The 55,902-nt window shown below is 57.7% G+C and carries 56 protein-coding genes (1 of these 56 cut by a window edge); 28 read left to right on the top strand and 28 right to left on the bottom strand.

The genetic code is table 11. The annotated features are described in order from the left end of the window. Positions 1–382 carry the 5' portion of a metal-binding protein ZinT gene (gene zinT, locus HMPREF3140_RS23305; RefSeq protein WP_004187297.1) on the bottom strand. 269 nt of this gene lie to the left of the window's left edge, so 382 of the gene's 651 nt are visible here — the first part of the coding sequence; its start codon is at positions 380–382; the stop codon falls past the left edge of the window. A gap of 24 nt (positions 383–406) precedes the next feature. On the opposite strand from zinT, the gene HMPREF3140_RS23300 reads away from it, so the two are divergent. The 3 genes from HMPREF3140_RS23300 (at position 407) to gldA (ending at position 3,419) form a co-directional block, all read left to right on the top strand. Next, entirely contained in the window at positions 407–1,393 is a 987-nt protein-coding gene (locus HMPREF3140_RS23300; protein ID WP_074195537.1) for an AraC family transcriptional regulator, read from the top strand. 205 nt (positions 1,394–1,598) lie between these two features. Further along, positions 1,599–2,261: a fructose-6-phosphate aldolase gene (gene fsa, locus HMPREF3140_RS23295; protein WP_032412683.1), complete on the top strand. Its 663-nt coding sequence runs from the start codon at positions 1,599–1,601 to the stop codon at positions 2,259–2,261. Positions 2,262–2,315: 54 nt separating this feature from the next. Further along, positions 2,316–3,419 (top strand): bifunctional L-1,2-propanediol dehydrogenase/glycerol dehydrogenase, encoded by a 1,104-nt coding sequence (gldA, locus tag HMPREF3140_RS23290; RefSeq protein WP_004146274.1) that lies wholly within the window; start codon positions 2,316–2,318, stop codon positions 3,417–3,419. Between the two features lie 63 nt (positions 3,420–3,482). Here gldA and HMPREF3140_RS23285 read toward each other — a convergent pair whose 3' ends face one another. From HMPREF3140_RS23285 to HMPREF3140_RS23275, 3 genes are all read right to left on the bottom strand, one after another. Continuing rightward, a complete protein-coding gene (locus HMPREF3140_RS23285) occupies positions 3,483–4,364 on the bottom strand; it encodes a DMT family transporter (protein WP_004177983.1) in 882 nt (293 codons plus the stop codon). A gap of 143 nt (positions 4,365–4,507) precedes the next feature. Next, positions 4,508–5,395 carry a methylenetetrahydrofolate reductase gene (gene metF / locus HMPREF3140_RS23280; RefSeq protein ID WP_002882952.1) on the bottom strand — a complete coding sequence of 296 codons (888 nt, stop codon included), beginning with the start codon at positions 5,393–5,395 and terminating at the stop codon, positions 4,508–4,510. A gap of 228 nt (positions 5,396–5,623) precedes the next feature. After that, positions 5,624–6,532 (bottom strand): LysR family transcriptional regulator, encoded by a 909-nt coding sequence (locus HMPREF3140_RS23275; protein WP_004901760.1) that lies wholly within the window; start codon positions 6,530–6,532, stop codon positions 5,624–5,626. A 91-nt stretch (positions 6,533–6,623) separates the two neighbouring features. Here HMPREF3140_RS23275 and HMPREF3140_RS23270 point away from each other — a divergent pair, with 91 nt between their 5' ends. After that, positions 6,624–6,995, top strand: coding sequence for a carboxymuconolactone decarboxylase family protein (locus tag HMPREF3140_RS23270; RefSeq protein ID WP_002882947.1), 372 nt, complete (start codon positions 6,624–6,626; stop codon positions 6,993–6,995). Positions 6,996–7,032: 37 nt separating this feature from the next. On the opposite strand, the gene HMPREF3140_RS23265 is transcribed toward HMPREF3140_RS23270, so the two are convergent. Then, positions 7,033–8,589 (bottom strand): bifunctional metallophosphatase/5'-nucleotidase, encoded by a 1,557-nt coding sequence (locus HMPREF3140_RS23265; protein WP_023342388.1) that lies wholly within the window; start codon positions 8,587–8,589, stop codon positions 7,033–7,035. Between the two features lie 138 nt (positions 8,590–8,727). Here HMPREF3140_RS23265 and HMPREF3140_RS23260 point away from each other — a divergent pair, with 138 nt between their 5' ends. Then, positions 8,728–9,864 (top strand): IS1/IS1595 family N-terminal zinc-binding domain-containing protein, encoded by a 1,137-nt coding sequence (locus HMPREF3140_RS23260; RefSeq protein WP_032412679.1) that lies wholly within the window; start codon positions 8,728–8,730, stop codon positions 9,862–9,864. Here HMPREF3140_RS23260 and HMPREF3140_RS23255 read toward each other — a convergent pair. Further along, a complete protein-coding gene (locus HMPREF3140_RS23255; RefSeq protein ID WP_002882944.1) occupies positions 9,839–12,271 on the bottom strand; it encodes a bifunctional aspartate kinase/homoserine dehydrogenase II in 2,433 nt (810 codons plus the stop codon). The genes HMPREF3140_RS23260 and HMPREF3140_RS23255 overlap by 26 nt on opposite strands. 2 nt (positions 12,272–12,273) lie before the next feature. After that, complete coding sequence (gene metB / locus HMPREF3140_RS23250; protein WP_004150388.1) at positions 12,274–13,434, bottom strand: cystathionine gamma-synthase; 1,161 nt, start codon at positions 13,432–13,434, stop codon at positions 12,274–12,276. Positions 13,435–13,701: 267 nt separating this feature from the next. On the opposite strand from metB, the gene metJ reads away from it, so the two are divergent. Then, positions 13,702–14,019 carry a met regulon transcriptional regulator MetJ gene (gene metJ, locus HMPREF3140_RS23245; protein WP_002882924.1) on the top strand — a complete coding sequence of 106 codons (318 nt, stop codon included), beginning with the start codon at positions 13,702–13,704 and terminating at the stop codon, positions 14,017–14,019. A gap of 101 nt (positions 14,020–14,120) precedes the next feature. Here the strand turns inward: metJ and rpmE are convergent, their stop codons facing one another. Next, positions 14,121–14,333: a 50S ribosomal protein L31 gene (rpmE, locus tag HMPREF3140_RS23240; protein ID WP_002882922.1), complete on the bottom strand. Its 213-nt coding sequence runs from the start codon at positions 14,331–14,333 to the stop codon at positions 14,121–14,123. A gap of 252 nt (positions 14,334–14,585) precedes the next feature. On the opposite strand from rpmE, the gene priA reads away from it, so the two are divergent. The 7 genes from priA (at position 14,586) to rraA (ending at position 22,556) form a co-directional block, all read left to right on the top strand. Then, complete coding sequence (gene priA, locus HMPREF3140_RS23235) at positions 14,586–16,781, top strand: primosomal protein N' (RefSeq protein ID WP_070553126.1); 2,196 nt, start codon at positions 14,586–14,588, stop codon at positions 16,779–16,781. Between the two features lie 150 nt (positions 16,782–16,931). Then, positions 16,932–17,960: a DNA-binding transcriptional regulator CytR gene (gene cytR / locus HMPREF3140_RS23225; protein ID WP_002882921.1), complete on the top strand. Its 1,029-nt coding sequence runs from the start codon at positions 16,932–16,934 to the stop codon at positions 17,958–17,960. A gap of 93 nt (positions 17,961–18,053) precedes the next feature. Then, entirely contained in the window at positions 18,054–19,022 is a 969-nt protein-coding gene (gene ftsN, locus HMPREF3140_RS23220) for a cell division protein FtsN (protein ID WP_002882919.1), read from the top strand. A gap of 91 nt (positions 19,023–19,113) precedes the next feature. Beyond that, a complete protein-coding gene (gene hslV / locus HMPREF3140_RS23215) occupies positions 19,114–19,644 on the top strand; it encodes an ATP-dependent protease subunit HslV (protein WP_002882918.1) in 531 nt (176 codons plus the stop codon). A gap of 9 nt (positions 19,645–19,653) precedes the next feature. Next, positions 19,654–20,988 carry an HslU--HslV peptidase ATPase subunit gene (gene hslU, locus HMPREF3140_RS23210; RefSeq protein WP_002882917.1) on the top strand — a complete coding sequence of 445 codons (1,335 nt, stop codon included), beginning with the start codon at positions 19,654–19,656 and terminating at the stop codon, positions 20,986–20,988. Between the two features lie 69 nt (positions 20,989–21,057). Further along, on the top strand, positions 21,058–21,978 hold the full coding sequence (menA, locus tag HMPREF3140_RS23205) for a 1,4-dihydroxy-2-naphthoate polyprenyltransferase (RefSeq protein ID WP_009309732.1): 921 nt from the start codon (positions 21,058–21,060) through the stop codon (positions 21,976–21,978). Positions 21,979–22,070: 92 nt separating this feature from the next. Continuing rightward, on the top strand, positions 22,071–22,556 hold the full coding sequence (gene rraA / locus HMPREF3140_RS23200; protein ID WP_002882913.1) for a ribonuclease E activity regulator RraA: 486 nt from the start codon (positions 22,071–22,073) through the stop codon (positions 22,554–22,556). Positions 22,557–22,617: 61 nt separating this feature from the next. Here the strand turns inward: rraA and pfkA are convergent, their stop codons facing one another. From pfkA to cpxP, 3 genes are all read right to left on the bottom strand, one after another. Next, the gene (gene pfkA, locus HMPREF3140_RS23195; RefSeq protein WP_002882911.1) at positions 22,618–23,580 is read right to left on the bottom strand and encodes a 6-phosphofructokinase; all 963 of its coding nucleotides are present in this window, start codon (positions 23,578–23,580) and stop codon (positions 22,618–22,620) included. Positions 23,581–23,776: 196 nt separating this feature from the next. Next, positions 23,777–24,679 carry a CDF family cation-efflux transporter FieF gene (gene fieF, locus HMPREF3140_RS23190; RefSeq protein ID WP_002882907.1) on the bottom strand — a complete coding sequence of 301 codons (903 nt, stop codon included), beginning with the start codon at positions 24,677–24,679 and terminating at the stop codon, positions 23,777–23,779. A 158-nt stretch (positions 24,680–24,837) separates the two neighbouring features. After that, a complete protein-coding gene (cpxP, locus tag HMPREF3140_RS23185; protein ID WP_004178004.1) occupies positions 24,838–25,341 on the bottom strand; it encodes a cell-envelope stress modulator CpxP in 504 nt (167 codons plus the stop codon). Between the two features lie 149 nt (positions 25,342–25,490). On the opposite strand from cpxP, the gene cpxR reads away from it, so the two are divergent. Both cpxR and cpxA read left to right on the top strand, forming a co-directional pair. After that, entirely contained in the window at positions 25,491–26,189 is a 699-nt protein-coding gene (cpxR, locus tag HMPREF3140_RS23180) for an envelope stress response regulator transcription factor CpxR (protein ID WP_002882901.1), read from the top strand. After that, positions 26,186–27,559 (top strand): envelope stress sensor histidine kinase CpxA, encoded by a 1,374-nt coding sequence (cpxA, locus tag HMPREF3140_RS23175; protein ID WP_002882898.1) that lies wholly within the window; start codon positions 26,186–26,188, stop codon positions 27,557–27,559. The genes cpxR and cpxA overlap by 4 nt, the downstream gene beginning before the upstream one ends. A gap of 67 nt (positions 27,560–27,626) precedes the next feature. Here the strand turns inward: cpxA and yiiM are convergent, their stop codons facing one another. Both yiiM and sodA read right to left on the bottom strand, forming a co-directional pair. Continuing rightward, entirely contained in the window at positions 27,627–28,301 is a 675-nt protein-coding gene (gene yiiM / locus HMPREF3140_RS23170) for a 6-hydroxyaminopurine reductase (RefSeq protein WP_002882896.1), read from the bottom strand. A 72-nt stretch (positions 28,302–28,373) separates the two neighbouring features. Further along, positions 28,374–28,994, bottom strand: a complete 621-nt coding sequence (gene sodA, locus HMPREF3140_RS23165) for a superoxide dismutase [Mn] (protein WP_002882894.1) — start codon at positions 28,992–28,994, stop codon at positions 28,374–28,376. A 289-nt stretch (positions 28,995–29,283) separates the two neighbouring features. Here sodA and rhaT point away from each other — a divergent pair, with 289 nt between their 5' ends. Beyond that, positions 29,284–30,318 carry an L-rhamnose/proton symporter RhaT gene (gene rhaT / locus HMPREF3140_RS23160; protein ID WP_002882892.1) on the top strand — a complete coding sequence of 345 codons (1,035 nt, stop codon included), beginning with the start codon at positions 29,284–29,286 and terminating at the stop codon, positions 30,316–30,318. A gap of 32 nt (positions 30,319–30,350) precedes the next feature. On the opposite strand, the gene rhaR is transcribed toward rhaT, so the two are convergent. Together rhaR and rhaS (HMPREF3140_RS23150) are read right to left on the bottom strand one after the other, a co-directional pair. Beyond that, complete coding sequence (rhaR, locus tag HMPREF3140_RS23155; protein ID WP_070553124.1) at positions 30,351–31,196, bottom strand: HTH-type transcriptional activator RhaR; 846 nt, start codon at positions 31,194–31,196, stop codon at positions 30,351–30,353. 73 nt (positions 31,197–31,269) lie between these two features. Beyond that, positions 31,270–32,106 carry an HTH-type transcriptional activator RhaS gene (gene rhaS, locus HMPREF3140_RS23150; protein WP_032412677.1) on the bottom strand — a complete coding sequence of 279 codons (837 nt, stop codon included), beginning with the start codon at positions 32,104–32,106 and terminating at the stop codon, positions 31,270–31,272. A 310-nt stretch (positions 32,107–32,416) separates the two neighbouring features. Here rhaS (HMPREF3140_RS23150) and rhaB point away from each other — a divergent pair, with 310 nt between their 5' ends. From rhaB to rhaM, 9 genes are all read left to right on the top strand, one after another. Next, positions 32,417–33,883 (top strand): rhamnulokinase, encoded by a 1,467-nt coding sequence (rhaB, locus tag HMPREF3140_RS23145; protein WP_032412674.1) that lies wholly within the window; start codon positions 32,417–32,419, stop codon positions 33,881–33,883. Further along, positions 33,880–35,139 (top strand): L-rhamnose isomerase, encoded by a 1,260-nt coding sequence (rhaA, locus tag HMPREF3140_RS23140; RefSeq protein WP_032412671.1) that lies wholly within the window; start codon positions 33,880–33,882, stop codon positions 35,137–35,139. Before rhaB ends, rhaA begins: the two co-directional genes overlap by 4 nt. A 149-nt stretch (positions 35,140–35,288) precedes the next feature. Continuing rightward, positions 35,289–36,119 (top strand): rhamnulose-1-phosphate aldolase, encoded by an 831-nt coding sequence (rhaD, locus tag HMPREF3140_RS23135; RefSeq protein WP_002882882.1) that lies wholly within the window; start codon positions 35,289–35,291, stop codon positions 36,117–36,119. A gap of 81 nt (positions 36,120–36,200) precedes the next feature. After that, a complete protein-coding gene (gene rhaS, locus HMPREF3140_RS23130) occupies positions 36,201–37,187 on the top strand; it encodes a rhamnose ABC transporter substrate-binding protein (RefSeq protein ID WP_002882880.1) in 987 nt (328 codons plus the stop codon). Between the two features lie 145 nt (positions 37,188–37,332). After that, positions 37,333–38,844, top strand: a complete 1,512-nt coding sequence (locus tag HMPREF3140_RS23125) for a sugar ABC transporter ATP-binding protein (RefSeq protein ID WP_004150373.1) — start codon at positions 37,333–37,335, stop codon at positions 38,842–38,844. After that, on the top strand, positions 38,841–39,848 hold the full coding sequence (locus HMPREF3140_RS23120; RefSeq protein ID WP_074195536.1) for an ABC transporter permease: 1,008 nt from the start codon (positions 38,841–38,843) through the stop codon (positions 39,846–39,848). Before HMPREF3140_RS23125 ends, HMPREF3140_RS23120 begins: the two co-directional genes overlap by 4 nt. Continuing rightward, the gene (locus HMPREF3140_RS23115; RefSeq protein WP_002882873.1) at positions 39,845–40,849 is read left to right on the top strand and encodes an ABC transporter permease; all 1,005 of its coding nucleotides are present in this window, start codon (positions 39,845–39,847) and stop codon (positions 40,847–40,849) included. The genes HMPREF3140_RS23120 and HMPREF3140_RS23115 overlap by 4 nt, the downstream gene beginning before the upstream one ends. An 89-nt stretch (positions 40,850–40,938) precedes the next feature. Then, positions 40,939–42,087 carry a lactaldehyde reductase gene (fucO, locus tag HMPREF3140_RS23110; RefSeq protein WP_032412666.1) on the top strand — a complete coding sequence of 383 codons (1,149 nt, stop codon included), beginning with the start codon at positions 40,939–40,941 and terminating at the stop codon, positions 42,085–42,087. Next, on the top strand, positions 42,084–42,398 hold the full coding sequence (rhaM, locus tag HMPREF3140_RS23105) for an L-rhamnose mutarotase (RefSeq protein ID WP_002882870.1): 315 nt from the start codon (positions 42,084–42,086) through the stop codon (positions 42,396–42,398). The genes fucO and rhaM overlap by 4 nt, the downstream gene beginning before the upstream one ends. Before the next feature lie 37 nt (positions 42,399–42,435). On the opposite strand, the gene HMPREF3140_RS23100 is transcribed toward rhaM, so the two are convergent. The 4 genes from HMPREF3140_RS23100 to HMPREF3140_RS23085 all read right to left on the bottom strand — a co-directional run bounded on the left by HMPREF3140_RS23100 (position 42,436) and on the right by HMPREF3140_RS23085 (position 47,613). Further along, a complete protein-coding gene (locus HMPREF3140_RS23100) occupies positions 42,436–43,701 on the bottom strand; it encodes an MFS transporter (RefSeq protein WP_004181617.1) in 1,266 nt (421 codons plus the stop codon). 41 nt (positions 43,702–43,742) lie between these two features. Continuing rightward, on the bottom strand, positions 43,743–45,866 hold the full coding sequence (locus HMPREF3140_RS23095) for an alpha-galactosidase (protein WP_004151861.1): 2,124 nt from the start codon (positions 45,864–45,866) through the stop codon (positions 43,743–43,745). A gap of 115 nt (positions 45,867–45,981) precedes the next feature. Further along, the gene (locus HMPREF3140_RS23090) at positions 45,982–46,977 is read right to left on the bottom strand and encodes a substrate-binding domain-containing protein (RefSeq protein WP_002882866.1); all 996 of its coding nucleotides are present in this window, start codon (positions 46,975–46,977) and stop codon (positions 45,982–45,984) included. Positions 46,978–47,064: 87 nt separating this feature from the next. Beyond that, positions 47,065–47,613 (bottom strand): helix-turn-helix domain-containing protein, encoded by a 549-nt coding sequence (locus HMPREF3140_RS23085; protein ID WP_002882865.1) that lies wholly within the window; start codon positions 47,611–47,613, stop codon positions 47,065–47,067. A 99-nt stretch (positions 47,614–47,712) separates the two neighbouring features. Between HMPREF3140_RS23085 and HMPREF3140_RS23080 the strand changes: the two genes are divergently transcribed. Both HMPREF3140_RS23080 and HMPREF3140_RS23075 read left to right on the top strand, forming a co-directional pair. After that, a complete protein-coding gene (locus HMPREF3140_RS23080; RefSeq protein ID WP_004195589.1) occupies positions 47,713–48,372 on the top strand; it encodes an AzlC family ABC transporter permease in 660 nt (219 codons plus the stop codon). Continuing rightward, a complete protein-coding gene (locus tag HMPREF3140_RS23075) occupies positions 48,372–48,695 on the top strand; it encodes an AzlD domain-containing protein (RefSeq protein ID WP_002882863.1) in 324 nt (107 codons plus the stop codon). The genes HMPREF3140_RS23080 and HMPREF3140_RS23075 overlap by 1 nt, the downstream gene beginning before the upstream one ends. On the opposite strand, the gene HMPREF3140_RS23070 is transcribed toward HMPREF3140_RS23075, so the two are convergent. The 9 genes from HMPREF3140_RS23070 to fdhD form a co-directional block, all read right to left on the bottom strand. Continuing rightward, the gene (locus HMPREF3140_RS23070) at positions 48,692–49,285 is read right to left on the bottom strand and encodes a P-loop nucleotide/nucleoside kinase family protein (protein ID WP_016947353.1); all 594 of its coding nucleotides are present in this window, start codon (positions 49,283–49,285) and stop codon (positions 48,692–48,694) included. The two genes, HMPREF3140_RS23075 and HMPREF3140_RS23070, sit on opposite strands and share 4 nt — an antisense overlap. Continuing rightward, positions 49,282–49,719 carry a PTS sugar transporter subunit IIA gene (locus HMPREF3140_RS23065; RefSeq protein ID WP_020804530.1) on the bottom strand — a complete coding sequence of 146 codons (438 nt, stop codon included), beginning with the start codon at positions 49,717–49,719 and terminating at the stop codon, positions 49,282–49,284. The genes HMPREF3140_RS23070 and HMPREF3140_RS23065 overlap by 4 nt, the downstream gene beginning before the upstream one ends. A gap of 9 nt (positions 49,720–49,728) precedes the next feature. Beyond that, positions 49,729–49,998, bottom strand: coding sequence for a hypothetical protein (locus HMPREF3140_RS23060; RefSeq protein WP_002882858.1), 270 nt, complete (start codon positions 49,996–49,998; stop codon positions 49,729–49,731). 58 nt (positions 49,999–50,056) lie between these two features. Further along, a complete protein-coding gene (locus tag HMPREF3140_RS23055) occupies positions 50,057–50,899 on the bottom strand; it encodes a class II fructose-bisphosphate aldolase (protein ID WP_002882856.1) in 843 nt (280 codons plus the stop codon). Beyond that, positions 50,886–52,253, bottom strand: a complete 1,368-nt coding sequence (locus HMPREF3140_RS23050; RefSeq protein WP_032412663.1) for a PTS sugar transporter subunit IIC — start codon at positions 52,251–52,253, stop codon at positions 50,886–50,888. The genes HMPREF3140_RS23055 and HMPREF3140_RS23050 overlap by 14 nt, the downstream gene beginning before the upstream one ends. Next, positions 52,246–52,560 carry a PTS sugar transporter subunit IIB gene (locus HMPREF3140_RS23045; protein ID WP_004151864.1) on the bottom strand — a complete coding sequence of 105 codons (315 nt, stop codon included), beginning with the start codon at positions 52,558–52,560 and terminating at the stop codon, positions 52,246–52,248. Before HMPREF3140_RS23045 ends, HMPREF3140_RS23050 begins: the two co-directional genes overlap by 8 nt. Positions 52,561–52,571: 11 nt before the next feature. Then, positions 52,572–53,552: a 6-phosphofructokinase gene (locus HMPREF3140_RS23040; protein WP_002882831.1), complete on the bottom strand. Its 981-nt coding sequence runs from the start codon at positions 53,550–53,552 to the stop codon at positions 52,572–52,574. Positions 53,553–53,954: 402 nt separating this feature from the next. After that, a complete protein-coding gene (locus HMPREF3140_RS23035) occupies positions 53,955–54,167 on the bottom strand; it encodes a YdgH/BhsA/McbA-like domain containing protein (protein WP_002882830.1) in 213 nt (70 codons plus the stop codon). A 128-nt stretch (positions 54,168–54,295) separates the two neighbouring features. Further along, positions 54,296–55,132 (bottom strand): formate dehydrogenase accessory sulfurtransferase FdhD, encoded by an 837-nt coding sequence (fdhD, locus tag HMPREF3140_RS23030; protein ID WP_023302329.1) that lies wholly within the window; start codon positions 55,130–55,132, stop codon positions 54,296–54,298. Positions 55,133–55,288: 156 nt separating this feature from the next. On the opposite strand from fdhD, the gene HMPREF3140_RS29430 reads away from it, so the two are divergent. Beyond that, positions 55,289–55,902: molybdopterin-dependent oxidoreductase (locus HMPREF3140_RS29430; protein ID WP_228704795.1), on the top strand; the 614-nt coding region annotated here is incomplete at its 3' end.

Raw genomic sequence — 55,902 nt, 5'->3', positions numbered from 1 at the left:
ATTTGCAGCTATTGACGGTCTGGCCAACGTGGAACTCAATCACGTCATCTTCAATGCCAATCTGCTCCACATCGGTGGCGTAGCCCTTCTTATAATAGGCGCGATACTCCTCCACGCTCTTGCCGCCGGGCTTTTTCGCCTTCTGCTCCAGCACCGGATCGAGATCGCCGTTGAGCAGATACGGGTTCACCGACTGCCAGACGCCTTCCCAGTCGCTCAGCGCGCGGTCCTGCACATCTTTATCCGCAAAAATGCCTTCGCTGGCCTGACGCTCCACTTCGGTTAACGCCGGGCCATGGCTATGGTTGCCGTGGGCGAACGCCTGGGCGCTGGCTAAAGCCATGCCGAATCCTAAGGCCAGCAGGGGGATCTTTCTGGTCATTACTCTCTCCTGAGTTTGCTATCAATGGCGACAAATTGTTACGATATAACATACCTTGTCTGGGAGGCAAGAGCGACAGGCAAGCGCTTTTACCGCTGGAATAATGTCCGGTATGATGAAAAGGGTGATGCGCTGAACGGAAGAATGATGGACAACGATATCAATCAACTTATTGATGCATTGCTAAAAAAGCAGACCAGCCTCGGCCGGGTTTATTTCGCCGGCGAGACGCGCTCGCCTGCTGAGCCGGTGGTGCAGGTGGATTTTCCCCGTCTGAATATCCTCCTCGATGGGCAGTTGCCCGACCAGGCGCTCGGCGATAACGCCCCTCCCCTCGAAGCCAACGACGTGCTCTATATTCCTGGCGATAGCTGGAACTGCCCGCAGTGGCAAGCGCCTTGCCTGCTGTTAAGCATCCTGTTCGCTAAGCAGCAGCTGGAGTGCTCGCTGCAGCACTGGAATGGCAAGGCGATAACTGTTGTCGACAAGCGGCAGGCGCTGCGCCGCGGGCCGCGCGTCGGATCATTTCTGCTGCAGGCGCTCAATGAACTCCGGATGCAACCGCAGGAGCAGCAAACCGCCCGCAGCATCGTCGTCAGCCTGCTCAGCCACTGCCATGATCTTCTCGGCAGCCAGGCGCAAACCTCCTCGCGCAGCCAGGCGTTGTTTGAAGCGATCCGCCAATATATGGACATCCATTATGCGGAACCGCTGAGCCGGGAATCGGTGGCCCAGGCGTTCTACCTCTCTCCCAACTATCTTTCCCATCTGTTCCAGAAATGTGGGCCAATGGGCTTCAATGAATATCTAAACCATATTCGTCTCGAACAGGCCCGTATGCTGCTGAAGGGCCACGATATGAAAGTGAAAGACATCGCCCACGCCTGCGGCTTCGCCGACAGCAACTACTTCTGCCGCCTGTTCCGCAAAACTACGGAACGCTCGCCGTCTGAATACCGCCGCCAGTACCATAGCCAGCTGACGGAAAAAGCATCCCCGGTAAAAAACTAGATTTTTGTGTGTTAAACCTGACTTTTGTGCGCGCTATAGTTACCTCCCATCCCAGCCAGCGCCGATAAATGTGATCTAAATCATCCTTAATCACGATGCGTACATTTATCCAGTTTTTGGCAAATTTGTCATCTGGCTATCCTTCGAACGAAAGCCGTATGCTTACCTCAACGACAGCACCGAATTAAGCATTGAGGAAAACACAATGGAACTCTATCTGGATACCGCCAACGTCGCCGAAGTGGAACGCCTGGCCCGCATCTACCCGCTGGCCGGGGTAACCACCAACCCGAGCATTATCGCCGCCGGTAAAGTCCCGGTCTGGGATGTGCTGCCGCGCCTGCAAAAAGCCGTCGGTCCGGAGGGCACCCTCTTCGCGCAGACCATGAGCCGCGACGCGCAGGGCATGGTGGAAGAGGCCAAACGTCTGAGCAATGCCGTGCCGGGCATTGTGGTCAAAATCCCGGTCACCGCCGAAGGGCTCGCCGCTATCAAACTGCTGAAGAAAGAAGGCATCCCGACCCTTGGCACCGCCGTCTACAGCGCTTCGCAAGGCCTGCTGGCCGCGCTGGCCGGCGCAAAGTACGTCGCGCCTTACGTTAACCGCGTCGACGCCCAGGGCGGGGACGGCATCCGCATGGTGCAGGAGCTGCAATCCCTGCTGGAAATTCATGCGCCCGAGAGCAAAGTTCTGGCGGCAAGCTTCAAAACGCCACGCCAGGCGCTGGATTGTCTGCTGGCTGGCTGCGAAGCAATCACCCTTCCACTAGATGTAGCGCAACAAATGCTCGGCACCCCTGCGGTAGAGTCAGCCATAGAGAAGTTTGAACAGGACTGGAATAACGCCTTTGGCACGCTGAATCTGTAACCGGATCCGCGAGCCGCCTGCGGGCGGCGTCACGGTCATCGAGGAGGAATCGAAATGGATCGCATTATTCAATCACCAGGCAAATATATCCAGGGCGCAGGCGCCATCAAGCGCCTCGGCGACTATCTGAAACCGCTGGCCGAGCGCTGGCTGGTAGTCGGTGATAAGTTCGTTCTGGGGTTTGCGGAAGAGATGCTGCGTAAAAGCCTGGCCGACGCTGGCCTGGCGGCTGAAATCGCGCCGTTTGGCGGTGAGTGTTCGCATAATGAAATCAACCGCCTACGCGATATCGCCGGCAACGCGAAGTGCACCGCGGTGCTGGGGATCGGCGGTGGCAAAACCCTGGATACCGCGAAAGCGCTGGCCCACTTTATGAATGTGCCGGTGGCGATCGCCCCCACCATCGCCTCCACCGATGCGCCGTGCAGCGCGCTGTCGGTGATATACACCGACGAAGGGGAATTCGACAGCTACCTGATGCTGCCGCGCAACCCCAACATGGTCATTGTCGATACGCAGATCGTTGCCGGCGCGCCGGCCCGCCTGCTGGCCGCCGGGATTGGCGATGCGCTGGCTACCTGGTTCGAAGCCCGCGCCTGCTCCCGTAGCGGCGCCACCACTATGGCGGGCGGGAAGTGCACCCAGGCGGCGCTGGCGCTGGCCGAGCTATGCTACAACACCTTACTCGAAGAGGGTGAAAAAGCGATGCTGGCCGCCGAACAGCACGTGGTCACCCCGGCGCTGGAGCGGGTGGTGGAAGCCAACACCTATCTGAGCGGCGTGGGTTTCGAAAGCGGTGGTCTCGCGGCGGCGCACGCGATTCATAACGGCATGACGGCCATCCCTGACGCCCATCACTATTATCACGGGGAAAAAGTGGCGTTCGGAACCCTGACGCAGCTGGTGCTGGAAAATGCGCCGGTGGACGAAATAGAGACCGTCGCCGCGCTGTGCCACAGCGTTGGGCTGCCGATCACCCTGGCGCAGCTGGATATCAAAGGTGATATCCCGACCAAAATGCGTCTGGTGGCGGAAGCCGCCTGCGCTGAAGGCGAAACCATTCACAATATGCCGGGCGGCGTTGATTCCGACCAGGTCTACGCCGCGCTGCTGGTGGCCGACCAGTATGGTCAGCGCTTCCTGCAGGAATGGGAATAAACCAGAGCAAAACACCCGGCGTCAGCCGGGTGTTTTTTATGCATCTCTGCAGGCCGGAGCAGGCTATGCCCCTCGTCTCTTGATACTGATCATCGCCAACGCCAGTACTATCAACGCAATGCCACAACCTTCCACCTTTCCTGGATTTTCATGTAGTAGCCACCAGGAAAATAGCACGCCACAGACCGGTACGGCCAGCGTACTCAGACCGGCTATACTTGCCGGTAAATTACGCAGTACAAAAAGCCACAGACTCCAGGCCAGCGCCGTTGCAAGGATTGCGCTGTAAGCCAGGGCCCAGAAAACGTCGGGCTGCCAGTCTACCGCCCGTTGCGGGACGAGCCAGGCCACTACGCTCATTACTACGGCGGCATATAGCATCTGCCATGTCGTTAGCGCCAGCAAATCAACCTGCGGATACCGGGTATACATACGCTTCGCGACGATCGCACCTGCCCCCCAGCTCACGCCGGAGAGGATCGCCAGCAAGGCGCTTTTCAGGGAGGTAAAATCGAGTTGCCAAGGCTGAAGTACGAGTATCAGGCCCACGCATGCCACCCCGATGGCGATATACTGCCATCGCCGCATGCGCTCACCTAAGAATAACGCGGCCATCACCACTACCCAGAATGGCATGGTATAACTCAGGATCGCCACTTTACCGGCGCCACCGCTCATTAGCGCCCACTGTGCCAGACCGACCATGCCGCAGGTTTGCAATAACGCGATCGCCAGGGTGTAGCCGAAAGGCGTCGGCTTGAGCGCTTTACCGCGGATCAACATCACTATCCATAGCACCACGGCGCCAAAAATACAGCGCAGCGCCGTGAAGTCAAAAGCGCCGATATAGCTCGTCACTTGCTTCATCGCGATCCAGCTAAAGCTCCAGATCAGCGTTAATAACGCCAAACCGCCAAACGCCAGTGGATCGCTCTTCCTTGCCATTGCATAACCCATCCCTGTCAATTATCAGGCTGGCACTATACGCGCTTTATCTTCTGCTCTCCCCTGACCTGTATCAGCGTTTTGGGCAAAAAAAAGCGATGGCGAATACCGGCTTCGCCATCGCACTAAACGTTAATGAAAACTCAGGCCGGGCGTACGCCCAGCGTATGGCAGATGGCGTAGCTCATCTCGGCGCGGTTCAGGGTGTAGAAGTGGAAATCCTTGACCCCTTCCCGGCTTAAGATCTTCACCATGTCCATGGCGATATTCGCCCCCACCAGTTGACGGGTTTCGGCGTCGTTATCCAGCCCTTCGAACATTTTTGACATCCACACCGGGATACGGACGTTGGTCATATCCGCAAACTTTTTCGCCTGTTTAAAGTTGGAGACCGGCAGGATACCGGGAATGATTTCCACGTCGATGCCTGCCGAGACGCAGCGATCGCGAAAACGCAGGTAGCTTTCCACATCGAAGAAGAACTGGGTGATCGCGCGGTTGGCCCCTGCTTCTACTTTGCGCTTCAGGTTCAGTAAATCCGCCTGCGCGCTTTTCGCCTCCGGATGCACTTCCGGATACGCGGCGACAGAGATATCAAAATCGCCTACCTCTTTCAGCAACGTCACCAGATCGGCGGCGTACATATCCGGTTTACCGCTGCCCGGCGGCAGGTCGCCGCGCAGGGCTACGATATGGCGGATACCGTTGTTCCAGTAATCCTGAGCGATAGTGCGCAACTCATCGCGGCTGGCATCGATACAGGTCAGGTGCGGCGCTGCTTCCAGACCGGTTCGCTCTTTAATGCCTTTGATGATGCTGTGGGTGCGATCGCGCTCGCCAGAGTTCGCGCCATAGGTTACCGAAACAAACTTCGGTTTCAGACTGCTCAGGCGATCGATGGATTTCCACAGGGTTTGCTCCATTTCACTGGTGCGCGGCGGAAAGAATTCAAAAGACACATTAATCTGGCCCTGGACTTCCGCCAGGCTCTGATTCAGGGCTTCCCGCTGATTGGCGTGAAAAAAGCTCATACCTTACCTCATCAATCGCATGTAATGGCTGTTATATTGCGAACTTCTATACGTTTAGACGTCCAGATGTAAAAATGACGGAAAAGCGCGCGGGCGTCAATAGAAAAATCTGCGTAAAGAGTGAGGAATAGGTCACCTACATGAAAAAATTTCATCTTCCGATCACCTGGCCACGCACAGGAAGCGGCTCGGTGGGCAATATAAGGTGGCTCGCGAGTCAGCCTGAGACTAGCCAGTCGCCAGAATGCCATCCAGCAGAGAAAGCCATTGCTGCACGGACTCTGCCTGGTGAGGCGGATAAATCACCCCAAGGCTTAACGGCATCGCGTCGCCCTCAGCCACCGGGCAGAACGCCACCCCCTGACGCTGAATCGCGGAAAAGGACGCCGGCAGCAGGATCATGCCTTCGCCGCGCGCAATACGCGCCAGCAGCACATCATGCTCGGCCGGCTCTTCCACATACGTCGGGGCATAGCCAGCCCGGTCGAAAATGCGGCGCGTGTAGTCAAAGAAACCAGGATTACGCTCGCGTTTAAACCAGAACAGCGGCCGATGATTGAGCGCGCTTAACGTCAGCCCTGGCCTGGCGGCTTCCGGCCAGGAGGCAGGTAATGCCGCAATGAGCGGCTCATGATACGGCAATGGGTGCAGGTGCAGCCCTTCAGTATTGAGCGGCAACGCGACCAGCGCCGCATCGAGTTTGCCTTTGCGTACCTGCTGAGCCAGCGCCGGTGAGGCGTGGCGGGTGATATGCAACGCGCGGGTATGTTCGCTCAGCGCAGCCTCAACGGCGGCGAAAATGCCCTGTTCGAAGGCCGTCGTCACGCCCAGACGTAGAGCCTGCGGCGAGTGGGCGGCGAGCTCACTCAATGCCGCCAGCGTGCGTTCCTGGAGCGCCAGCAGAGGTTGAATCATCTCCAGCACCTCTTTACCCGCGTCGGTCAGGATCAGGCCTTTGCTATGGCGCTGAAACAGCGTCACCCCCAGCTGCGCTTCCAGATGGCGGATATGGCGGGTCAGCGGCGGCTGCGAGATAAATAACCGCTGCGCCGCCCGGCTGATGTTATTTTCCTCCGCTACCACGGCAAAGGCGCGCAGCAGGCGAATATCCAGGGAATGTAATCGCGAAGTTGTCATACTGAAAAGGTATCACGAAAAGGGTATTACTCAAGTCCGGCACACTTCCCTACCCTTCCTCTTAACGCACCATCACAGAGAGGAAAAAACGATGTCCAGCGAACGTTATATCATCGGTCAGGAAATGCTTCAGCGGGTGGATGGTAAGGGCGGGGAAGCCGTCGTCGACAGCCTGCGGGATATCGCCCCCGATTTCGCCCGCTATCTGATTGAGTTCCCCTTCGGCGATATTTACGCCAGGCCAGGGCTCGATTTACGCAGCCGGGAAATCGCCACCATCGCCGCGCTCACGGCGTTGGGTAACGCCGAGCCACAGCTGAAAGTACACATTGCCGCGGGATTAAACGTCGGCCTGACGCAAGAGGAGATTACGGAAGCGATCATGCAGATGGCAGTCTATGCCGGATTCCCGGCGGCCCTCAACGGCCTGTTTGCCGCCAGGGCGGTATTTGCGGCCCACTGATCGCTTAAGGCCGGGCTGACTGCCCGGCCTTAAAAACTTATTTCTTCACATCGACAACGCGCTGCCCGCTAAGCTGCTCATCCGTTATCTTTTGCCCGGCTTTGAAATAGTCTACGACCGCATTTGAAACATAATAGCCGCCGGAGGTATTACGCGCCTGCCCCTCGGTAAACGCGACAAAACCATCGCCGCCATCTGCAAGGAAGCTGTTGGTGGCAATATGGTAAACCGTCGTATCGTCAATCGGTTTACCGTTTAGCCTGAATAACACAACGCGCTGGCCCACAGGTTTGCTGCTGTCATACTTCATTTCCAGTCCCCGGGAGACCTGCAGCACGCCGTTGCTCAACCCGGCGCCATGCTCCATCAAGCTACGCAACTGCTTCCCGGTTAGATCCATGGTGACCAGCTCGTTGGGAAACGGGAAGGTACTGATAACGGCGCCCATGCTCACCGCCCCGGCGGGGATCTCATTCCGGATCCCGCCCGAGTTGGTTAACGCCATCTGCGTACTCCTACCTGCTGCCAACAGCAAGGCGTCAGCGGCAAGATTGCCCAACGGCGAAGAGATACCATACGCACGGGTCAGTTCAACGGGCGATTGTGTAATGACCTGCTGCACCAGTTGATCAAGTTGCTTATTCCAGCCGTCGATGACCTGTTTTGTCTGCGGATCAGGCTTCCACTCATCGGCATAAAGCGTCTTCAGCTCAAAGTGCTTCACCGTGAATTGGTGCGGTTTCTCCTGATAATCCAGCACCAGTTTACCCACATCGATGCCGCCGCTATCGGTAGAAAGAATCAACGTATTACCCACTTTAATGGGCTCCGGTGTGCCAACGTGAGCATGGCCGGTAATTAAAACGTCCAGGCCTTTCACCTGACCCGCAGTCTGAATATCTTTATCCAGCGCACGACGCACATCGGTTCCCCCCTGGCTCGACTGACGCGCCGGGACGCCTTCATGGATCAGGGCCACGGTCAGATCCACTTTACCGTTAAGTTCATCGATATAATGCTGTAGCCATTTCACCTCATCACGCGCTTCGATACCCACTCGCGTCGCGGCAGAAACGGTGTCATTAAAAGCAAACACGCCGTGCAGGCCAATCACGCCAATTTTCACGCCATCTTTTTCGATAATGGTATAGGGCTTATCCCAGAACGATTTATCGCTGTTCTGATAAAAAATATTGCCCTGAACAATCGGGAATGTCGCCTGGCTAAGCTGAAGCAACGTATTATCCCAGCCGTGATCGAACTCATGATTACCGATAGTCACCGCATCGTAGGACATCGTATTCATAATATCGATTATCGCTTTGCCCTTCGTCAGGCTACTGATGTAAGGCCCGGTAAAATAATCTCCGGCATCAAAAAACCAGGTCGCGTTATTTTTCGCTTTTTCCTGTTTCACCATCGTCGTGATATTCGCCCAACCACCAATATCTCGTTTACCATCCGCTATCCATGGCACTTTATAAGGTTCGACATGGGCATGAAGATCGTTGGTATAAATGATGGTGACATCTTTGGCGCAGGCCCAGAAAGGCAAAGTTAACAGAAGTGCTGCGCTCATTGTTTTTAGTTTCATCGGAGTTCCTTTCAGAGTGATAAAGAACCGCTAAGTTACGTTCTGAAAGACTTTTTTATGTGAGAGCATTCACAGTTGTATGCAACCTGAGCAGGACAAAATTAACGACCTGTAAAAATCGTTGGTATTGACCTGCCAGTGGATACTCTCTTTACCATTAACGCCTGTAAAACCTTTGGCTGCCGCAATTTAGGTTTACCGTCTGCGGCTGAGTATCATTTCCCGAATTTTCGGCTGGGCTACCCGGCGCTCCACTGCGCAGCCTGCGGCAGCTATCCCCCCCTGTTTAACGAACGGGAATTCCGCCCCTGGCTGGCGGCTTATCTGACGGATCATGCCCGCCGCTACGGCTATTTTTGCCCGGTATGCTATCAGCGGGATATTATTCGCTACGGCCGCAATCCGCTGGGTACGCAACGCCTTCAGTGCCGCCACTGTAAAAAGGTCTGGACGCCAAAATTCCCACACATCGCCCCAATTGAAGCCCCACGACGTATTTGCAGCGTACCGTTGATAGCGCCATTCCAGGGTAATGCCGCCGGGCAAAAGCTCTACTTTTTATTAAGCTTTGATGCCGTGCGCGGTAATGTTATTCATCTTACCTCTAATTTCACTGCTTTCGCGGTAGGCGAATCATTACGCTATCACTGGCGCGGCGGACAAGCCGACAGGGAGGAGACTGACGATATTATTCAACGTATTTCTCTCACTGAAATGCGCTTTTTACAACGCAGTCAGTTCGATGAAATCCAGTACGGCAGCGCAATGCAAAAGCGCCATGCCCGCGGCAATATATTGCGCCCGGTTATCGCCGCGCACGGTCATTTCAAACTGCTCAGCCAGCGGTTTCCAGAGGTGAAAACGCACGTTATTGCGCATGAATGCTTTTTACGCGGCGCGGCGATCGTTGCCTGGGCGCCGCTTTTTCGTCAGCGGCAAGGCGATCTATGGTATGTGGAAGAAGAGATAAGGAACCCAGCCAGCCCGGCTCCGTGGCAGCTACAGGGGAAAACCCATCATGGCTGGTGGCAAAATTCATGGCAGCGTTGGACGCAGGAAGAGAATCAGAAAATGGTCTGCCGGCTTGCCGGCACTGCAGAAGAGAACGCCTTTCTACCAGACCTTGCGGCCAGCCGACGGTTTACAATATGGCTGAAAAACAGACCCGCGTTTGCGCAGAGCGCCCTGTATTCCGCAGGGCGCGTAACGCAAATAGTGGTCTCACTGGTTCAAGAGTATAACGCGACGCTTACAGCAGCTGCGCCAGGCGGTTAATATCCGACTGAATCGCCCCGGCGGTCACATCGCGCCCGGCGCCGGGCCCGCGGATCACCAGCGGGTTATCGCGATACCAGCGGCTTTCGATGGCAAACACGTTATCGCACGGCAGCAGCGCCGCCAGCGGGTGCTCTTCGCGTACCGCTTCCACACCGACGCGTGCTTTGCCGTTGGCATCAAAGCGCGCCACGTAGCGGAGCACCAGCCCCATCTCGCGGGCCGCTTCCAGACGCTGCAGCATCTGCTCGTTCAGCTCTTCGCCATTCTCAAAGAAGTGATCGACCGACCCCTCTTCACAGTGCGCCGGTACCAGTGATTCCACACGCACCTGATCCGGTTCGATGTCATAGCCCGCTTCCCGCGCGAGGATCACCAGCTTACGCATCACATCCTTACCGGACAGATCGACGCGCGGATCCGGCTCGGTCAGCCCCTGCTGCCACGCCTGATCCACCAGGTCGGTGAACGGCACGGTGCCATCGAACTGCAGGAACAGCCAGGAGAGCGTTCCCGAGAAGATACCGCTCAGGCCGAGAATAGTATCGCCGCTGTCGATCAGGTCGCGCACCGTATGGTTCACCGGCAAGCCGGCGCCCACGGTGGCGTTATACAACCAGTGGCGCCCCGTCTTCTCAAACGCGTCGTGGATCTGACGATATTTATCACTGCTGCTGGCGCCCGCCAGCTTGTTGGCGCTAATGACGTGGAAGCCATGGCTGGCGAAATCAAGATACTGGTCGGCCAGCTGTTCGCTGGCGGTGACGTCCAGCACCACTAAATCATCATACGGGTGCGCGCGCATCCACAGGAACAGCGACTCTTCATCCTGCTCCACCGCTTCATCGTTGAAGAAAGCCAGCGCCCGGCTGGCATCCAGCCCGTCGTAATTCAGCAGGCTGCGTTTACTGTCGACTACGCCGGCGAGAATAAACTCGAAACCGGTACGCGCCGAGAGCGTAGTTTGTTCACGGGCGAAAAGCTCCAGCCAGCGTGAACCAATGTTCCCTTTGCCGAACAGCATCAGGCCAATACGCTTTTCGGCGCGAAACAAGGACTGATGCAGCCCCTGGATCAGGCTTTCCGTCGGCCCGGCGCGTAGCACCGCCACCAGGCTGATCCCCTCTTCAGACTGCCAGGTGAACTCCACCGGCTGCCCTTTGAGCTGCTGCCAGAAACGGTGGCAGTGCAGCGGGTTACGGGTGACTCCCGCGCCCACCATCGCCACCAGCGCCAGCTTCTGACGCAGACGCAGCTCGCCCGGCAGACCGGCTTCATCGAGCAATTTCAGCGCGCTGTCGGCCACCTCGGAGGTATAGCAGAACTGCAGCAGCTTACGGTCGGCATGGACGCCAACGGCTAACGGGCGCAGCTGGGCGCGTTTGAGCAGAGCGTCCAGCTCTTTATGCGCCAGTTTGAAATCGTGACCGGCCGGCACCTGGAACTCCACCAGGCAGACGTCGTCATGGCTGGTGACAATCCGTGCGCCGGTACCGGAGGCCAGCACGCGCTCAATGCGCGTGGAACCCTGTTCCGGCGTGTAGCTGCAGCGTAACTGCAGATCGATATCACTGGCGGAAACCGGCTGTAGCGTGCGGGCATGGAGCACCGGCGCGGCCAGGCGCGCCAGCTCGCTGGCTTCGTCCAGACGCAGCAGCGGCAGCAGGCAGGCGTCTTTCACCTTGCGCGGATCCGCGCTGTACACCCCGGCAACGTCGCTCCAGATAGTGACCCGGGAGGCGCCCGCCAGCGCGCCGATCTGGGTGGCAGAGTAGTCAGACCCGTTACGGCCCAGCAGGACGGTTTCCCCGGCCTGGTTGCGGGAGATAAAGCCGGTCACCACCAGACGTTTGTTAGGATGCTGCGCCATCAGCTGCTGCAGCAGCGGATAGGATAATCCTTCATCCACCTGCGGCTGCGCGGCGCGTTCCGCGCGCAGGAACGCGCGCGCGTCCAGCCAGGCCGCTTCCATACCCAGCTGGTTGAGGACCGCCGCCATCAGGCGCGCGGACCACACTTCCCCATGGCCGACCACTTCCGCATAGACCGCTTCGGAAACCCCGCCGTCCAGCAGACCAGCCAGACGCTCAAGGTCGTGGATAAAGGCGGCTATCAACGTATCCGCCGCCGCAGGCTCCAGCAGACCGCCAATCAGCTCGGTGTGATAGCGGCGAAGCGACTGCTGAACCTGATGCGCAGCAAGGCGATCGCTCTGGCTAAGCTTAAGCCAGCTGATCAGCTGGTTGGTGGTGCTGCCAGCGGCGGAGACGACCATCATATCCCCCGCCTGCGAATACTCCTTCATGATCCCCGCGACGCGCAGGTAACATTTCGCATCCGCTAAACTACTCCCACCAAATTTGTGCAGCTGACGACCCTTCGCCCCTGCCTGCGCAATCACACTCATCTTTATTCCTCGTTTGCTGCCCGGAAGCCATTTTCCAGGTCGGCAATTAAATCTTCACCATCTTCAATACCGGTCGATATACGCAGGAGCGTTTCTGAAATTCCGGCGGCGGCACGCGCTTCAGGCGCCATGCCGGCATGCGTCATCGTTGCCGCATGGGAAATCAGGCTTTCAACGCCCCCCAGCGATTCCGCCAGTGTAAACAGCGACAGCCCGCTCAGAAAACGGCGCAGCGTCTGCTCGTCACCGTCAAGCTCGAAGCTTAACATTGCGCCAAAACCTTTTTGCTGACGCGCCGCAATTTCATGCCCCTGGTTTTCCGGCAGCGATGGATGATACAGCTTTTTCACCAGCGGCTGGGTTTTCAGATACTCAACGATCGCCAGGGCATTTCGCTGCGCCACTTCCATCCGTGGAGACAGCGTCCGCAGCCCGCGCAACAGCAGATAGCTGTCGAAGGCGCTGCCGGTGACGCCAATATTATTCGCCCACCATGCCAGTTCGGTGACAGTTGCCGGATCTTTGGCAATCACCACCCCGGCCACCACATCGGAGTGACCATTGAGGTATTTGGTACAGGAATGCAGCACCAGATCGGCGCCCAGCGCCAGCGGGTTTTGCAACGCCGGGCTCAGGAAGGTGTTGTCCACCACGCTAATTGCCCCGGCCTCACGCGCCAGACCACAGATTTTCGCAATATCCACCACCCGCAGCAATGGATTACTTGGGCTTTCCACCAACACCAGCTTCGGTTTTTCCGCCAGCGCCGCCCGCAGCGCCTGCTCATCGCTTTGATCGACAAACTGGACGCGATAGCAGCCGCGCTTCGCCAGGCTGTCGAACAGACGGTAGCTGCCGCCGTAGCAGTCGTGCGGCGCCACCAGCAGATCGCCCGGTTTAAGGAACACCGTCGTCACCAGCAGGATCGCCGACATTCCGGTATTGGTCAGCACCGCGCCGGCGCCGCCCTCCAGCTCCGCTAAGGCGCGCTGCACCACATCGCGCGTCGGATTGCCACGACGGGAGTAGTCGTGGGCGCGCGGTTCATTAAAGCCGGTGAAGTTATAGGTACTGGAGAGGTGAATCGGCGGGACAACGCAACCGTACTGCTCGTCGTCATTTAAACCGCTACGCACTGCGATGGTGGCCTGTTTACGCGTCATGTTGGGAAGTTCCTGGGCTGAATCGGTGAAAAGTCAGGCTCCAGAGTAATCATTGTCACAATAGACGTCAATACATCTGGACATCTAAACTTCTTTGCGTATAGATTGAGCAAAGTGCAAATAGCCGTTAAAATTATATGCATTAGCGCACGTCGTCGGCGGCTTATCTCATGTCAGAAAGCCCGCGCATACGGTAAACTACGCGCAATTATAGCCCGGGCGGAATATTCTGGCCCTTCACTAATAAACAGAGGATTAAGGTATCTCATGGCTGAATGGAGCGGCGAATATATCAGCCCATACGCTGAGCACGGTAAGAAGAGTGAACAAGTAAAGAAAATTACGGTTTCCATTCCTCTGAAGGTGTTAAAAATCCTCACCGATGAACGCACGCGTCGTCAGGTGAATAACCTGCGTCACGCGACCAACAGCGAGCTGCTGTGCGAAGCGTTTCTGCATGCCTTTACCGGACAACCGTTGCCTAACGATGAAGACCTGCGTAAAGAGCGCAGCGATGAGATCCCGGAAGCGGCGAAAGCGATTATGCGTGAACTGGGAATCGACCCGGATACGTGGGAATACTGAGACGATAAAAAGGGCGGAATAATCTTCCGCCCTTTTTTCTTTCCCGCCCAGGCAGGCGGGAGAGACAAAAAAGCCGCCCTGAGGCGGCTTCTTCTGGCAACTTACTTGCTGCCCGGGATGCTGAAGCGCTTGTTGAAGCGGTCAACACGGCCACCGGTAGCAACATCACGCTGTTTGCCGGTGAAGAACGGGTGGCATTTGCCGCACACGTCGAGGTTCAGGTCGTGACCAACGGTGGAGCGGATTTTCATGACATTACCGCAAGAACAGGTAGCAGTAATTTCGTCGTAATTTGGGTGAATACCTTTTTTCATGGGAGAACCTCAGTTAAGGCCGCGTCGCTCTTCCAGCCCTAACGCCAGACACCACGCGATATTAGTAATTTCCCGTCGCCATCTACGCTGCTGACAGCGTGAAGCACGCGGTAATGGTCAATCTTCAATGCGATATAAAGCGCATCAAAGGCGGCGAATCATACAGAATTTGACCAGCATATGCAAACTGATCCGCGCCGCCTTATCGTAATGTGTATACTATCCCGCCAGATTTCAAGTCAGGAAGATGACATGTCCGTCGCCCACGTTGCCCTACCCGTTCCGCTACCGCGCACTTTTGACTACCTGCTGCCTGAAGGCATGGCGGTCAAAGCGGGCTGTCGGGTGCGGGTGCCGTTCGGCAAACAGGAGCGGATCGGCATTGTCGCGGCGGTGAGCGAGCGCAGCGAACTGCCGCTGGATGAGCTAAAACCGGTCGCCGAAGCGCTGGACGACGAGCCGGTCTTCTCCACGACTGTCTGGCGACTGCTGATGTGGGCGGCTGAGTATTACCATCACCCGATCGGCGATGTGCTGTTCCATGCATTACCCGTTATGCTGCGCCAGGGCAAACCCGCCAGCGCCACGCCGCTGTGGTACTGGTTCGCCACCGAGCAGGGGCAGGTTGTCGACCTTAACGGTCTGAAACGCTCCCGGAAGCAGCAGCAGGCGCTGGCGGCGCTGCGCCAGGGTAAAATCTGGCGTCATCAGGTTGGCGAACTGGAATTCAATGAAGCGGCGCTGCAGGCGCTGCGCGGTAAAGGGCTGGCGGAGCTGGCCTGCGAAGCGCCCGCCCTCACCGACTGGCGCAGCGCGTATTCGGTTGCCGGCGAACGCCTGCGCCTGAATACCGAGCAGGCCACCGCCGTCGGGGCGATCCACAGCGCCGCCGATCGTTTCTCCGCCTGGCTGCTGGCGGGTATTACCGGCTCCGGGAAAACGGAAGTCTATTTGAGCGTGCTGGAGAATGTGCTGGCGCAGGGGCGCCAGGCGCTGGTGATGGTGCCGGAGATCGGCCTGACGCCGCAAACCATCGCCCGATTTCGCCAGCGCTTTAACGCGCCGGTGGAAGTGCTGCACTCCGGGCTCAATGACAGCGAACGTCTCTCGGCCTGGCTGAAGGCGAAAAATGGCGAAGCGGCCATTGTGATCGGCACCCGCTCCTCGCTGTTTACCCCATTTAAAGATCTCGGCGTCATCGTCATCGACGAAGAGCATGATAGCTCCTACACGCAGCAGGAAGGCTGGCGCTACCATGCCCGCGACCTGGCGGTATGGCGCGCCCACAGCGAGCAGATCCCGATAATTCTCGGCTCGGCGACGCCGGCGCTGGAGACTCTGCATAACGTCCGCCAGGGTAAATACCGCCAGTTAACCTTAAGCAAACGCGCGGGCAATGCGCGCCCGGCCCAGCAGCACGTGCTCGATCTCAAAGGGCAACCGCTGCAGGCGGGCCTGTCTCCCGCGCTGATTAGCCGTATGCGCCAGCACCTGCAAGCGGATAACCAGGTGATCCTGTTTCTTAACCGCCGCGGCTTTGCGCCAGCGCTGCTGTGCCACGATTGCGGCTGGATAGCGGAATGCCCGCGCTGCGACAGTTACTATACGTTGCACCAGGCGCAGCACCATCTACGCTGCCACCATTGCGACAGCCAGCGCCCGATCCCGCGCCAGTGTCCTTCCTGCGGCTCCACGCATCTGGTGCCGGTAGGGATCGGCACCGAGCAGCTGGAGCAGGCCCTGGCGCCGCTGTTCCCTGAGGTGCCTATCTCGCGTATCGACCGCGATACCACCAGCCGCAAAGGAGCGCTGGAGGAGCATCTCGCCGCCGTCCATCGCGGCGGGGCGCGTATTCTGATTGGCACCCAAATGCTGGCCAAAGGGCACCACTTCCCGGACGTCACCCTCGTCTCCCTGCTGGATGTCGACGGGGCGCTGTTTTCCGCTGATTTCCGCTCCGCAGAGCGTTTCGCTCAGCTTTATACCCAGGTCTCCGGGCGAGCGGGCCGGGCAGGAAAACAGGGCGAGGTCATTCTTCAAACCCACCATCCGGAACACCCTCTACTGCAGACCCTGCTGTATAAAGGCTACGACGCCTTTGCCGAACAGGCGCTGGCAGAGCGGCAGACGATGCAGCTGCCGCCGTGGACCAGCCATGTGCTGATTCGTGCGGAAGACCATAACAACCAGCAGGCGCCGCTGTTTTTACAGCAGCTGCGCAATCTGCTGCAGGCCAGCCCGCTGGCCGACGAAAAGCTATGGGTGCTCGGTCCGGTTCCGGCGCTGGCGCCAAAGCGCGGCGGCCGCTGGCGCTGGCAAATATTGCTGCAGCATCCTTCGCGGGTGCGTCTGCAACATATCGTTAGCGGTACGCTGGCGCTGATCAATACGCTTCCGGAGGCGAGAAAAGTGAAGTGGGTGCTGGATGTCGATCCGATTGAAGGATAAGCCTTCTCTTGCGAGCCGGATCGAAAAATTTAACAAGCATCACGTTTTTCATGAAAATTCTGTAACTCACTGCCGCGACTATCTGATAAAAATGATGCAGCAGTTAGCGCCCAAGGGAAATGCCAGCGCCATTCAGCGAGGAGAAACCAGGTGAAGCCCAAAAAACAAGTGGTTGCCGCCACCATGAAAGACGTCGCCCTCAAGGCAAACGTTTCCACGGCAACCGTGTCCCGAGCGTTGATGAACCCTGATAAGGTGTCGCAAGCCACCCGTAACCGGGTCGAGCAGGCGGCGCTGGAAGTCGGCTATTTACCGCAGTCGCTCGGACGCAATATGAAGCGCAACGAATCGCGGACGATCCTCGTGATCGTCCCGGATATCTGCGACCCCTTCTTTAGTGAAGTGATCCGCGGTATTGAAGTCACTGCCGCCGAGCACGGCTATCTGGTGTTAATCGGCGATTGCGCCCACCAGAATCAGAAAGAAAAAACCTTTATCGACCTTATCATCACCAAGCAGATCGACGGCATGGTGCTGCTCAGCTCGCGCCTGCCGTTTGACGCCAGCGTGGAAGAGCAGCGCAATTTGCCGCCAATGGTCATGTCGAATGAGTTTGCGCCGGAGCTGGAGCTGCCCACCGTCCATATCGATAACCTGACGGCGGCCTTTAACGCGGTAAATTATCTCCACGAGCTGGGACATCAGCGTATCGGCTGTATCGCCGGCCCGGAAGATATGCCGTTGTGCCATTATCGCCTGCAGGGTTATGTGCAGGCGCTGCGCCGCAGCGGTATCACCGTCGATCCGCACTATATTGCTCGCGGCAACTTTACCTTCGAAGCCGGCGCCAATGCGCTGGAGCAGCTGCTGGCGCAGCCGGTGCCGCCCACGGCGGTCTTTTGCCATAGCGATGTGATGGCGCTGGGCGCCTTATCGCTGGCAAAACGTCGCGGTCTGAAAGTGCCGGACGACCTGTCAATTGTCGGCTTCGATAACATCGCGTTGTCTGAATTTTGCGACCCGCCGTTGACCACGGTTTCACAGCCACGGTTTGATATCGGCCGTGAAGGAATGCTGCTATTACTGGAGCAAATGCAGGGGCATAACGTGAACAGCGGCTCGCGTCTGCTCGATTGCGAACTGATTGTTCGCGGCAGTACGCAAAAAATCAGACGATAACCATCAGGCTTTCGGGCCTGCTCTTCTGGTCAAAGGCCCGCCGCTTAAGTAACATGGCGGGCTGACGAACGAATATAAGACAGCGAAACGATAGTGGCACAACGAGATTATGTACGCCGCAGCCAACCGGCTTCTTCGCGGCGCAAAAAGAGCACGACCCGAAGCTCAAGGAATAAGCAAAGCAGCCTTCCGGCGATTTCACCGGCGATGGTGGCGATCGCGGCGGCTGTGCTGGTGGCCTTTATCGGTGGCCTCTATTTCATTACGCATCATAAGAAAGAAGAAGCGGAAGCGATGCAAAATCGCCAGGCCGCCGGCAACGGCTTGCCGCCCAAACCGGAAGAGCGCTGGCGCTATATTAAAGAGCTGGAAAGCCGCCAGCCTGGCGTCCGCGCGCCGACCGAACCGACCGCCGGTGGCGAAGTCATGAAACCGGAACAGCTGACCGACGAGCAGCGCCAGCTGCTCGCCCAGATGCAGGCCGATATGCGCCAGCAGCCGACCCAGCTGACCGAAGTGCCGTGGAACGAACAAACGCCGGCGCAGCGCCAGCAGACGCTTCAGCGTCAGCGTTTAGCGCAGCAACAGCAGCAGGCGCAGCAGCAACAGTGGGCGCAGACTCAGGCGCAGACCGTCCAACAGCAGCCGCCGCGCGTTCAGCAGCCGAAGCCGGTTCAGCAGCAACAACCGAAGCAGACCGCGTCAAACCAGCAGCCGTACCAGGATCTGCTGCAGACGCCAGCGCATACCAATACCACGCAGCCGCGTACCCAGGCCGCGGCGCCGGTAACTCGGGTGGAAGAAGCGCCGAAAACCACCGCCGAGAAGAAAGACGATCGTAGCTGGATGATCCAGTGCGGCTCTTTTAAAGGCGCCGAGCAGGCCGAAACCGTCCGCGCTCAGCTGGCTTTCGAAGGGTTTGCTTCGCACATTACCACTAACAACGGCTGGAACCGCGTGGTTATTGGCCCGTTAAAAGGCAAAGAAAGCGCCAACGAGATGATCACCCGCCTGAAGATGGCTGGACACGCGAACTGCATTCGTCTCGCCGCCAGGGGTTGAAACCCTCAAAATCCCCCCCATCTATAATTGCATTCGGCCCCGCGGACAGCGCGGGGCCCCTGTTCCGCTTTTGCAACCAAGGGGTCTGCTCGTGACTACAATTGTAAGTGTTCGCCGTAACGGCCATGTTGTTATTGCCGGTGATGGCCAGGCCACGCTGGGCAACACCGTGATGAAGGGCAATGTGAAGAAAGTGCGTCGTCTGTACAACGACAAAGTGATTGCCGGTTTCGCTGGCGGCACCGCCGACGCCTTCACGCTGTTCGAACTGTTTGAACGTAAACTGGAAATGCACCAGGGCCATCTGGTGAAGGCCGCCGTTGAGCTGGCCAAAGACTGGCGAACTGACCGGATGTTGCGCAAACTGGAAGCGCTGCTGGCCGTCGCGGACGAAAACGCGTCGCTTATCATCACCGGTAACGGTGACGTGGTACAGCCGGAAAACGATTTGATTGCTATCGGCTCCGGCGGTCCTTACGCCCAGGCCGCGGCCCGCGCGCTGTTGGAAAATACCGATATGGGCGCGCGCGACATCGCCGAGAAAGCGTTGGATATTGCAGGTGATATCTGCATCTACACCAACCATTTCCACACCATCGAAGAATTACCTTCTAAAGCGTAAGGATCTCCCATGTCTGAAATGACCCCACGCGAAATTGTCAGCGAACTGGACAAACACATTATCGGTCAGGACGCCGCCAAGCGTTCTGTTGCTATCGCCCTGCGTAACCGCTGGCGTCGGATGCAGCTTAACGAAGAGCTGCGTCATGAAGTCACGCCGAAAAACATTCTGATGATCGGCCCAACCGGCGTCGGTAAAACCGAAATCGCCCGTCGTCTGGCAAAACTGGCTAACGCGCCGTTTATCAAAGTTGAAGCGACGAAGTTCACCGAAGTGGGCTATGTCGGTAAAGAAGTGGACTCCATCATCCGCGATTTGACCGATGCGGCGATCAAAATGGTTCGCATGCAGTCCATCGATAAGAACCGTTACCGCGCGGAAGAGCTGGCGGAAGAGCGCGTGCTTGACGTGCTGATCCCACCGGCGAAGAACAACTGGGGCCAGACTGAGCCGTCGCAGGAACCGTCTGCAGCGCGCCAGGCGTTCCGTAAAAAACTGCGTGAAGGCCAGCTGGACGATAAAGAGATTGAAATCGATCTCGCTGCGGCGCCGATGGGCGTTGAAATCATGTCCCCTCCGGGCATGGAAGAGATGACCAGCCAGCTGCAGTCTATGTTCCAGAACCTCGGCGGCCAGAAGCAGAAACCGCGTAAGCTGAAAATCAAAGACGCGATGAAGCTGCTGATTGAAGAAGAAGCGGCCAAACTGGTCAATCCGGAAGAGCTGAAGCAGGAAGCCATCGACGCTGTAGAGCAGCACGGTATCGTCTTTATCGACGAAATCGACAAAATCTGTAAGCGCGGCGGCAATACCTCCGGCCCGGACGTCTCCCGCGAAGGCGTACAGCGCGACCTGCTGCCGCTGGTGGAAGGCTGCACCGTCTCCACCAAACATGGGATGGTCAAGACCGACCACATCCTGTTTATCGCCTCCGGCGCATTCCAGGTGGCCAGCCCATCCGATCTGATCCCGGAACTGCAGGGGCGTCTGCCGATCCGCGTTGAGCTGAAGGCGCTGACCACCCACGACTTCGAGCGCATCCTGACCGAGCCGAATGCCTCCATCACCGTGCAGTACAAGGCGCTGATGGCGACCGAAGGGGTGAACATCGAATTCACCGAAGACGGCATCAAGCGCATCGCCCAGGCCGCATGGCAGGTAAACGAAACCACCGAGAACATCGGTGCGCGTCGCCTGCACACCGTGCTGGAGCGCCTGGTGGAAGACATCTCCTATGATGCCAGCGAGATGAACGGCCAGACCGTCACTATCGATGCCGAATATGTGAGTAAACACCTGGATGTTCTGGTGGCAGATGAAGATCTGAGCCGTTTTATCCTATAATCCGGTGCAATGCATTTTCATCACTGTTGATGGGGGCTATCGCCCCCATTTTTATTGGCTAAAATAACTATGACTGATATCAGCCGTTCACAGGCGTGGCTGGAAAGCCTGCGTCCTAAAACGTTACCGCTGGCATTTGCCGCGATTATTGTTGGCACCGTCCTTGCCTGGGAGCAGGGCCATTTTGATCCCTGGGTTGCCCTGCTGGCGCTGATCACCGCCGGCTTGCTGCAAATTCTTTCCAACCTCGCCAATGACTACGGCGACGCGGTTAAGGGGAGCGATAAACCGGATCGCATCGGGCCGCTGCGCGGGATGCAGAAAGGGGTGATTACCCCCCAGCAGATGAAGCGCGCCCTGATCGTCACCGTCGTACTCATCTGCCTGTTTGGTCTGGCGCTGCTGTGCGCCGCCTGGCAGAGCGTCGGCGATTTCATCGGCTTCCTCGCCCTGGGAGGCCTGTCTATCGTGGCCGCCATCACCTACACGGTGGGCACCCGTCCGTATGGATATATTGGTCTGGGTGATATCTCAGTACTCGTTTTCTTCGGCTGGCTGAGCGTCCTCGGCAGCTGGTATCTGCAAGCCCATAATGTGGAAGCGGCCATTTTTCTGCCGGCGACAGCCTGCGGTCTGCTGGCGACCGCCGTGCTAAACATCAATAATCTGCGCGATATCGACAGCGACCGGCAGAACGGGAAGAACACTCTCGCCGTGCGCCTGGGCCCGGTCAATGCCCGCCGCTATCATGCCTGCCTGCTGCTCGGCGCCCTGCTGTGTCTGGCGCTATTTAACCTGCTGACGCTGCATTCAGCCTGGGGCTGGCTGTTTATTCTCGCCACGCCGCTGCTGGTGAAACAGGCGCGCTACGTCCTGCGCGAATCCGATCCGCTGGCGATGCGGCCAATGCTCGAAAAGACGGTCAAAGGGGCCTTACTGACCAACCTGCTGTTTGTTATCGGAATTATTGCCAGTAAGCTGATGGCTTAACTGACAAATATCAATTAACAATTGATGATTTTGCCAACAATGCGATTCGCGGGATATACTAAAAACTCTCGCAGCAACTGAACGTTAAGCCTATGAAATACGATACTTCCGAGCTTTGTGACATCTACCAGGAAGATGTCAACGTCGTGGAACCGCTGTTCTCTAACTTTGGAGGACGGTCGTCGTTTGGTGGACAGATCATTACGGTTAAATGTTTCGAGGATAACGGGTTGCTCTACGATCTGCTCGAGCAGAATGGCCGTGGTCATATTCTCCTGATCGACGGCGGCGGCTCAGTACGACGCGCGTTAATTGACGCTGACCTGGCGCGTCTGGCCGTCCAGAATGAATGGGAAGGGTTGGTGGTCTATGGCGCGGTGCGCCAGGTTGACGACCTTGAGGAGCTGGACATTGGTATTCAGGCGCTGGCGGCTATTCCGGTCGGCGCGGCTGGCGAAGGCATCGGCGAAAGCGACGTGCGCGTCAATTTCGGCGGGGTGACTTTCTTCTCCGGCGACCATCTGTATGCCGATAACACCGGGATGATCCTGTCGGAAGACCCGCTGGATATCGAATAAACCTTCCGCCATAAAAAAGGCCTTCTCCATGAGAAGGCCTTTTGTTTATCCGGCGCGTAACTTAGTACAGTTTCTTCGCGCAATCCAGCCAGTCGTTCTTGAACGGACGCTTCATGTTCTCGATGGCATCGATGATGTCGTGGTGCACCAGCTTCTCGTTCTGGATGCCGACGCAACGGCCGCCATGGCCCTGCAGCAGCAGCTCAATCGCATAGGCGCCCATGCGGGAAGCCAGGATGCGGTCGTAAGGAACCGGGGAACCGCCGCGCTGAATGTGGCCGAGGACGGTGGCGCGAGTTTCACGGCCAGTCTCTTTCTCGATGTAGCTTGCCAGCTCGTCAACGTCGCACATGTGCTCGGTGATGGCCACGATAGCGTGTTTTTTCCCTTTCGCGATACCGGCTTTGATTTCTGCCACCAGATCGTCACGGGTATATTCCACTTCAGGCACCATGATGAACTCACAGCCGCCGGCAATCGCCGCCGCCAGGGTCAGGTCGCCACAGTAACGGCCCATCACTTCCACCACGGAGATACGCTGGTGCGAAGAGGAGGTGTCGCGCAAACGGTCAATCGCTTCCACCACGGTGCTCAGGGCAGTAAAGAAGCCGATGGTGTAGTCAGTGCCTTTGATATCGTTGTCGATAGTGCCCGGCAGGCCAATGCATGGGAAGCCCATCTCGGTCAGGCGCATCGCCCCCATATAGGAACCGTCACCGCCGATAACCACCAGCGCGTCCAGGCCGCGCTTCTTCATGTTTTCGATAGCCACAGCGCGGATGTGTTCTTCGCGGAATTCCGGGAAGCGAGCGGAGCCCAGGAAGGTGCCGCCGCGGTTGATCATGTCGGAAACGCTGTAACGGTCGAGCTGAACCATACGGTCTTCATACAATCCGAGGTAACCGTCATAGATTCCAAAAACTTCCAGACCTTCCGTTAATGCCGCGCGCACAACGCCACGAATTGCTGCGTTCATGCCCGGCGCATCACCGCCACTTGTCAACACACCGATTTTCTTAATCATGACTACCTCTGAACTTAGGAAGCAAAAAATAATTCTGTTGCCTGAAGCGCTCCCTCACCAGGAGTGCACGACGCTAATGACAATAGTATATCAAACGCCTCAAGCTGAATTGATTCAGGTCAGACCAAACGGCGGTAATTTATACAAAAAATGCCGATCTGCCCCACATTTTTACATCGAGTTTACAGACTATAACCTAACGCTCAAAAAAGCCCTGCTGCGCCGCTGGCACCACAGAGCTGGGATCCTGATGGATAATGACATCGGACCCCGGGAAACGGCGCAGAATCGCCTGCTCCACCTGGTCTGCAATCACGTGGGCTTGCACCAGCGGGAGGTTATCTTCCATTTCCAAATGAATCTGAATAAAGCGGGTCGGCCCTGACTGCCGCGTTCGTAGATCGTGCGCCCCGCGGATGCCGGGCCATGCGGTCACGATGGTGATAATGTCCTGACGCTCCTCGTCAGGCAAGGCGCGGTCGAGTAGTGACTGAACCGCCTCATAGCCCATCCGCAGCGCGCTATATAAAATATAGATGCCAATCCCCAGGGCAAACAACGCGTCGGCGCGATGCCAGCCGTACCAGGAGAGGCCCAGCGCCACCAGAATGGCGCCGTTCATCATAACATCAGACTGATAATGAAGCATATCCGCCCGCACCGCCTGGCTCTGGGTTTTTCGCACCACCCAGCGCTGGAAAGTCACCAGCGCCAGCGTACTAACGAGGGCGATCAATGTGACGACGACCCCGACGCCGGCGGCCTGCAGCGGCTCCGGACGCACCAGGTGCTGAATGCCGGTGAGAAACAGGAACAGCGCCGAGCCGGAGATAAACATGCTTTGCGCCAGCGCCGCCAGCGACTCCGCTTTGCCATGACCAAAGGTATGTTCTTCATCAGCAGGCTGTAGCGAATAGCGAACCACCAGCAGGTTGGTCAGCGAGGCGGCAATGTCCACCAGCGAATCCACCAGCGCAGCCAGAATACTGACAGAACCGGTATACCACCACGCAAAAATTTTGATCAAAAGTAACGCGGAGGCCATAGCCGTCGCGGCGATAGCGGCGCGACTGACCAACCGGCCATAAGATTGATTCATATAGGCTCCTTCTCCTGCAATGCGCTTAGTATAACCCGAACTTGTGACGCTCACGGGATAGGCGAAGGAGTTGATTTACCGTAAAAAGGGCAAAAAAAACCCCCACATCATGTGGGGGAAGACAGGGATGGTGTCTATGGCAAGGAAAACAGGGTTTGTTACTGGGGTTGCAGGGTGTTGCTACTACTCGAAAGCATCATCGCTGAGCCTTTCTGCATCCTTGCAACCTCACGCAACTGATCCATACGCTGCTGGTGCTTAGCATTTAAAACCGCTTGCTGCTCTGGCGTAAGCAGGTGGTACATCTGGTTGCGAACCTTAGCCATCTCGACCTGGCGGGCAACCTGTTCCTGCGCCATCTTTTCTGCCTGAGCGCGCACAGCGTTTTCATCAAAATTTTCTGCGGTGACAAGGCGATGCATCGTCTCCATTTCGCTAACATTAACGGGGAGCCTGTCGTGGCGTGCCCGTTGCATAAGATCCCGTAACTGCTGACGTTGCTGCTCGGTTAAACTTATGCCGTCAAACATATGGCTTTGGCTACCGCGCTGTCCCCCTTCGTCTCCGGGGAGCCAGTTAACGCTGGTAACGACTTCAGCGGCCTGGCTATATGCACTTAGCGCCAGCGTTGAGGCCATGACGGCAGCGATAACATTGCGCATCACATACTCCCAAAACGTTTGTGTCGCGATTCAACGAGAGACAGTCTACGATTCAGGCTGCAAACATGCGTCAGGGGGTGTAAAACAACGTAAAGTCATGGATTAGCGGGCCTTGATGACGTAATTTCTGCCTCGGAGGTATTTAAACAATGAATAAAATCCTGTTAGTTGATGATGACCGGGAGCTCACCTCCCTGTTAAAAGAGCTGCTCGATATGGAAGGTTTTAACGTGCTGGTGGCCCATGATGGGGAACAGGCGCTGGCCCTTCTGGACGACAGCGTTGATTTATTGCTGCTCGACGTGATGATGCCGAAGAAAAACGGTATCGATACGCTGAAAGAGCTGCGTCAGACACACCAGACTCCGGTTATCATGCTAACAGCGCGCGGAAGCGAGCTGGATCGCGTTCTCGGCCTCGAGCTGGGCGCGGATGACTATTTGCCTAAGCCATTCAACGATCGCGAGCTGGTGGCCCGTATACGCGCGATTCTGCGCCGTTCCCACTGGAGCGAGCAGCAGCAGACGACCGAAGCCGGCTCACCAACCCTGGAAGTGGATGCCTTAAGCCTCAATCCGGGCCGCCAGGAAGCCAATTTCGATGGCCAGACGCTGGAGCTCACCGGCACCGAGTTCACCCTGCTCTATCTGTTAGCGCAGCATCTCGGTCAGGTAGTCTCACGTGAGCATTTAAGCCAGGAAGTGTTAGGCAAGCGCCTGACGCCGTTCGACCGCGCCATCGATATGCATATTTCCAACCTGCGGCGTAAGCTACCGGAGCGCAAAGATGGCCATCCGTGGTTTAAAACGCTGCGTGGCCGCGGGTATCTGATGGTTTCCGCTTCATGATTGGAAGTTTGACTGCACGCATCTTCGCCATCTTCTGGCTCACGCTGGCGCTGGTGTTGATGCTGGTGCTGATGTTGCCCAAACTGGATTCCCGGCAGATGACCGAGCTGCTGGAAAGCGAGCAGCGTCAGGGCATCATGATCGAGCAGCACGTCGAGGCCGAGCTGGCCAACGATCCGCCAAACGACCTGATGTGGTGGCGTCGTTTGTTTCGCGCCATCGATAAATGGGCGCCTCCGGGACAACGCCTGCTGCTGGTGACCAGCGAAGGCCGCGTGATCGGCGCAGAACGCAACGAGATGCAGATCATTCGTAACTTTATCGGCCAGGCCGATAACGCCGATCATCCGCAGAAAAAACGCTATGGCCGCCTGGAAATGGTGGGCCCGTTTTCCGTCCGGGACGGGGAGGATAACTATCAGCTCTATCTGATTCGTCCCGCCAGCACCTCACAATCCGACTTTATCAACCTGCTGTTTGACCGGCCGCTGCTGCTGCTGATCGTCACGATGCTGGTCAGCGCCCCGCTGCTGCTGTGGCTGGCGTGGAGCCTGGCGAAACCGGCGCGTAAGCTGAAAAATGCCGCCGATGAAGTCGCCCAGGGCAACCTGCGCCAGCATCCGGAGCTGGAAGCCGGGCCGCAGGAGTTTTTAGCCGCTGGCGCCAGTTTTAACCAGATGGTGACGGCCCTGGAGCGGATGATGACCAGCCAGCAGCGGCTGCTGTCCGATATCTCGCACGAGCTGCGCACGCCGCTTACGCGCCTGCAATTGGGTACCGCCCTGCTGCGTCGCCGCAGCGGAGAGAGCAAGGAGCTGGAGCGTATCGAAACCGAAGCGCACCGGCTGGACAGCATGATCAACGACCTGCTGGTGATGTCGCGCAATCAGGCGAAAAACGCCCTGGTCAGCGAGACGGTGAAAGCCAATCAGCTATGGAACGAAGTGTTGGACAATGCAGCGTTTGAAGCTGAGCAGATGGGGAAATCTTTCACCGTTGAGTATCCGCCGGGCCCATGGCCGCTGTACGGTAACCCCAATGCGCTGGAAAGCGCGCTGGAGAATATCGTGCGCAACGCCCTGCGCTACTCGCATACGAAAATTTCCGTCAGCTTCTCGGTGGATAAAGACGGGATTACGGTTAACGTCGATGACGACGGCCCGGGAGTCAGCCCGGAGGATCGCGAACAGATTTTCCGGCCATTCTACCGGACCGACGAGGCGCGCGACCGCGAGTCCGGCGGCACCGGCCTGGGGCTGGCGATTGTCGAAACCGCTATTCAGCAGCACCGCGGCTGGGTGAAGGCCGACGACAGCCCGCTGGGTGGTCTGCGTTTAACAATCTGGCTGCCGCTGTATAAACGAACCTGACGCCGACCCGGCCTGCGCTGTGCGGCGCTGCGCCGGGAGCATCCCCGGGAATACTTAATATGGGGGATTATTTCCCCCATAATCTCCGCGAACTATCCTCTATCTTGCCGCTTAAACGCCGTTTCTGCATCGTTCGGCTCCAGCTAACAGACAGGCCCGCTGCCGACAATAAGCGGTGGTACTGATCATCATCAAACGGCATCTGCCAGGCAATCGCCCCGGCCTCATGAACGCTGACATCACTCAGCCGGGAAACCAGCTCGAGCGGCGCATCGCTGGAAACTTGCCCTCCGGCAATCACCCGGTACAGCCAGCCGGTTTTTCCGCTGTTTTGCATCAGCTGCGCCATATCATTGATCGCAAAATGAAAGTTGAGCTTGAAGCACGGCGATCGCGGCTGGGTGACCTGGATCAGCGCCTCGCCCCAGCGAAAGATATCGCCGATATAAACGTTTTGCTCGGTAAGCCCGGTGGTGGAGAGGTTTTCGCCGAACGCCGGCGCGCAGAACCGCTCGGCCTGCTGGGGGAAGTCACGGATCCAGTCGGCATAGTGTTCGCGCGGATAATGACACAGCGCGCGGTCCGGCCCGCCGTGGATTTTCTTCTCCGCCTGCTGGTCCCCATCGAGACCGAGATCGCCGAGCTGCAATTCTCCGTCGACCTGGATTTTGTCGATCGCGCTGGGGCGACTGCCCGCGTAGTCCCTGATTTTGCCGACAAAGACATTCACCGGATAATGCATGGCTGCTCTCCTTGCTACAGATATAAAAAAAGCGAGTCATCAGACTCGCTTCTCTTTTAGCGCAATGCAACCTTATTTTTTGGCGGCAAAACGCGCTGCAGCTTCGTCCCAGTTCACTACGTCCCAGAAGGCTTTGATGTAGTCCGGGCGGCGGTTCTGGAATTTCAGGTAGTAAGCGTGTTCCCAGACGTCCAGGCCGATAATCGGGAAGCCGGAAGCGCCGGAAATGGCTTCGCCCATCAGCGGGGAATCCTGGTTGGCGGTGGAGACAACGGCCAGTTTGTCACCTTTCAGGACCAGCCACGCCCAGCCGGAGCCGAAACGGGTAGCAGCGGCTTTTTCGAATTCCGCTTTAAAGTTCTCCACGGAACCGAAATCGCGCTCGATAGCCGCTTTCAGGTCGCCCTGCAGGGTGGTACCGGTTTTCAGGCCTTTCCAGAACAGGCTGTGGTTCGCGTGGCCGCCGGCGTTGTTACGCAGTACGGTTTTTTTGTCAGCCGGCAGCTGATCCAGCTTGGTAATCAGCTCTTCAGCGGACAGGTTAGCGAACTCCGGCAGGCTTTCCAGCGCGGCGTTGGCATTGTTCACGTAGGTCTGGTGGTGTTTAGTGTGATGGATCTCCATCGTCTGCTTGTCGAAGTGCGGTTCCAGAGCATCGTAAGCGTAAGGCAGGGATGGCAGGGTATAGCTCATAATCATCTCCATTATTGTCGAGCGGCTCAAGTGTTAACGCCGCGTAAGCAGTTTGTCCATTATAGTTAATTAAATGGTATTGAAAATGCTTATCAATGCCGTATTTTTCATATGGATATAACCAGAAGAAATACCCGTCGTTTTGTGATGTAGAACAACTAATTAAGCCCATGGTTGCCAGGGTTCGCCATCCTGTGGCAACGTCCTGAAGGCGGCCAAAGCGGCCAATTTTTACACTCATCCCATCGGAAGCCGCCGTCTCCGATAAAAAAAGATGAGGATAAAATCAATGAACCACGCGATTACGATGGGTATTTTTTGGCATTTGATAGGGGCCGCCAGTGCCGCCTGTTTCTATGCCCCGTTCAAGAAAGTAAAACACTGGTCGTGGGAAACCATGTGGTCGGTCGGGGGGATCGTCTCCTGGCTGATTCTGCCCTGGGCCATCAGCGCCACGCTGTTACCCGACTTCTGGGCCTACTACCGCTCTTTTAGCGCCTCCACGCTGCTGCCGGTCTTTCTGTTCGGCGCCATGTGGGGCATTGGTAATATCAACTATGGCCTGACCATGCGCTATCTTGGCATGTCGATGGGGATTGGCATCGCCATTGGCATCACGCTGATTGTCGGCACGCTGATGACGCCGATTATTAACGGTCAGTTTGCAGTGCTGATGCACACCCAGGGCGGTCAAATGACGCTGCTCGGCGTGCTGGTGGCGGTGATTGGCGTCGGCATCGTCACCCGCGCAGGCCAGCTGAAAGAGCGCAAAATGGGCATCAAAGCCGAAGAGTTCAATCTGAAGAAAGGGCTTCTGCTGGCGGTAATGTGCGGTATCTTCTCCGCAGGGATGTCGTTCGCGATGAACGCCGCCAAACCGATGCATGATGCCGCCGCGGCGCTCGGCGTCGACCCGCTGTACGCAGCGCTGCCAAGCTACGTGGTGATTATGGGCGGCGGGGCGCTGGTTAACCTTGGCTTCTGCTTTATTCGTCTGGCGAAAGTGAAGAACCTGTCAGTTAAAGCCGATTTCTCGCTGGCCAAACCGCTTATCATCAGCAACCTTCTGCTCTCCGCCCTCGGCGGTCTGATGTGGTATCTCCAGTTCTTCTTCTATGCCTGGGGCCACGCCAGCATTCCGGCGCAGTATGATTATATGAGCTGGATGCTGCACATGAGTTTCTACGTGCTGTGCGGCGGTGTGGTGGGTCTGGTGCTGAAGGAGTGGAACAACGCCGGCCGTCGTCCGGTGAGCGTCCTGAGCCTCGGCTGCGTGGTGATTATCATCGCCGCCAATATCGTCGGTCTGGGAATGGCCAGTTAATCACCGGATCATCTGCCTGACAACGACGCTCTTCAGGCGGCGGCGCGACTGCGCTGCCGCCATTGCCCCGGCGACATGCCGATTTCCCGGCTAAAAACCACCGAAAAGTAGTTACTATCCTCAAAGCCGCACTGCATGGCGATATCGCCGATTAAGCGCTCGGTATGCTGCAGCAGATACTGCGCATGGCAGATCCGCAGCTGGCGTAAATAGTGATTGATGATCATCCCGGTTTGCTGGCGAAACTGCTGGCGAAGCGCCCGCTCGCTGCCGCCCTCCTGCTCGCAGAAACGCTCCAGAACAAAGGGGCGGCTAAGGCTGGCCGCCAGCGCGGCCAGCAGTTTGTCCAGCAGCGCTTCGCGCTGCGTCGCCGCGGGATCATCCGTCGCGTAGCGATGGCGCTGCAACGTCAGCGCCAGCTGGGCAAAAAGCAGTTCGGCCATCGCATTTCCCTGCGCGTCGCGCCGGGCGCACTCATGCTCAAGCTGGCTAATCACCTGGCGCGCCTGCGCCATACCGGTGCTGCCCATGCGCCAGTGGGGCTTCCACGGCGTACCGAAGAGGCCAGGGATTGCCCCGGCCCAGTCAAAATTGAGCTGCAGCCGCTCCGGGCAATAGATGATGTTCTGCAGAACCAGATCGTTAACGGAAGCATAGGAGTGTTTATCTTCGGCGCGAATGTAGAACAGATCGCCGCGGGTAATGCGCCAGGGGCGATCGTTAAGGACGTGCAGCCCGTTGCCTCGCCACACCAGCACCAGCTCGCAGAACTCATGGGTATGTTCGGCAAAGACATTTTGCGGGTAGCGGTCTGCCACCGCCACTGCCTGTGTGGCGGAAGGGAAAAACTCCTCTTTACGTAAAATCAGACCGGCCACGGCTCACACTCCAAACGCGGATAACGGCGCATTATTCGCGTTTTTAGTCTGCAATACGTTGACTCTTCTCGCGTTACTGAAGAATGGCGTCGCGCCCCTGGCGGATATCGCGCGGCGACCAGTCGAACTCCCGGCGAAAAAGCGTCGAAAAGTGGTTACTGTCGCCGAAGCCGCAGCGATAAGCGATATCAGTCACGCTTTCATCGCTGTGGCGCAGCAGGTGGCGGGCTTTCATCAGGCGCACCCGATTAAGATAGCGCTGTGGTGTCAGACCGGTCTGCTGCTTCAGCTGGCGGTGCAGCGTACGCAGCGACAGCGAAAACTGCGCCGCCACCTCCTCCCAGCAGATCTCCTGCGCAAAATGGTCTTCAAGCCAGGCCAACAGCTGATTCAGCCGCGCATCGTTGTTGGTGGCCTCTTCCGCAAGGCTGCTTTTACGTAACAGCACCAGCAGCTGCATAAACAGGATCTCACGGCTGGCGACGGCATGAGTATCCGTATCGCTCCCCACGGCCTCGATCTGCGCCACGATATGCCGCACCTGTTGCAGGACGGTTTGATTCACCCGCCAGTGCGAGGGGTAGTTTCCTTCCTGTTCCTGGGGCAGTAGTTGACTGACCCCGGCGAGAAAGCGAAACGCATCCGGCGCGCGATAGAGCACATTGGTCAGACACAGATTATCCGTGTGCTCGTAAAGATGGCGGTCGTGATCGCGGATAAAACAGACCGAACCGCCGCCAATGGTGTAGGGCTGGCCATTGAAGACGTGAATACCCGATCCCTGCTCCACGATAACTATTTCATGGAAATCATGGTGATGTTCCGGAAAGGCCGACTGAGGGAGGCGGGGTTCAATAGCCACCGACGAGATCCCGGCCTTAAAGAAATCCGTACTGTGCAATATGGTCATGATGCCACCCTCGTAATGAGAAAAATTATCAGTCACCGGCTGATAGTAATGAAGGGTTGGCTATCCGGCCTTCAATTTTTGACCGCGAAATTCGTAAATCCTGCCGCTTTTTCAAGAATCAGCCGGAAAGATGCGGAACTGCGGAGGCCATCACATCCCCCTCGCCATCCCCTAAAACCGCAAACTGTGATGTCCCTCACGGTCACCTTTGCTTTCTTGCCAGCGGCCAGTTTTGGCTGTCCGTAGCGAGAAGGTGTCAGTAAACGGCCTTTTTTAGACTGCGGACAATGATTTTAAGAAGGATCGTTTCATGAGTATTCGTCATTGTGTCGCTGTCGATTTAGGCGCCTCCAGCGGGCGGGTGATGCTCGCCAGCTATCAGCCCGGGCCGTGCGCCCTGACGCTGCGCGAAATTCATCGCTTCACCAATAGTCTGCAGAAAGTAGACGGCTTCGACTGCTGGGATGTAGATAGCCTGGAAGGCGAGATCCGCCGCGGGCTGGAGAAAGTGTGTGAGCAGGGCATTCTGATAGACAGTATCGGCATCGATACCTGGGGGGTAGATTATGTCCTGCTGGATAAGCAGGGTCAGCGCGTCGGGCTGCCGATCTCCTATCGTGACGACCGCACCCAGGGCCTGCTGCGTCACGCTGAAGCGCAGCTGGGCCGGGCGGAAATCTATCGCCGCAGCGGCATTCAGTTTCTGCCGTTTAATACGCTTTATCAGCTGCGCGCGCTGGTGGAGCAGCAGCCGGAGCTGGTCAGTCAGGCTGCCCATGCCCTGCTGATCCCCGACTATTTCAGCTTCCGCCTGACCGGCAATCTGAACTGGGAATATACCAACGCCACCACCACCCAGCTGGTCAATATTAACAGCGATAGCTGGGATGAGACGCTGCTGAACTGGACCGGCGCGCCGTTGGCGTGGTTCGGAAAGCCGACCCACCCCGGCAATGTGATAGGCCACTGGATCTGCCCGCAGGGTAACCGAATTCCGGTAGTCGCTGTCGCCAGCCACGACACCGCCAGCGCGGTGATCGCCTCCCCGCTGGCCGACCGCCATGCCGCCTATCTCTCCTCCGGCACCTGGTCGCTGATGGGGTTTGAAAGCCTGACGCCGTACACCTGCGACGCGGCGCTGCAGGCCAATATCACCAACGAAGGCGGAGCCGAAGGCCGCTATCGGGTGCTGAAAAATATCATGGGCCTGTGGCTGCTGCAGCGGGTGCTAAAAGAGCAAAACGTCAGCGACCTGCAGGGGCTGATCGCCCGCACCGCCGCGCTACCGGCGTGCCGCTTCATAATTGACTGCAACGATGACCGCTTTATCAACCCGGCCAGTATGAGCGCCGAGATCCAGGCCGCCTGTCGCGACGCCGGGCAGTCGGTTCCTGAAAGCGATGCCGAACTGGCGCGCTGCATTTTCGACAGCCTGGCGCTGCTCTACGCCCGGGTGCTTAACGAGCTGGCGGCGCTGCGCGGCCACCCCTTCAGCCAGCTGCATATCGTCGGCGGCGGCTGTCAGAACACGCTGCTCAACCAGCTGTGCGCTGACGCCTGCGGGATCGCCGTCGTGGCCGGCCCGATAGAGGCCTCCACCCTCGGCAATATCGGCATCCAGTTAATGACCCTCGACGAGCTGGCCAATGTCGATGAGTTTCGTCAGGTAGTGCGCGGCAACGCGGCGCTCACCACTTTTACCCCCAATCCTGATAGTGAAATTGCCCGTTTCGTGGCGCAGTTTCAGCCACAACAGACCAAGGAGCTTTGCGCATGACCACTCAACTTGAACAAGCCTGGGAAATTGCTACGCAGCGCTACGCCGCCGTCGGCGTGGATGTCGAGGAGGCCCTGCGCCAGCTGGACCGTCTGCCCGTCTCCATGCACTGCTGGCAGGGTGACGACGTCGCCGGTTTCGAAAACCCGGCGGGAAGCCTGACCGGCGGTATCCAGGCGACCGGCAACTACCCGGGCAAAGCGCGCAATGCAGAAGAACTCCGCGCCGACCTTGAGCAGGCGCTGAGCCTGATCCCGGGGCCAAAGCGTCTCAATCTGCACGCTATTTACCTGGAATCCGACGCGCCGGTAGCGCGCAATGAGATTAAGCCGGAGCACTTTAAAAACTGGGTTACGTGGGCGAAAGCCAACAAACTGGGGCTGGATTTCAACCCCTCCTGCTTCTCGCATCCGCTGAGCGCCGACGGCTTTACCCTGTCGCACGCCAACGATGAGATTCGCCAGTTCTGGATCGACCACTGCAAAGCCAGCCGCCGCGTATCCGCTTATTTTGGCGAACAGCTGGGCACGCCGTCGGTGATGAATATCTGGGTGCCGGACGGCATGAAGGATATTACCGTTGACCGCTTCGCCCCGCGCCAGCGGCTGCTGAACGCCCTTGATGAGGTGATCAGCGAGAAGCTCGACCCGGCGCACCATATCGACGCCGTGGAGAGCAAGCTGTTCGGCATCGGCGCCGAAAGCTACACCGTCGGCTCAAACGAGTTCTATATGGGTTACGCCACCAGCCGTCAGACGGCGCTGTGCCTCGATGCCGGCCACTTCCATCCGACGGAAGTGATCTCCGACAAGATCTCCGCCGCCATGCTCTACATCCCGCGCCTGCTGCTGCACGTCAGCCGCCCGGTGCGCTGGGACAGCGACCACGTGGTGCTGCTGGATGATGAAACCCAGGCCATCGCCAGCGAAATCATTCGCCATAACCTGTTTGACCGCGTACACATCGGCCTCGACTTCTTCGATGCCTCCATCAACCGCATCGCGGCCTGGGTGATTGGCACCCGCAATATGAAAAAAGCGCTGCTGCGCGCCCTGCTGGAACCGACCGCCCAGCTGCGCCAGCTGGAGAACGATGGCGATTACACCGCCCGCCTGGCGCTGCTCGAAGAGCAAAAATCGCTGCCGTGGCAGGCCATCTGGGAGATGTACTGTCAGCGTCACGACACGCCGGCGGGCAGCCAGTGGCTGGACAGCGTACGGGCTTATGAGAATGCGGTTCTGAGCCAGCGCGGGTAATGCACGAGCTTCCCCGGGTCGCGGCTGACGCCTTACCCGGGCTACGAACCGGTAGCCCGGGTAAGGCGTTTACGGCGCAATCCGGGGGCACGCACATATTTAGGGTGAGGGGGTCAACCCCGCACCGAATCAACAGGAAAGACAAGACTATGCAGACCATTATCGACGCCTGGTTCGTCCAGGGCATGATCAAAGCCACCTCCGACGCCTGGCTGAAAGGCTGGGACGAACGCAACGGCGGCAACCTGACGCTGCGTCTGGATGAAGCGGATATCGAACCTTACGCGGCGGATTTCCACGCCAAACCGCGCTATATCGCCCTCAGCCAGCCGATGCCAACCCTGGCCAACCAGCCGTTTATCGTCACCGGCTCCGGCAAATTCTTCCGTAACGTCCAGCTCGACCCGGCCGCTAACCTCGGCGTGGTGAAGGTCGACAGCGACGGCGCGGGATACCATATCCTGTGGGGCCTGACGGAGGATGCCGTCCCGACCTCCGAGCTGCCGGCACACTTCCTGTCGCACAGCGAGCGCATCAAACTGACCGGCGGCAAAGACCGGGTGATCATGCACTGCCATGCCACCAACCTGATCGCCCTGACCTATGTTCTGGAGAACCACAGCGATCTTTTCACCCGTAAGCTGTGGGAAGGTAGCACCGAATGTCTGGTGGTCTTCCCGGATGGCGTCGGCATTCTGCCGTGGATGGTGCCGGGCACCGATGAAATCGGCCAGGCGACCGCCGAAACCATGCAAAAACACTCGCTGGTGCTGTGGCCGTTCCACGGCGTCTTCGGCAGCGGCCCCACGCTGGATGAGACCTTCGGCCTGATCGATACCGCCGAGAAGTCCGCCGAAGTGCTGGTGAAAGTCTTGTCGATGGGCGGGATGAAGCAGACCATCACCCGCGACGAGCTTATCGCCCTTGGCAAACGCTTCAACGTGCAGCCGCTGCAGTCCGCTTTAGATCTTTATCCATAACAACATCGCGCCCCGCTCACCGAGACGGGGCGAAATATCACCTGCAAACCCTACAAAACTAACTCATGTGGAGTAAAAGCAATGAAAACAAAGACAAGCTTGATCCTCACCGTTGCCGCCCTGGCGTTGTCCGGTTCCGCCTTAGCCGAAGTTAAAATCGCCCTTGTGGCGAAATCGCTGGGAAATGGCTTCTTCGAAGCCGCCAACGTTGGCGCCCAACAGGCAGCCAAGGAGTTAGGTGATGTCAAAGTGATCTACACCGGCCCGACCACTACCACCGCCGAGGCGCAGATCGACGTGCTGAACGGGTTGATCGCCCAGGGGGTGGATGCGATCGCCATTTCCGCCAACGATCCGGACGCGGTGGTGCCGGTGCTGAAAAAAGCGATGCAGCGCGGCATCAAGGTGGTCTCATGGGACTCCGGCGTGGCGCCGGCAGGCCGTCAGATCCATCTTAACCCCTCAAATAACGCCTTAATTGGCGAAACCAACGTCAAGCTTGCCGCCGATGCGCTGCAGGCGCTGAACGTTGAGAAAGGCGAGGTGGCCGTGTTAAGCGCCACCCCAACCTCCACGAACCAGAACATCTGGATTGAGGAGATGAAAAAGGTGCTACCGCAGTATCCGTCGGTGCAGCTGGTCACCGTCGCCTACGGTGACGATCTGTCGGATAAAAGCTACCGCGAAGCGGTGGGTCTGCTGAAATCATATCCGGACCTGAAAGTCATTGTCTCGCCGTCGTCGGTGGGGATTGTTGCCGCCGCGCAGGCGGTGAAGGACCAGGGCAAAATCGGCAAAGTGTATGTCACCGGGCTGGGGCTGCCGTCGGAAATGGCCGGCGCGATCAAGTCCGGCGCCAGCAAAAGCTTCGCCATCTGGAACCCGATTGACCTGGGCTACGCCGCCACCTATCTGGCCGACGATTTAGTCAAAGGCACGGCGACCAAAACCGAAGCCAGTATGGGCAAGCTGGGCAAAGTGAAGCTGGACGCCGAGGGGAATGGCGCGATGGCCAAGCCGTTTGTCTACGATGCGAGCAACATCGATAAGTTCTCGAAAATTTTCTAATCCTTGTTCCCTCACCCCGGCCCTCTCCCGGAGGGAGAGGGGGAACGGCTGGCCCTCTGCGCGATGCGGCCAGCGGACGCCGGACCGTTCCCTCGCCCCTGTGGGGGAGGGTTAGGGTGAGGGGTGATTTTTGTGGAGAACTATCATGTCAGCATCAACGCCACTGCTGTCGCTGAAGGGGATCACCAAGATTTTTCCCGGTGTGCGCGCCCTTGAGAACGTGCAGCTTGATCTCTGGCCCGGCAAAGTGACCGCCTTAATTGGCGAAAACGGCGCGGGGAAATCCACGCTGGTCAAAGTGATGACCGGTATTTATCAGCCCGAAGAGGGCGAGATCCTCTATAAAGCGATCCCCATTCATCTGCCAACGCCGGAGTCGGCGCATAAGGTAGGGATCACCGCCATTCACCAGGAAACCGTGCTGTTTGACGAACTCTCGGTCAGCGAAAACATTTTCGTCGGCCAGTATCTGTATAAGGGACTGCTGAAAACGCTCGACTGGCCGGCGATGCACCGCAGAGCCAACGAGATCCTCACCCGGCTGGAAGTCCAGATCGACCCGCGAGCCACGCTGAAAACCCTCAGCATCGCCCAGCGTCACATGGTGGCGATTGCCCGGGCGCTGGCTTTCGACGCCCAGGTGGTGATCCTCGATGAGCCGACCGCCGCGCTTTCCCAGCATGAAATCCTCGAGTTTTATCACATCGTTGAGCGTCTGAAGCAGGACGGCAAAGCGATCCTGTTTATCTCGCATAAGTTCGATGAAATCTTCGAGCTGGCCGATTATTACACCATCCTGCGCGATGGGGTGTACGTCAGCTCCGGGGCGATAAGCGACATCACCGAAGAGCGGATGGTGTCGATGATGGTGGGCCGGGCGATCAGCCAAACCTACCCGAAAGTCGACTGCACCCCCGGAGAAACGGTGCTGGAGGTGACCGATCTCTGTCATCCTACCGAGTTTGCCCATATCAGCTTCCGCCTGCGCAAGGGAGAAATTCTCGGCTTTTACGGCCTGGTGGGCGCCGGACGCACCGAGCTGATGCAGGCGCTCTCCGGTGTCTCGCGCCCCTCCTCCGGCGAGATCCGCCTGAACGGCAGAACCATGCGCTTTCACCAGCCCGCCGACGCCATCCGCGCGGGCATCGTCTGCGTGCCGGAAGAGCGGCAGAAACAGGGAGCGATCATCGCCCTGCCTATCGCCCAGAACATCAGTTTACCGCAGCTCAGCAAGCTCAACCCTAACGGCGTCCTGAACGACGCCCGGGAATGGCGGCTGGCCGACGAGTACGCCTCGCGCCTGCAGGTAAAAGCCTTCAGCTGGCGGCAGCCGGTGGAGACCCTCTCCGGCGGCAACCAGCAAAAAGTGGTGATTGGCAAATGGCTGGCGACCCAGCCCGAGGTGATCATTCTCGATGAGCCGACCAAAGGCATCGATATCGGCTCAAAGGCCGCCGTGCATCAGTTTATGTCCGAGCTGGTCAGCCAGGGGCTGGCGGTGATTATGGTGTCGTCAGAGCTGCCGGAAGTGATGGGCATGGCCGACCGGATTATCGTAATGCACGAAGGGCTGATGGTCGCCGAGTACCGGGCCGGGGAAGCGACAGCGGAAACCATCGTTAGCGCCGCCAGCGGCATCGGCCAGGAGGCAGCATGATGGGACACGCATGGCTGAAACATCGCGAAGCGCTGCTGGCGGTGGTCATCATTTTGATGATCGGTGCCATCGGCAGCCGGGCGCCGTCGTTCGTTTCACCGGGCAATCTGGTGGAGATGTTTAACGATACCGCCATCCTTATCATCCTCGCCCTCGGGCAGATGATGGTGTTGCTCACCAAAGGCATCGATCTGTCGATGGCCGCCAACCTGGCGCTGACCGGGATGATCGTCGCCCTGCTTAACGCCCACTATCCGGGTATTCCGGTGGTGGCGCTGCTGGCGCTGGCAACCCTGCTGGGCCTGCTGATGGGGATGATTAACGGCCTGCTGGTCTGGCGCCTCGGCATTCCCGCCATTGTGGTGACCCTGGGCACCATGAGCATTTATCGCGGCATTATCTTCTTGCTGACTGACGGCGGCTGGGTTAACTCACATCAGATGAGCGCTGATTTTCTCAGTCTGCCGCGCAGCCCCCTCCTGGGGCTGCCGCTACTGAGCTGGTGCGCCATCGCCGCGCTGCTGCTGGTGGGTTATTTCCTGCGCTACAGCCGCACCGGCCGGGCCTTATACACCGCGGGCGGCAATGCGACGGCGGCATACTACACCGGCATTAACGCCGGGAAAATGCAGTTCGTCAGCTTCTGTCTCTCCGGCGCGCTGGCCGGCTTCTGCGGCTATCTGTGGATCTCGCGCTTCGCCGTCGCCTATGTCGACGTCGCCAACGGTTTTGAACTCCAGGTGGTCGCCGCCTGCGTGATCGGCGGTATCAGCACCATGGGCGGAAGCGGACGGGTGCTGGGCTGCCTGTGCGGCGCGCTGTTCCTCGGGGTCATTAATAACGCCCTGCCGGTGATCGGCATCTCGCCCTTCTGGCAGATGGCGATTTCCGGGGCGGTGATCGTCATGGCGGTGCTGCTCAACGAGCGCGGCAATCGCGGTCACGGGCGGTTAATCCTGCGCAACGCGGCGTTACCCCGACAGAAACAGGCGGTGAAATCATGAGCAAAATGATGGTATCTGAAGAGATGAAAAACGCCCCGGCCGCGCCGTCGCCGCTGCGCCGCCTGCTGTGCTGGGAAGGGTTTTTACTGGCGGTCACCCTGGCGGTATTTATCGGCAACGCCGTGGCTTCCCCGTACTTCCTCAATATCTGGAACCTGTCGGACGCCACCTTTACCTTTACCGAGAAGGCGATCGTCGTCCTGCCGATGGCGATGCTGATTATCGCCCGGGAAATCGATCTGTCGGTAGCCTCGACGATGGCGCTCAGCTCAACGGTGATGGGCTTCTGCGCGGCAGCGGGGATGGACACTCCGCTGCTGGTGGTCATCGGCCTGGGCGTAGGTCTGCTGTGCGGCCTGTTCAACGGCTTGCTGGTGACCCGCTTTAACCTGTCGTCCATTGTGATCACCATCGGCACCATGAGCCTGTATCGCGGCATCACCTATATCCTGTTGGGCGATCAGGCACTCAATCACTATCCGGAGAGCTTTGCCTGGTTCGGCCAGGGGTACGTGTGGGGGGCGCTCTCTTTTGAGTTTGCGCTGTTTATCCTCCTCGCGGCCGCCTTCACCTTCCTGCTGCATAAAACCAACTTTGGTCGCCGGACCTACGCCATCGGCAATAACCCGACCGGCGCCTGGTTCTCTGGGATCAACGTTAAGCGTCATAACCTGGTGCTGTTCGCGCTGGTCGGGCTGATGGCCGGGCTGGCGGCGGTCCTGCTGACCTCACGGCTCGGCAGTACCCGCCCCACCCTGGCGATGGGTTGGGAGCTGGCGGTTGTCACCATGGCGGTGCTCGGCGGCGTCAATATTCTCGGCGGCTCCGGCAGCATGCCCGGGGTGATCATTGCCGCCTTTCTGATGGGGCTGGTGACCTTCGGCCTGAGCCTGCTGAACGTCCCCGGCATCGTGATGTCGGTGATTATCGGCGCCATGCTGATCGTGGTGATCTCCCTGCCGATTATTACCCGGCGGATGATGCAGCGAAGACGATGTTAATTTCCCCCTCACCCTGGCCCCCTCCCTGCGGGAGAAGGTCGGGGTGAGGGGAAACGGATTTCCCAAAATCAACATTAAGGAGAATTATCATGAGTTTTATGTTGGCACTACCTAAAATCAGCCTCCACGGCGCAGGCGCGATCGGTGATATGGTCAAGCTGGTAGCGGGCAAACAGTGGGGCAAGGCGCTGATCGTCACCGACGGTCAGCTGGTGAAGCTGGGCCTGCTGGACAGCCTGTTCGCCGCGCTGGATGAACAGCAGATGGCTTATCAGCTATTTGACGAGGTATTCCCCAACCCCACCGAAGCGCTGGTGCAGCAAGGCTATGCGGCTTACCAGGCGGCCCGCTGCGATTACCTGATCGCCTTCGGCGGCGGTAGCCCGATTGATACCGCCAAAGCGATAAAAATCCTCACCGCAAACCCAGGCCCCTCCACCGCCTACTCCGGCGTCGGCAAAGTGAAAAACGCTGGCGTGCCGCTGGTGGCCATCAACACCACCGCCGGCACGGCGGCGGAGATGACCAGCAACGCGGTAATTATCGATAGCGAGCGGCAGGTGAAAGAGGTGATTATCGACCCGAACCTGATCCCGGATATCGCCGTCGACGACGCCAGCGTGATGCTCGACATTCCGCCAGCCGTTACCGCCGCCACCGGCATGGATGCCCTGACCCACGCCATCGAGGCCTTTGTCTCCGTTGGCGCCCATCCCCTGACCGACGCCAACGCTCTCGAGGCCATTCGTCTGATTAACCTGTGGCTGCCGAAAGCGGTAGACGATGGGCACGATCTGCAGGCCCGCGAGCAGATGGCCTTTGGCCAGTATCTGGCGGGCATGGCGTTCAACAGCGCCGGTCTCGGGCTGGTACATTCCCTGGCCCATCAGCCTGGCGCCACCCATAATCTGCCGCACGGGGTATGCAACGCCATCCTGCTGCCGATCATCGAAAACTTTAACCGCCCGAACGCGGTGGCGCGCTTTGCCCGCGTGGCGCAGGCGATGGGCGTCGATACTCGCGGCATGAGCGATGAAGCTGCCAGCATGGAGGCCATCAATGCCATCCGCACGCTGAGCAAACGCGTAGGGATCCCCCAGGGTTTTAGCCAGCTTGGCGTCAGCAAAGCCGATATCGAAGGCTGGCTGGATAAAGCGCTGGCCGACCCATGCGCGCCGTGTAACCCGCGCCCCGCCAGCCGCGATGAGGTTCGCGAGCTCTATCTGGAGGCCTTATGATCCGTAAAGCCTTCGTCATGCAGGTGAACCCCGACGCGCACGAGGAGTACCAGCGCCGCCATAACCCCATCTGGCCGGAGCTGGAGGCAGTGTTGAAGGATCACGGCGCGCACCACTACGCCATCTATCTCGATAAAGAACGCCATCTCCTGTTCGCGACGGTGGAGATTGAATCGGAAGCCCGCTGGGAAGCGGTCGCCAGCACGGAAGTATGCCAGCGTTGGTGGAAATACATGCGCGAGGTGATGCCCAGCAACCCGGACAACAGCCCGCTGAGCGCGGAGCTCAAAGAAGTGTTTTATCTGGCGTAAAAATAACTGGCCTCCCTCCAGACGGGAGGCCGGTCGATTAAACGGTCATTGCATTATCGCGCAGCGGCTCGGTTTTCGTCTTACCCGCTAACGTAAACGCGGAGATTAAGGTGACGGTCAGGGCAATACCGCCGAGGATCATATAGGTATCCTGAAAGCCGATCCGATCGTACATATTGCCGGCGAAAGCGGAGAGAAAGATCGCCGCCACCTGCTTGGCGAACTGGAAGCCCACCAGATAAATGGTCGCCGACAGCCGGACGTCAAACACGCCGGTGATGTATTTAAAGGCGCCCACCAGCAGGAACGGCACCTCCAGCGCATGGAGCATTTTCAACGCTACGACTTCCGCGGCGGTGGTGGCGAAGGAAGAGCCAATCATTCTTGCCGCCATCACCATCCCGGCGATCAGCAGGGTATTCTTCGCTCCGATACGGTTAATAATCCACGGCGAGCTGAACATAATGATGGCGTTACATATTTCTCCCGCGGTGGTGGCGAAACCAAAGGCGCGGGTGCCCGCTTCCGGGGTCGCGAAGAACGATTTGAAGAAGGTGGCGAACTGCTGATCGAAAACGTCATACACGCAGGCCACGCCGATAACATACAGAATAAACATCCACATCTTACGCTGGCGGAACATGCGCACCGCCGTTTTTAAATCGATCGCCGGGCGATTGGCGCCGAGCGAGTCCATTACCTGCGCGGACTGACTGGCCTGCGGTTTGGCGATGGCCACCAGCACCACCAGCAGCAGCGCGGCGGCCGACCCCATCCAGAACACCCATTCGGGATTAATGCTGAACAGCATTCCGGCGGTAGTCGCGCACAGCGCCCATCCCAGGCAGCCAAAGGTGCGCGCCTTGCCGTATTCAAACCCGCTGTTGCGGCTTACCCGTTCGATATAGGCCTCCATCGCGCCGGCGCCTGCGGAGAATACAAAGCCGATATAGGCGCCGCCGCTCAGCGCCCCGAGCCAGATATTGGTTTTCAGCAGCGGAGCGAAAACATAAAGGAAGAAGGGAGCAATCAGCACCAGCAGAACGGTCACGATCCACATCAGGTGTTTTTTCAGCCCCAGCTTGTCAGAGATCACTCCGAGGATCGGCTGGAAACAGATGGCGAACAGCGACAGGCTGGAGAAAACGAGGCCGGTTTCGGTTTTATTCAGGCCGATGACGTCCGACAGCCAGATCGGCAGAAACGGAAAGCAGGTGGCCATGATGAAGAAGTAGAGAAAGAAGAACAGCCCGAAAATCCAGAAGTTGGGGTTGTTTTTGTGGGTACAGACGGTCGGGTTCATTATATTTTCCTCAAGAAGGGCCGCAGCGCGGCCCGATACCATCACACGCGTTGCAGACCAATCAGAATGGCGCTTTCCGGGTCGAGGATGGGTAGCGCCAGCCCCGCCTGCTGCAGCCACTCACCGCTCACCGTCTGCGGCGTCGTCATCCATGCCGGCAGCTTCCGCATGGTGTGGCCGCCCTCACCGGTGATCTGAATGTTCGGATGATCGAGGAGCGTCACCTGATAGCGGGCGCTCGCCTCCAGGCCCGCCAGGCGCAGGGGCGCCATCAGGGTGTAGTCCGGCATCGCCAGCTGGCTAACGAGGAAGATCGCCTGCGCTTTATCCGGGCTGACGACGCCATGGGCAAGGGTGGTGGCGTCCGGCATATCTATTCGCCACTGCACGCCGTGATGGATCACGTCGCGCCACTGTTTATGCAGGGCCGCATATTTTCGGTATCCGGCGCGCTCTTCTTCATCGGCGCTCACCGGATCCAGCTCAAGGCCCATATGACCGAACAGCGCCGTCAGGCCGCGGAAGGCGATACTATGCTGGCGGAAGGTGGCATGACAGTGGCGATTGCCAATATGCGCGCCCATTACCTCGGGTGGAAAGAAGTAGCTCATGCCGCGCTGGATGGTGTTGCGCTCAAGGGCGTCATTGTTGTCAGAAGCCCAGAAGCGATGGCTGCGTTTGAGGACTTCATAATCGATCCGTCCGCCGCCGGAGGAGCAGGATTCAAATTCAATGTGCGGGAAACGGGCCACCAGCGTATCCAGCAGGCGGTAAAACTGGCGCGTTTGCGCGTCTGCAGCGGCGCGTCCCTGATGCCCAGGCTGCACCAACTCGCGGTTCATATCCCACTTCACGTAGTCCACCGCATGCTCGCCCAGCAGCCAGCTCATCCGCTCCAGCAGATAATCAAACGCTTCGGGAATGTTGAGGTTCAGGACAAACTGATGGCGGCCGGTCAGCGGGGTATAGCCCGGCAGCGCCAGCACCCAGTCCGGGTGCGCCCGGTACAGATCGGAATCCGGGTTAATCATTTCCGGCTCCACCCAGATACCGAATTCCATACCCAGAGACTTCACGTGATCGATAACCGGCGTCAGGCCGTAGGGGTATTTTTTCTCATCGAGATACCAGTCGCCAAGCGCCGCCCAGTCGTCGTTGCGCCCTTTAAACCAGCCGTCATCGATAATAAAGCGCTCGACGCCCAGGGCCGCCGCTTCGTCGGCCATACGCATGATGTAGTCCGGGTCGTGGTCGAAATAGATCCCCTCCCAGGTGTTGAGATGCACCGGGCGCGGTTTGTTGCCCGGGAAACGAATAATCCGTTCGCGCAGATAACGATGGAACTGCTGGCTCATGCCGTTCAGCCCATTCGCCGAGTAGCTGGCATACAGGTACGGCGTCCACAAGGTTTCCCCTTCCGCCAGCGCCATTTCGCCCGGCAGATAGAGCGCCTCGGCCTGCAGATAGCGACGGCCATCGGTTTTCACCTCCGCCCGCAGGCGATGGTTACCGCTCCAGGCCAGATGCACGCCCCAGACTTCACCCTGCATCTCGCTAAAGGCGCGGCTGCCGGTGATCAGGGCCGGGAAATGTTCGTGAGAGGTGCGCCCGCGGCGGTTCTCCAGCACAAAGCTGTCGTGCTCCAGCGTCAGGCGATGAGGCTGAAACTCGCGGATCCAGCGGCCATGGAAAGCCATCACCTCGCGAGCGCGTTCGGCGACCGGCAATGTGACCGCCAGGCGATCCACCTGCCATGGGCTGGCGCGCAGATTGGTCACGCCATGGCGCACGCTCAGCACGCCGCTGGCATCCAACGCGATCTCGCTCTGCAGGCGCAGGCCGGCCTGCGGATCTTCGCTGACCAGGGTCAGCGTCTGGCCCTCGTGCCGCACTTCGCTGGTGGTGAACAGCGGAGAGGCATCCAGCCCCTGACGATGGCCTTCAATGCCCGGCGCGCCAAACAGACCATGGCCCAGCTCCGCCATTAAGGTCACTGGCGAATCGACATCCAGTCTGCCGTTGGCGACCGGGCGCGTCAGGCTGTCGGCATCCTGCGGCGAAAAGTGGCTTAAATGCGGTCCCCAGTAGACAATTTCGGCGAAAGGGCGGGTTTTAATCACAACATCGGCACCGGCGCTTTGCAGGTGAATCAGCGAATCAGACATCAGACATCTCCATTACAAGGAATGTCTTACTGTTGATCCGAAACGTTTCGGATGCCAACCAAAACGTTTCGGATCCGTGATCGGCTTCAGAATTACGGGTTAAAAAGGGGTCAGATCAGGCGGTTTCACCCGGGATAAATTCCGGCTGCCATAGCACCTGCAGCGTGGCGAGATCCTCCCCGGCGATTAAGCGACGCACCATATCGGCAATCTGCCGTCCCACGCCCTGGCGCGTGGACTGGATCACCGCGGCGACATCGGTCTCAATGATGCTGTCCTGCGGCAGCCCGTCGTACACCACCAGGGCGACGCGATTGTCGCCGGTTAAACGCCCCAGGTGGGCGAGCGCCATCGCGGCGCCATCGCCATGGGTGTTGCAGTCGGTGATAATCGCGGTAGGCGGCTCAGGCAGACGCAGCAGCTCCAGCGTGGCCTGATAGCCGCCGCGGCGCGTCGCCGGCACGCTACGCAGCCATGCATCGGATAACCCCGCCTCGCGCAGGGCATCGAGGTAGCCGTTACGCCGTTGCAAAATAAACGCCTGATTGTTGTTCTCGCCCAGCAGAGCGATACGCTGGTGGCCCTGTTGAATCAGATGGCGGGTGGCGCGGCAGGTGCCGGCATAGTTATCGAAATCAAACCAGGCGTAGGGCTGCGCCAGGCGGCTACGGCCGAGCGCCAGAAACGGAAAGCCGGAGGCCTGCAGCTGCGCCAGCCGCGGATCGTCATCCAGAGTATGGGCCACGATTAATGCATCGACGCGACGGCCCTGCACCATGCGCATATAGCCATGTTTATCCGCCTGCTCATCATCGGCGATCAGCAACAAATCAATGTCATGGCGCGCCAGCTCATGGCTGATCTCCCCGACCATCTCGAGAAAAACGTTATTGTTGAGCGGCGCGGGGCGGACAGGGAAGACGAGACCAACGGCATCGATGGTGCCCATTTTCAGACGGCGGGCGAAAGTGTTGGGGCGATAGCCCCGGCGCTGCGCTTCAGCCTCAACCCGGGCGCGGGTCTCCTGCGACACATCGTCGTAGCCGTTCAACGCCCGGCTGACGGTCGTGACGGAGATCCCAAGTTGTTTGGCAATGGCTTTCAGCGACATAAAAATCCCTGTTTTCGCATAGGAAAGCTAGTTTCCCGCAATATGGCTATGACGTCCAGCGAGCGCGCGTCCCCCGCCGACGCGATGTCAGTTTTGCTCAGCGATCAGCAGGGCCTGCGTATCCGGCTCCAGCGCCTGAAAAACATGCTCCTGATCCGCCGGGTAGCAGATATAGTCGCCCTCGCCGAGCTCTTCCGGCGCCGACGTCAGCCCTACCCGCGCCCGCCCCTGGGTGACGATAATATGTTCCACCGAGCCTGGCGGATGCGGATGCGAAATGCGGTCGGCGCCGGGCTGGGTGAGCAGCAAATAGATGTCCCGACGCGCGCCGGGCGGACAGGCGGCCAGCAAAATGGCCTGATAGTTCGCCTGCTCTGCCACCACTTTGGTCCCCTCGCCGCGGCGGATCACCTGCGTTTTGTTCACCTGCGGCTCAAGCAGCCTGGCAAATGGAATATCCAGCGCTACGCAGAGCGACCACAGCGTTTCCAGACTCGGGTTGCCGTTGCCGGACTCCAGTTGCGATAGCGTGGATTTTGCGATACCCGCCCGACGCGCGACTTCCGCCAGCGAAAGCCCGGTCCGCGCCCGCTCCCGCACCAGACTTTTGGCGATAACGCTGATTGGCTGTGTCATACCCGCCCCTTGTTTTTTATATCGAACAATTCGTTCGCCTTGAAAAACGATCATTATGTGTTCATTATAATGGAAATTCGTTCGATATGGCTAAGTGATATGAAACAAACTCTCTCCAGTCTCAGCGGAGACACGATAAAAGCGATTGTTTTGGTCTGCCTTGCCGTCGGGGTGGTGGGCATGTCCTATGGGTCGCTGGCGGTGGCTTACGGCTTCCCTTTATGGGTGCCGCTCTTGCTTTCGGTGTCGGTGCTGGCGGGCGCCTCTGAATTTATGTTTATCGGCATTGTCGCCAGCGGCGGTAGTCCGCTGGCCGCCGCCGCCGCCGGCCTGTTAGTCAATGCGCGTCATATCCCGTTCGGGGTGACCGTACGCGAACTGGTTGGTCGGCGCGCCTTAAGCTTTATCGGGTGCCACATTATGAACGACGAGAGCGTGGTCTTTGGCTTGTCGCAGCCCACCCCCGCGCAGCGCAAAGCGGCCTACTGGCTGTGCGGCGCTGGCGTCGCGCTGATCTGGCCCCTCGGTACGCTAACCGGCGCGGCCGTCGGCAAACTGCTGCCAGCGCCGGAAACCATCGGGCTTGATGCGGTCTTCCCGGCGATCCTGCTGGCGCTGGTGATCCCGGCCTTTAAAAACCGCACTACGCTGATCCGCGCCGCCAGCGGCGCCGCGCTGGCGCTTGCCGCCGTACCGTTTGTGCCCACCGGGCTGCCGGTGCTGCTTTCGCTGTTCGGTTTACTGTCGAGGAAAAAATAATGGGCAATATGACGCTGTTTATCGCCGGTATCGCCATCCTGTCGCTGGGAACCTATCTGATGCGCCTCGGCGGCGCGAAGCTCGGCAATCGGCTGGCATTTTCCGAGCGCTCGCAGGCGCTGCTTTCCGATGCGGCGACGGTGCTGCTTTTTTCCGTCGCCCTGGCCACCACTTTCTATGAGGGCGCACATTTCGCCGGTATGGCGCGCGTTCTGGGCGTTGCTTTCGCTGTGTTCCTCGCCTGGCGCAAGGTCCCGCTGATCGGCGTGATTATCGCCGCCGCCGTGGTGACCGCGCTGCTGCGCCTGGCGGGTATGCCCTAGGACGAGTAAGCGTAATCTGTAAAACCGCTGTGCTGTCCGGCGATCGTGCCTTCAAGCCACTCAATAACCGGTTCGATTTGCAGCGGGTGCCGCTGGTCTATCGTCAGTACAGGTCCTAACGACATGGGCTGCGCCCGCCCGGCCAGCTGGGCCAGCTCCGGCAAATACTCTTCTCCAGGGTGGCCCGGCGGCCGCGTCGCCAGCCGCGAGGCATAGCGCGCGACGGCCAGCTCCGGAGAGATATGGTTCCAGACCTCAATCACCTGCTCCACGCCCGCCTGCTGTAGCAGTCTCTGCAAGGTCTCCCGCGGCTGAAAGCCGAACCAGGCGTCGATCAACCAGACCATGCTGGCAGGCGATGCGCCGACAATCGACCAGATCACCTCATACGCCGCGCAGCCCAGCTGGCGATTCATCGGCCGGTCGACAGGGGCCAGGCGCGCCATAAACGGCTCTTTGATGCCGTCGATCGTCAATACCGGCAGGCTAAAGGTCTCCGCCAGCAAACGGGTAATGGTGCTCTTCCCCGACGCCGGAATGCCGTTGATTAAAATGGCCGTTTTGCAGCCTGGGGTCAGATGTCTGTTCATAGTAATGCGACAACCTCCTCCCGGCTGCGGGCCGTCCGCAGTTTGGCCATGGTGTCATTATTATCCAGCAGCGCGACGATGGAACGGATGCCCTCCTCGATATGCGCATTGCTGTCCCGGGCGCCAAACATAATAACAATGTCCGCTTTTTCACTGTCCGCAAAGGGAATAGGCTTTTCCAGCACCACCAGGCTAAAGCAGTTGCGTCTGACGCCGCATTCGGGGCGGGCATGGGGGATGGCAATCCCTTCATCAAAAACGTAATAAGCGCCATGATTTAAAGTATTGTCGATCACCGCCTGGCTATATTCCTTCGAAATAAAGCCTTTTGCCTCCAGCGGGCGGGCAGCCAGCTTTATTACCCGCTGCCAGTCGGACTCCACAACGCCAACCTGAATGGCATCGGCCTCAATAAGCAGTTCTTTTATGGTCATTCTCTGTTCCTAGATATTGCGGCGAATAATATTGCGTAAATTATCAATCTGCAGAAACAGCGCATCGATATCCTGCCGGTGGCTCTTACTTTTGGCATATACCGATAATGCCCGGTTGTAAGTCAACATCAATGTTTTTTGCACGTCGCTATTATCGGGCTGGCGCTGTAATTCGCCTTCCAGTCTGGCGATCTCTTCCGCCAGCTGACGGGACTGTTGATCATAATCCTGCAGCGGGTTTTGCTCTTTTTTCCACAGCGTTTTCAATGATTCAAACATAGCAAGCTCCCTCCCTGGCGGAAGACAGGGCAACAAAAGATATGTGTCGGTAAAAACGCTACTTAAATAGCGCCATTTTTTCCATTAATACGGCAGTAACTGCCTGGTTGGCGGGAATTAAAAATTTCCGTACGCTGTCATTTACTTTTCCTTTCTCAAACGTTGATTTACAGCGGTCGACCCACTGCACGTTCATTTCCGTTCCGACGTTCACTTTATTAATCCCTTCGGTGACGGCCAGCCGCATATCCTCATCGCTGACACCTGTGCCGCCATGCAGCACCAGCGGCACGCCCGTCGCTTCGCTTATCGCCTTCAGCCGCGCATGCTGTATCTGCGCTTTACCGGTGTACAGGCCATGCACAGTGCCCACGGAGACGGCCAGCATATCGACCTGTGTCTCCTTCACAAAACGCGTCGCGTCTTCGACGGTAGTAAAACAGATATCTTCGGCAGCCACCGCTTTTCCATCCTCTGACCCGCCGATCGCCCCCAGCTCACCTTCTACCGTAATATTCCGCGGCCGGGCCATTTCCACCACAATCCGCGTGTTACCGATATTTTCCTCGAGGCTTAAGTGAGACCCGTCGTACATCACCGAAGAAAAGCCCGCATTCATTGCCGTCTCGATGGCTTTAATATCGGAGCAGTGATCGAGATGCAGGCAGGTCGGGATATTTTCACTGTCTGCTAATGAACGCACGGCATCGACCAGTAACCGATACCCCAGATACTCTGCGGTACCGGTTGATATTTGGATCATTAATGGGCTGCGGCTGTTTTGCGCGGCTTTAAAAAAAGCCGGTAACATCTCAATACAGTGCAAGTTAAACGAGCCAATCGCTTTAAAATCTCTTTCCTGAGCGATTTTTAAAATCTCATTAAAATTATACAGACTCATGAACACTTTCCCCTTTCGGCTTAGCGGATTTACCGTTTACAAACCATGCCAGTGCGGCGACAAACACAATAAACAAGGCGACAAAGAGCCAGTTATTCTGGAAGGCGTGGCCTAATACCAGACCGGAGCTGATGACGTCTGAATCGCTGAAGGTGACGCCCGTAAAGCCGTAGCTCTCCAGCATGGGTACCAGAATGGCCGGCAGAAATGTGATAAACAGGCCGTGAATCACCCCGCCGATCATCGCCCCGCGACGTCCGCCCAGCGCATTGCCAAATACCCCTGCCGTACCGCCGGCGAAAAAGTTGGTTAACAGCCCGGGGAGAATCATCGCCAGGCCGAACATCGGGAAAACCAGCATGCCGATAATCGAGCCGACAGTCGTTGCCAGAAATCCAACAATCACCGCATTCGGTGCATAGGGAAATAGCACCGGGCAATCGAGAGCGGGCTTTGCATCCGGGACAATACGCATCGCGATACCGCGAAAAGCCGGCACCAGCTCATTGAGTAATAAACGCACGCCGCTATAGAGGACAAAGACCCCGGCGACAAACTGAATGGACTGCATGAAGGCATACATCAGGTAATTAATGCCGCCGGAGAACTGCGCGATGTACTGAGGCCCCGCCGCGATAGCCGGGATGAGATACATCGGCACCATCACCACCGCCATGGCCAGATAGGTATCCTGCAGAAACTTAAAGTTATCAGGCAGTTCGAGATCTTCCGTGGAGCGAGAGCCTTTTCCGACAACTTTAGCGACCGCAGCCTGCACCAGATAGCCGATAGTACAGAAGTGCCCCAGGGCCACATCGTCAGACCCGGTAATGCGCCTGACCACCGGCTGCGCCAGGGCCGGCATTAACACCGCCATCACGCCGCCGAAGATGCCCCCGGTTAAAATCAGCGGTGCGCCGGTGAGCCCGGACTTATAGCCAATCACGGCGCCGATCGTCGCCATCCACAGCAGCGCCTGGCCGGTCAGAAAAATATATTTCAGCGGCGTCAGCCGGGCGATAATAATATTGACGGCAAAGATCACCAGCAGCGTCAGCGCCACCTCCGAACCTAATTCCCGATTCGCTAACCCGGCGATGGCGGCCACATCGGTAATATAGCCTTTCATGCCAAATCCCTGGGTGAAGATATCATTCAGGAAGGTCAGCGTGGCGACAATGATGTTTATCCCGGCCATCATAATTAAGAAACCGAGCAGCGTTTTAAATGTCCCTTCCGCGGTTTTGCCTGGCGATTTCTTTTGCAGGATCAGGCCAAGCATGGCAATAAAAGCAATAAGAATGGATGCCTGGCCGAGTAAATCCTTAACGATAAACGCCACGAAGCTATTCATAATCAGCCACCTTCAGATGACGTTCTTTTAAGAATGCGACGATCTTAGTTTCAATCTCCTCTTTATCAGTAAGTTTATTCAACACCACGACACGTTTAATTTCTTCTTCACTGGCATCGGCAGTTAAGATGTCGGCAAAGGTTTTTTGCGTCAGAATCATATCCGATTTAAAGGCCCCAGCTTCGGAAACGGTGGTGTGTTCAATATGAGCGGGAATTTCCAGCTTCTTTAAAACTGCCTTCGCCGTCATTTCAATGGCAAAGCTTGAACCGAGGCCGCAGCCACATACGCATAAAATTTTCAGCATGGAGGGTCTCCTCAAATAATATTGAGTTGCTTGGCAAGTTTATAATGATGTCCTTCAGTATCGACCAGACGTTTTTTCATACTGACTAAATCAATCGGAATAGGTTTGTTACTGGAATTAATTATTATGGCTTTATTTTTCATACCTGACTGAATACAGCGAACCACTTCACTGGCCATAATAGTGCCCTGATAAATCTCTTCGCAGGTTGGATCACCGCTGCGTAAACCATAGCCGACGATCGTTTTACGGATACGGACACCTATTTGTGGTTCCAGCTGTTTAATCATGGTATCAATCGCCCCCTGAAAGCCGGGAGAGTACTCTTTGGTATAGCCTTCTGAGCAGAGGATAACGACGCTATTCTGCGTACTCAGCTTCCGGGTAATCCGTTCCGCGAGCACGGCCAACGGCATCTGTGCCTCCGGGATCAGGGCAATATCCGCATTACATTTAATGGCGGACTGCAACGTTAGTTCTCCACAATAGCCTCCTAATATCTCAACCATAAAAACCCGACCGGGCAGCGCTCTTCCGGTATTTCTTAAACGAGAGACTTCTTTAATAATTTGCTCACAGGCCGTGGAAAAACCAATCGTATAATCACTGCCATACACATCATTATCGATAGTCATTCCCACACCAAAGCAATTAATCTCAAATTCACTAAGGGTATTCAGAAACTGCAGGCTGCCATCCCCCCCGGCCATAATGAGCACATCAATACGCAGAGATTTAAGTTTTTTAGCAATGCTTTCATATTCACTGCGCTGCAGTTTGCGACTGGTTCGCCCCGAGGTAATGATCGGCACCGCGGTAATTGAATAATCAACCAGATCGCGCCACGCCATATCCTGATGACTTTTCTCCAGTAGCCCTGGAATACCGCCATTAAACAGCGTGATATCAGCATTAGCCTGCCTGGCTATCTGGAATATAAAATTATTCATTCCAGAAACATCCCCGCCGCTAATAACGATACCAATTTTCATGACGCATCCTCGCTCATTTGCCTGACAACATTTTTCCCTGAGTACAAGCCTTCTATTTGCAATGAAGATCACATAATGCGTATTAAATTACCGCAGTGAATAGTTGACAGGTACGGCGAAACACCTATTTTTGTGATATACATCCCATTTAAAGAGAGTGATCTCCATCGCTTTCTGTTTTTAATATCTTTAAATTTCATGGCGTTAAAAAATCGAGATATTCAGGCGTGCTGACCTTTCCTTTGCCATAAAAAGGAGGATTTAAGAAAAGAACGGAAACGTGATTAGTGCCACATTTTTTTCGTAGCAGAGGAAAATATTGGCAAATTTCGCAGAGACGGGAAGCGGAAAACGAAAACAAAAAAAGCGCCCTGAGGCGCTCTTTCGACAGTTGCTATACGCTTATTTGTTCAGTTCGGCAGTCATATGCACGCGGTTGCCGGTAAACGCTTCGGTGATTTTGTAAGACGAAGCGCCGGCAGCCTGCGCCTGTGCGGCGATTTTCGCTTCCGCGCCGTCCATTGTGGAGGCGGTTGCGGTCACGGTTTCAGCAGCGAAGGAAGCGAAAGAGGCGGCCATAGCGATTACTGCGACAAAAGTTTTGATGCTTTTCATGATATAAACCCTTTCATTTAGTTGTTTAGATAAGGCGCTGTGCCTTGATGTGTTAAATAGTAGCCCGCACATCGCTAAACAAAAAGCGGAAGGATTTGCTGTCATTGTTCAAATTTATTGACAAATATTTAACCCGCAATTAAACGCTGCGGATGGGTGTAAACTGTCGCCCTGCCCGGCTTGCAAAAACCCACCAGCGTCAGATTGCAGCGCTCGGCAACTTCCACTGCTAAGGTGGTGGCCGCCGAGACCGCGAACAGGATCTCGACGCCGCACATCGCCGCCTTCTGCACCATTTCATAACTGGCGCGGCTGGAGACCAGCGCGGCGCCATGCTGCCACCCCTCGCCGACTTCCGCCCGCCGGCCCAGCAATTTATCCAGGGCGACATGCCGGCCAACGTCTTCAAACCCCCCCGCCAGTTCGCCCGTCAACCGGACCCACGCGGCCGCGTGAGTACAGCCGGTGAGCCGGCCAACCGGTTGAAAGTCGTTAAGATGCGCCAGGGCCTGATCGAGATTGGCTAAATCGAACGACTGAGTGAACGGCAGCGGCTGGACCGGCTTACCAATATCATTGAGCTGCTCGACGCCGCATACGCCGCAGCCGGTGCGCCCGGCCAGCGCGCGACGCCGGGCTTTGAGGCCCATAAAACGCCGGCTGGAGAGCTCAATCTGCACCTCAAGGCCGTTGCACACCGCTACCACGTCCATGCCGAAAATCTCCCGCCGGTGCTCGATAATCCCTTCGGATAAGGAGAAGCCGACGGCGAATTGCTCCAGATCTTTCGGGGAGGCCATCATCACCACGTGGGAGATACCGTTGTAGACCAGCGCGACGGGCACCTCTTCCGCTAACTCATCTGGCTGAGGGTGTTGCAGATCCTCGCGTTTCCAGAGGGAGACCTGGCGATATCCTGTGATATTCGTCACATTTTTGATTTGTTCGAGAGGCTTCTTGTTCACTTTGCTTTAACCGTATTGGAACAGGCATACACACAATGTGGTATTCTGTTTTTATCCCTTCAGGAATGAGGGAAATTTGCCCTAATTCTGAACCTTTGCGGCCTTCACCGCAAAGCAAATAACTACATGTGACAATGTCGAAACAAGGAGCGAACCATGCAGGTCAGCAGAAGGCAGTTCTTTAAGATCTGCGCTGGCGGTATGGCGGGAACCACGGCAGCAGCGCTGGGCTTTGCCCCGGCAACTGCGCTCGCGGAGACACGGCAGTACAAATTGCTGCGCACGCGCGAAACCCGTAACACCTGCACATACTGTTCTGTCGGCTGTGGGCTGTTGATGTATAGCCTCGGCGACGGCGCGAAAAACGCCAAAGCATCCATTTTCCATATCGAAGGCGATCCGGATCATCCGGTCAACCGTGGTGCGCTCTGTCCGAAAGGGGCTGGTCTGGTGGACTTTATCCATTCTGAAAGCCGCCTGAAATTCCCGGAATATCGCGCGCCAGGCTCCGATAAATGGCAGCAAATCAGTTGGGACGAAGCGTTCGATCGCATCGCCAAGCTGATGAAAGAGGACCGCGACGCCAACTTTATCGCGCAAAACGACGCCGGCACCACCGTCAACCGCTGGTTGACGACCGGGATGCTGTGCGCCTCCGCCTCCAGTAACGAAACCGGCTATTTAACGCAAAAATTCACCCGCGCCCTCGGGATGCTGGCGGTGGATAACCAGGCGCGTGTCTGACACGGACCAACGGTAGCAAGTCTTGC

The sequence above is a fragment of the Klebsiella sp. HMSC16A12 genome (genome assembly GCF_001808265.1).
Lineage (GTDB): Bacteria > Pseudomonadota > Gammaproteobacteria > Enterobacterales > Enterobacteriaceae > Klebsiella > Klebsiella pneumoniae.
The sequence above is the reverse complement of the archived record's forward strand: the minus strand, read 5'-3'. Positions and strand labels throughout refer to the sequence as shown.

Coding starts and splice junctions, on each gene's coding strand:
- HMPREF3140_RS23300 (WP_074195537.1), top strand. CDS start 407: ATGGCGACAAATTGTTACGATATAACATACCTTGTCTGGGAGGCAAGA.
- fsa (WP_032412683.1), top strand. CDS start 1,599: ATGGAACTCTATCTGGATACCGCCAACGTCGCCGAAGTGGAACGCCTG.
- gldA (WP_004146274.1), top strand. CDS start 2,316: ATGGATCGCATTATTCAATCACCAGGCAAATATATCCAGGGCGCAGGC.
- HMPREF3140_RS23285 (WP_004177983.1), bottom strand. CDS start 4,364: ATGGCAAGGAAGAGCGATCCACTGGCGTTTGGCGGTTTGGCGTTATTA.
- metF (WP_002882952.1), bottom strand. CDS start 5,395: ATGAGCTTTTTTCACGCCAATCAGCGGGAAGCCCTGAATCAGAGCCTG.
- HMPREF3140_RS23275 (WP_004901760.1), bottom strand. CDS start 6,532: ATGACAACTTCGCGATTACATTCCCTGGATATTCGCCTGCTGCGCGCC.
- HMPREF3140_RS23270 (WP_002882947.1), top strand. CDS start 6,624: ATGTCCAGCGAACGTTATATCATCGGTCAGGAAATGCTTCAGCGGGTG.
- HMPREF3140_RS23265 (WP_023342388.1), bottom strand. CDS start 8,589: ATGAAACTAAAAACAATGAGCGCAGCACTTCTGTTAACTTTGCCTTTC.
- HMPREF3140_RS23255 (WP_002882944.1), bottom strand. CDS start 12,271: ATGAGTGTGATTGCGCAGGCAGGGGCGAAGGGTCGTCAGCTGCACAAA.
- metB (WP_004150388.1), bottom strand. CDS start 13,434: ATGACGCGTAAACAGGCCACCATCGCAGTGCGTAGCGGTTTAAATGAC.
- metJ (WP_002882924.1), top strand. CDS start 13,702: ATGGCTGAATGGAGCGGCGAATATATCAGCCCATACGCTGAGCACGGT.
- rpmE (WP_002882922.1), bottom strand. CDS start 14,333: ATGAAAAAAGGTATTCACCCAAATTACGACGAAATTACTGCTACCTGT.
- priA (WP_070553126.1), top strand. CDS start 14,586: ATGTCCGTCGCCCACGTTGCCCTACCCGTTCCGCTACCGCGCACTTTT.
- hslU (WP_002882917.1), top strand. CDS start 19,654: ATGTCTGAAATGACCCCACGCGAAATTGTCAGCGAACTGGACAAACAC.
- menA (WP_009309732.1), top strand. CDS start 21,058: ATGACTGATATCAGCCGTTCACAGGCGTGGCTGGAAAGCCTGCGTCCT.
- rraA (WP_002882913.1), top strand. CDS start 22,071: ATGAAATACGATACTTCCGAGCTTTGTGACATCTACCAGGAAGATGTC.
- pfkA (WP_002882911.1), bottom strand. CDS start 23,580: ATGATTAAGAAAATCGGTGTGTTGACAAGTGGCGGTGATGCGCCGGGC.
- fieF (WP_002882907.1), bottom strand. CDS start 24,679: ATGAATCAATCTTATGGCCGGTTGGTCAGTCGCGCCGCTATCGCCGCG.
- cpxP (WP_004178004.1), bottom strand. CDS start 25,341: ATGCGCAATGTTATCGCTGCCGTCATGGCCTCAACGCTGGCGCTAAGT.
- cpxR (WP_002882901.1), top strand. CDS start 25,491: ATGAATAAAATCCTGTTAGTTGATGATGACCGGGAGCTCACCTCCCTG.
- cpxA (WP_002882898.1), top strand. CDS start 26,186: ATGATTGGAAGTTTGACTGCACGCATCTTCGCCATCTTCTGGCTCACG.
- yiiM (WP_002882896.1), bottom strand. CDS start 28,301: ATGCATTATCCGGTGAATGTCTTTGTCGGCAAAATCAGGGACTACGCG.
- sodA (WP_002882894.1), bottom strand. CDS start 28,994: ATGAGCTATACCCTGCCATCCCTGCCTTACGCTTACGATGCTCTGGAA.
- rhaT (WP_002882892.1), top strand. CDS start 29,284: ATGAACCACGCGATTACGATGGGTATTTTTTGGCATTTGATAGGGGCC.
- rhaS (WP_032412677.1), bottom strand. CDS start 32,106: ATGACCATATTGCACAGTACGGATTTCTTTAAGGCCGGGATCTCGTCG.
- rhaB (WP_032412674.1), top strand. CDS start 32,417: ATGAGTATTCGTCATTGTGTCGCTGTCGATTTAGGCGCCTCCAGCGGG.
- rhaA (WP_032412671.1), top strand. CDS start 33,880: ATGACCACTCAACTTGAACAAGCCTGGGAAATTGCTACGCAGCGCTAC.
- rhaD (WP_002882882.1), top strand. CDS start 35,289: ATGCAGACCATTATCGACGCCTGGTTCGTCCAGGGCATGATCAAAGCC.
- rhaS (WP_002882880.1), top strand. CDS start 36,201: ATGAAAACAAAGACAAGCTTGATCCTCACCGTTGCCGCCCTGGCGTTG.
- HMPREF3140_RS23125 (WP_004150373.1), top strand. CDS start 37,333: ATGTCAGCATCAACGCCACTGCTGTCGCTGAAGGGGATCACCAAGATT.
- HMPREF3140_RS23120 (WP_074195536.1), top strand. CDS start 38,841: ATGATGGGACACGCATGGCTGAAACATCGCGAAGCGCTGCTGGCGGTG.
- HMPREF3140_RS23115 (WP_002882873.1), top strand. CDS start 39,845: ATGAGCAAAATGATGGTATCTGAAGAGATGAAAAACGCCCCGGCCGCG.
- fucO (WP_032412666.1), top strand. CDS start 40,939: ATGAGTTTTATGTTGGCACTACCTAAAATCAGCCTCCACGGCGCAGGC.
- rhaM (WP_002882870.1), top strand. CDS start 42,084: ATGATCCGTAAAGCCTTCGTCATGCAGGTGAACCCCGACGCGCACGAG.
- HMPREF3140_RS23100 (WP_004181617.1), bottom strand. CDS start 43,701: ATGAACCCGACCGTCTGTACCCACAAAAACAACCCCAACTTCTGGATT.
- HMPREF3140_RS23095 (WP_004151861.1), bottom strand. CDS start 45,866: ATGTCTGATTCGCTGATTCACCTGCAAAGCGCCGGTGCCGATGTTGTG.
- HMPREF3140_RS23090 (WP_002882866.1), bottom strand. CDS start 46,977: ATGTCGCTGAAAGCCATTGCCAAACAACTTGGGATCTCCGTCACGACC.
- HMPREF3140_RS23085 (WP_002882865.1), bottom strand. CDS start 47,613: ATGACACAGCCAATCAGCGTTATCGCCAAAAGTCTGGTGCGGGAGCGG.
- HMPREF3140_RS23080 (WP_004195589.1), top strand. CDS start 47,713: ATGAAACAAACTCTCTCCAGTCTCAGCGGAGACACGATAAAAGCGATT.
- HMPREF3140_RS23075 (WP_002882863.1), top strand. CDS start 48,372: ATGGGCAATATGACGCTGTTTATCGCCGGTATCGCCATCCTGTCGCTG.
- HMPREF3140_RS23070 (WP_016947353.1), bottom strand. CDS start 49,285: ATGAACAGACATCTGACCCCAGGCTGCAAAACGGCCATTTTAATCAAC.
- HMPREF3140_RS23065 (WP_020804530.1), bottom strand. CDS start 49,719: ATGACCATAAAAGAACTGCTTATTGAGGCCGATGCCATTCAGGTTGGC.
- HMPREF3140_RS23060 (WP_002882858.1), bottom strand. CDS start 49,998: ATGTTTGAATCATTGAAAACGCTGTGGAAAAAAGAGCAAAACCCGCTG.
- HMPREF3140_RS23055 (WP_002882856.1), bottom strand. CDS start 50,899: ATGAGTCTGTATAATTTTAATGAGATTTTAAAAATCGCTCAGGAAAGA.
- HMPREF3140_RS23050 (WP_032412663.1), bottom strand. CDS start 52,253: ATGAATAGCTTCGTGGCGTTTATCGTTAAGGATTTACTCGGCCAGGCA.
- HMPREF3140_RS23045 (WP_004151864.1), bottom strand. CDS start 52,560: ATGCTGAAAATTTTATGCGTATGTGGCTGCGGCCTCGGTTCAAGCTTT.
- HMPREF3140_RS23040 (WP_002882831.1), bottom strand. CDS start 53,552: ATGAAAATTGGTATCGTTATTAGCGGCGGGGATGTTTCTGGAATGAAT.
- HMPREF3140_RS23035 (WP_002882830.1), bottom strand. CDS start 54,167: ATGAAAAGCATCAAAACTTTTGTCGCAGTAATCGCTATGGCCGCCTCT.